The sequence below is a fragment of the Caloranaerobacter longqiensis genome, from assembly GCF_050286925.1.
Classification (GTDB): Bacteria; Bacillota; Clostridia; order Tissierellales; family Thermohalobacteraceae; genus Caloranaerobacter.
This window is the reverse complement of sequence record NZ_JBFWFX010000006.1, coordinates 1-57,671: the sequence shown is the minus strand read 5'-3', so window position 1 is coordinate 57,671 and position 57,671 is coordinate 1. Positions and strand designations below refer to the sequence as shown.

Annotated in this window: 55 protein-coding genes and 1 rRNA gene (1 of these 56 running past the window's edge); 55 read left to right on the top strand and 1 reads right to left on the bottom strand. The window is 30.5% G+C overall.

What is annotated here, in order from left to right; all coding sequences use genetic code 11:
- From AB4Y15_RS06965 to AB4Y15_RS06905, 13 genes are all read left to right on the top strand, one after another.
- Nucleotides 1-968 carry the 3' portion of an aminopeptidase gene (locus AB4Y15_RS06965; protein ID WP_427339335.1) on the top strand. The gene continues 136 nt to the left of window position 1, outside the view, so 968 of the gene's 1,104 nt are visible here — the last part of the coding sequence; its start codon lies off the left edge, out of view; the stop codon is at nt 966-968.
- 151 nt (nt 969-1,119) lie between these two features.
- Nucleotides 1,120-1,995, top strand: coding sequence for an NAD(P)/FAD-dependent oxidoreductase (locus tag AB4Y15_RS06960; protein ID WP_427339334.1), 876 nt, complete (start codon nt 1,120-1,122; stop codon nt 1,993-1,995).
- A gap of 138 nt (nt 1,996-2,133) precedes the next feature.
- A complete protein-coding gene (locus AB4Y15_RS06955) occupies nt 2,134-3,087 on the top strand; it encodes an arsenic resistance protein (RefSeq protein WP_427339333.1) in 954 nt (317 codons plus the stop codon).
- Nucleotides 3,088-3,273: 186 nt separating this feature from the next.
- Nucleotides 3,274-4,281: a zinc dependent phospholipase C family protein gene (locus AB4Y15_RS06950; protein ID WP_427339332.1), complete on the top strand. Its 1,008-nt coding sequence runs from the start codon at nt 3,274-3,276 to the stop codon at nt 4,279-4,281.
- A gap of 374 nt (nt 4,282-4,655) precedes the next feature.
- Nucleotides 4,656-5,099: an acetyl-CoA carboxylase biotin carboxyl carrier protein gene (accB, locus tag AB4Y15_RS06945; RefSeq protein WP_427339331.1), complete on the top strand. Its 444-nt coding sequence runs from the start codon at nt 4,656-4,658 to the stop codon at nt 5,097-5,099.
- A gap of 4 nt (nt 5,100-5,103) precedes the next feature.
- Nucleotides 5,104-6,462: an acetyl-CoA carboxylase biotin carboxylase subunit gene (gene accC / locus AB4Y15_RS06940; RefSeq protein ID WP_427339329.1), complete on the top strand. Its 1,359-nt coding sequence runs from the start codon at nt 5,104-5,106 to the stop codon at nt 6,460-6,462.
- Between the two features lie 5 nt (nt 6,463-6,467).
- A complete protein-coding gene (gene accD, locus AB4Y15_RS06935; RefSeq protein WP_427339328.1) occupies nt 6,468-7,379 on the top strand; it encodes an acetyl-CoA carboxylase, carboxyltransferase subunit beta in 912 nt (303 codons plus the stop codon).
- Entirely contained in the window at nt 7,372-8,322 is a 951-nt protein-coding gene (locus AB4Y15_RS06930) for an acetyl-CoA carboxylase carboxyltransferase subunit alpha (RefSeq protein WP_427339327.1), read from the top strand. Before accD ends, AB4Y15_RS06930 begins: the two co-directional genes overlap by 8 nt.
- Before the next feature lie 200 nt (nt 8,323-8,522).
- Entirely contained in the window at nt 8,523-9,302 is a 780-nt protein-coding gene (locus AB4Y15_RS06925) for a short-chain-enoyl-CoA hydratase (protein ID WP_427339326.1), read from the top strand.
- A 42-nt stretch (nt 9,303-9,344) separates the two neighbouring features.
- On the top strand, nt 9,345-10,190 hold the full coding sequence (locus tag AB4Y15_RS06920) for a 3-hydroxybutyryl-CoA dehydrogenase (RefSeq protein ID WP_427339325.1): 846 nt from the start codon (nt 9,345-9,347) through the stop codon (nt 10,188-10,190).
- Nucleotides 10,191-10,256: 66 nt separating this feature from the next.
- Entirely contained in the window at nt 10,257-11,435 is a 1,179-nt protein-coding gene (locus tag AB4Y15_RS06915) for an acetyl-CoA C-acetyltransferase (RefSeq protein WP_427339324.1), read from the top strand.
- 189 nt (nt 11,436-11,624) lie between these two features.
- Nucleotides 11,625-12,617 (top strand): LCP family protein, encoded by a 993-nt coding sequence (locus AB4Y15_RS06910; RefSeq protein ID WP_427339323.1) that lies wholly within the window; start codon nt 11,625-11,627, stop codon nt 12,615-12,617.
- Nucleotides 12,618-12,832: 215 nt separating this feature from the next.
- Complete coding sequence (locus tag AB4Y15_RS06905) at nt 12,833-13,126, top strand: DUF2325 domain-containing protein (RefSeq protein WP_427339322.1); 294 nt, start codon at nt 12,833-12,835, stop codon at nt 13,124-13,126.
- A gap of 70 nt (nt 13,127-13,196) precedes the next feature.
- Here the strand turns inward: AB4Y15_RS06905 and murC are convergent, their stop codons facing one another.
- Nucleotides 13,197-14,585, bottom strand: a complete 1,389-nt coding sequence (murC, locus tag AB4Y15_RS06900; RefSeq protein WP_427339321.1) for a UDP-N-acetylmuramate--L-alanine ligase — start codon at nt 14,583-14,585, stop codon at nt 13,197-13,199.
- A gap of 323 nt (nt 14,586-14,908) precedes the next feature.
- Here murC and purR point away from each other — a divergent pair, with 323 nt between their 5' ends.
- From purR to AB4Y15_RS06690, 42 genes are all read left to right on the top strand, one after another.
- The gene (gene purR / locus AB4Y15_RS06895) at nt 14,909-15,739 is read left to right on the top strand and encodes a pur operon repressor (protein ID WP_427339319.1); all 831 of its coding nucleotides are present in this window, start codon (nt 14,909-14,911) and stop codon (nt 15,737-15,739) included.
- Nucleotides 15,740-15,825: 86 nt separating this feature from the next.
- A complete protein-coding gene (gene spoVG, locus AB4Y15_RS06890; RefSeq protein WP_427339317.1) occupies nt 15,826-16,098 on the top strand; it encodes a septation regulator SpoVG in 273 nt (90 codons plus the stop codon).
- Between the two features lie 322 nt (nt 16,099-16,420).
- On the top strand, nt 16,421-17,806 hold the full coding sequence (gene glmU / locus AB4Y15_RS06885; RefSeq protein ID WP_427339445.1) for a bifunctional UDP-N-acetylglucosamine diphosphorylase/glucosamine-1-phosphate N-acetyltransferase GlmU: 1,386 nt from the start codon (nt 16,421-16,423) through the stop codon (nt 17,804-17,806).
- A gap of 21 nt (nt 17,807-17,827) precedes the next feature.
- Nucleotides 17,828-18,775 carry a ribose-phosphate diphosphokinase gene (locus AB4Y15_RS06880; protein ID WP_427339316.1) on the top strand — a complete coding sequence of 316 codons (948 nt, stop codon included), beginning with the start codon at nt 17,828-17,830 and terminating at the stop codon, nt 18,773-18,775.
- 42 nt (nt 18,776-18,817) lie between these two features.
- Nucleotides 18,818-19,378 (top strand): aminoacyl-tRNA hydrolase, encoded by a 561-nt coding sequence (gene pth, locus AB4Y15_RS06875; RefSeq protein WP_427339315.1) that lies wholly within the window; start codon nt 18,818-18,820, stop codon nt 19,376-19,378.
- A gap of 103 nt (nt 19,379-19,481) precedes the next feature.
- Complete coding sequence (gene mfd, locus AB4Y15_RS06870) at nt 19,482-23,021, top strand: transcription-repair coupling factor (RefSeq protein WP_427339314.1); 3,540 nt, start codon at nt 19,482-19,484, stop codon at nt 23,019-23,021.
- A 5-nt stretch (nt 23,022-23,026) separates the two neighbouring features.
- Nucleotides 23,027-24,007, top strand: a complete 981-nt coding sequence (locus tag AB4Y15_RS06865; RefSeq protein ID WP_427339312.1) for a peptidylprolyl isomerase — start codon at nt 23,027-23,029, stop codon at nt 24,005-24,007.
- A gap of 187 nt (nt 24,008-24,194) precedes the next feature.
- Nucleotides 24,195-24,746, top strand: a complete 552-nt coding sequence (spoVT, locus tag AB4Y15_RS06860) for a stage V sporulation protein T (RefSeq protein WP_427339311.1) — start codon at nt 24,195-24,197, stop codon at nt 24,744-24,746.
- A gap of 166 nt (nt 24,747-24,912) precedes the next feature.
- Entirely contained in the window at nt 24,913-26,526 is a 1,614-nt protein-coding gene (locus AB4Y15_RS06855) for a putative polysaccharide biosynthesis protein (RefSeq protein ID WP_427339310.1), read from the top strand.
- Nucleotides 26,527-26,579: 53 nt separating this feature from the next.
- Complete coding sequence (yabN, locus tag AB4Y15_RS06850; RefSeq protein WP_427339308.1) at nt 26,580-28,064, top strand: bifunctional methyltransferase/pyrophosphohydrolase YabN; 1,485 nt, start codon at nt 26,580-26,582, stop codon at nt 28,062-28,064.
- Between the two features lie 88 nt (nt 28,065-28,152).
- Nucleotides 28,153-28,431, top strand: a complete 279-nt coding sequence (locus AB4Y15_RS06845; protein WP_069650631.1) for an HU family DNA-binding protein — start codon at nt 28,153-28,155, stop codon at nt 28,429-28,431.
- A gap of 96 nt (nt 28,432-28,527) precedes the next feature.
- Nucleotides 28,528-28,767, top strand: coding sequence for an RNA-binding S4 domain-containing protein (locus tag AB4Y15_RS06840; protein WP_427339305.1), 240 nt, complete (start codon nt 28,528-28,530; stop codon nt 28,765-28,767).
- An 86-nt stretch (nt 28,768-28,853) separates the two neighbouring features.
- Nucleotides 28,854-29,141, top strand: a complete 288-nt coding sequence (gene yabP, locus AB4Y15_RS06835; RefSeq protein WP_427339304.1) for a sporulation protein YabP — start codon at nt 28,854-28,856, stop codon at nt 29,139-29,141.
- A gap of 48 nt (nt 29,142-29,189) precedes the next feature.
- Nucleotides 29,190-29,699 (top strand): spore cortex biosynthesis protein YabQ, encoded by a 510-nt coding sequence (gene yabQ, locus AB4Y15_RS06830; RefSeq protein ID WP_427339302.1) that lies wholly within the window; start codon nt 29,190-29,192, stop codon nt 29,697-29,699.
- 63 nt (nt 29,700-29,762) lie between these two features.
- Nucleotides 29,763-30,083, top strand: coding sequence for an FtsB family cell division protein (locus tag AB4Y15_RS06825; RefSeq protein ID WP_427339300.1), 321 nt, complete (start codon nt 29,763-29,765; stop codon nt 30,081-30,083).
- Nucleotides 30,084-30,306: 223 nt separating this feature from the next.
- Entirely contained in the window at nt 30,307-32,682 is a 2,376-nt protein-coding gene (gene spoIIE, locus AB4Y15_RS06820; protein WP_427339298.1) for a stage II sporulation protein E, read from the top strand.
- Between the two features lie 138 nt (nt 32,683-32,820).
- Nucleotides 32,821-33,537: a vWA domain-containing protein gene (locus AB4Y15_RS06815; protein WP_427339296.1), complete on the top strand. Its 717-nt coding sequence runs from the start codon at nt 32,821-32,823 to the stop codon at nt 33,535-33,537.
- A 24-nt stretch (nt 33,538-33,561) separates the two neighbouring features.
- Nucleotides 33,562-34,443 (top strand): protein kinase domain-containing protein, encoded by an 882-nt coding sequence (locus tag AB4Y15_RS06810; RefSeq protein WP_427339294.1) that lies wholly within the window; start codon nt 33,562-33,564, stop codon nt 34,441-34,443.
- Nucleotides 34,444-34,518: 75 nt separating this feature from the next.
- Nucleotides 34,519-35,943: a tRNA lysidine(34) synthetase TilS gene (tilS, locus tag AB4Y15_RS06805; RefSeq protein ID WP_427339292.1), complete on the top strand. Its 1,425-nt coding sequence runs from the start codon at nt 34,519-34,521 to the stop codon at nt 35,941-35,943.
- Nucleotides 35,912-36,448, top strand: coding sequence for a hypoxanthine phosphoribosyltransferase (gene hpt, locus AB4Y15_RS06800; RefSeq protein ID WP_427339290.1), 537 nt, complete (start codon nt 35,912-35,914; stop codon nt 36,446-36,448). The genes tilS and hpt overlap by 32 nt, the downstream gene beginning before the upstream one ends.
- A gap of 92 nt (nt 36,449-36,540) precedes the next feature.
- Nucleotides 36,541-38,361 (top strand): ATP-dependent zinc metalloprotease FtsH, encoded by a 1,821-nt coding sequence (gene ftsH / locus AB4Y15_RS06795; RefSeq protein WP_427339288.1) that lies wholly within the window; start codon nt 36,541-36,543, stop codon nt 38,359-38,361.
- Nucleotides 38,362-38,452: 91 nt separating this feature from the next.
- Nucleotides 38,453-38,842, top strand: coding sequence for a thioesterase family protein (locus AB4Y15_RS06790; protein ID WP_427339286.1), 390 nt, complete (start codon nt 38,453-38,455; stop codon nt 38,840-38,842).
- A gap of 479 nt (nt 38,843-39,321) precedes the next feature.
- Nucleotides 39,322-41,001, top strand: coding sequence for an acyl-CoA mutase large subunit family protein (locus AB4Y15_RS06785; RefSeq protein ID WP_427339285.1), 1,680 nt, complete (start codon nt 39,322-39,324; stop codon nt 40,999-41,001).
- A gap of 61 nt (nt 41,002-41,062) precedes the next feature.
- On the top strand, nt 41,063-41,464 hold the full coding sequence (locus AB4Y15_RS06780) for a cobalamin B12-binding domain-containing protein (RefSeq protein ID WP_427339283.1): 402 nt from the start codon (nt 41,063-41,065) through the stop codon (nt 41,462-41,464).
- A 23-nt stretch (nt 41,465-41,487) separates the two neighbouring features.
- Nucleotides 41,488-42,423 carry a methylmalonyl Co-A mutase-associated GTPase MeaB gene (meaB, locus tag AB4Y15_RS06775; RefSeq protein WP_427339282.1) on the top strand — a complete coding sequence of 312 codons (936 nt, stop codon included), beginning with the start codon at nt 41,488-41,490 and terminating at the stop codon, nt 42,421-42,423.
- Nucleotides 42,424-42,435: 12 nt separating this feature from the next.
- Nucleotides 42,436-42,837, top strand: coding sequence for a methylmalonyl-CoA epimerase (gene mce / locus AB4Y15_RS06770; protein WP_427339280.1), 402 nt, complete (start codon nt 42,436-42,438; stop codon nt 42,835-42,837).
- 23 nt (nt 42,838-42,860) lie between these two features.
- Nucleotides 42,861-44,408, top strand: coding sequence for an acyl-CoA carboxylase subunit beta (locus AB4Y15_RS06765; RefSeq protein ID WP_427339278.1), 1,548 nt, complete (start codon nt 42,861-42,863; stop codon nt 44,406-44,408).
- 12 nt (nt 44,409-44,420) lie between these two features.
- The gene (locus tag AB4Y15_RS06760) at nt 44,421-44,789 is read left to right on the top strand and encodes an OadG family protein (RefSeq protein ID WP_427339276.1); all 369 of its coding nucleotides are present in this window, start codon (nt 44,421-44,423) and stop codon (nt 44,787-44,789) included.
- Nucleotides 44,790-44,801: 12 nt separating this feature from the next.
- Complete coding sequence (locus tag AB4Y15_RS06755; RefSeq protein ID WP_035162999.1) at nt 44,802-45,209, top strand: DUF2118 domain-containing protein; 408 nt, start codon at nt 44,802-44,804, stop codon at nt 45,207-45,209.
- Between the two features lie 33 nt (nt 45,210-45,242).
- Complete coding sequence (locus AB4Y15_RS06750) at nt 45,243-46,424, top strand: sodium ion-translocating decarboxylase subunit beta (protein WP_427339274.1); 1,182 nt, start codon at nt 45,243-45,245, stop codon at nt 46,422-46,424.
- Nucleotides 46,425-46,577: 153 nt separating this feature from the next.
- Complete coding sequence (locus AB4Y15_RS06745; protein ID WP_427339272.1) at nt 46,578-47,438, top strand: carboxypeptidase regulatory-like domain-containing protein; 861 nt, start codon at nt 46,578-46,580, stop codon at nt 47,436-47,438.
- 24 nt (nt 47,439-47,462) lie between these two features.
- Nucleotides 47,463-48,353 (top strand): carboxypeptidase regulatory-like domain-containing protein, encoded by an 891-nt coding sequence (locus AB4Y15_RS06740; protein WP_427339270.1) that lies wholly within the window; start codon nt 47,463-47,465, stop codon nt 48,351-48,353.
- Nucleotides 48,354-48,409: 56 nt separating this feature from the next.
- Complete coding sequence (locus AB4Y15_RS06735) at nt 48,410-49,228, top strand: carboxypeptidase-like regulatory domain-containing protein (RefSeq protein ID WP_427339269.1); 819 nt, start codon at nt 48,410-48,412, stop codon at nt 49,226-49,228.
- 89 nt (nt 49,229-49,317) lie between these two features.
- Nucleotides 49,318-50,301, top strand: coding sequence for a biotin--[acetyl-CoA-carboxylase] ligase (locus AB4Y15_RS06730; RefSeq protein WP_427339268.1), 984 nt, complete (start codon nt 49,318-49,320; stop codon nt 50,299-50,301).
- Nucleotides 50,302-50,427: 126 nt separating this feature from the next.
- The gene (locus AB4Y15_RS06725) at nt 50,428-51,204 is read left to right on the top strand and encodes a type III pantothenate kinase (RefSeq protein ID WP_427339444.1); all 777 of its coding nucleotides are present in this window, start codon (nt 50,428-50,430) and stop codon (nt 51,202-51,204) included.
- 320 nt (nt 51,205-51,524) lie between these two features.
- Nucleotides 51,525-52,493, top strand: coding sequence for a tRNA dihydrouridine synthase DusB (gene dusB / locus AB4Y15_RS06720; protein ID WP_427339267.1), 969 nt, complete (start codon nt 51,525-51,527; stop codon nt 52,491-52,493).
- A gap of 108 nt (nt 52,494-52,601) precedes the next feature.
- Complete coding sequence (locus AB4Y15_RS06715) at nt 52,602-53,132, top strand: helix-turn-helix domain-containing protein (RefSeq protein WP_427339265.1); 531 nt, start codon at nt 52,602-52,604, stop codon at nt 53,130-53,132.
- A gap of 5 nt (nt 53,133-53,137) precedes the next feature.
- A complete protein-coding gene (locus AB4Y15_RS06710; RefSeq protein ID WP_427339264.1) occupies nt 53,138-54,064 on the top strand; it encodes a DUF8754 domain-containing protein in 927 nt (308 codons plus the stop codon).
- Nucleotides 54,065-54,069: 5 nt separating this feature from the next.
- The gene (locus tag AB4Y15_RS06705) at nt 54,070-55,038 is read left to right on the top strand and encodes a hypothetical protein (RefSeq protein ID WP_427339263.1); all 969 of its coding nucleotides are present in this window, start codon (nt 54,070-54,072) and stop codon (nt 55,036-55,038) included.
- A gap of 200 nt (nt 55,039-55,238) precedes the next feature.
- The gene (greA, locus tag AB4Y15_RS06700) at nt 55,239-55,715 is read left to right on the top strand and encodes a transcription elongation factor GreA (protein ID WP_427339262.1); all 477 of its coding nucleotides are present in this window, start codon (nt 55,239-55,241) and stop codon (nt 55,713-55,715) included.
- Nucleotides 55,716-55,731: 16 nt separating this feature from the next.
- Complete coding sequence (gene lysS, locus AB4Y15_RS06695; protein WP_427339261.1) at nt 55,732-57,213, top strand: lysine--tRNA ligase; 1,482 nt, start codon at nt 55,732-55,734, stop codon at nt 57,211-57,213.
- A gap of 394 nt (nt 57,214-57,607) precedes the next feature.
- Nucleotides 57,608-57,671: ribosomal RNA gene (locus AB4Y15_RS06690) — 16S ribosomal RNA — on the top strand; the annotation flags it as partial.

Genomic DNA, 57,671 nt, shown 5'->3' with positions numbered 1-57,671 from the left:
TAAGAAAAGGTGCTCATGTAGAGACACACGTATCACTTCCGGGTTTAAATGAAATATTTTTGAAAGAAGCTAGTGATGAACAATTGGAATTTGTAAGTCCAATGCAGAAGTTTGCAGTAGAGAATTTTGATGCTGTGTTATCAATTTGGGGAGAATACAATGAAAAGGCCTTATCCAATATTGATTCAGAGAGAATACAAAAGAGGATGACGGCAGCTAGAGAAATTAATATTAAATTTATAAATAGAGCGAGTGAAGATTTAAAGTGGTGTGGAACACAGTTTCCTACACATGCAAGTGCACAAGAAGCTAACATGAGTTTAGAGGAATATGAAGATTTTGTTTATGGAGCAGGACTTTTGGACAAAGATGATCCTATAAAAGAGTGGATAGAAATTTCTAAAAAGCAGGAAAGGATCTGTGAATATTTAAATTCTAAAAAGACATTACATATTATATCAAAAGATACTGATTTAAAAATGAGTATTGAGGGGAGAAAATGGATAAATTGTGATGGTAAAGAGAATTTCCCAGACGGAGAAGTTTTCACAACTCCAATTGAAAATACAGTTGAAGGTTATATAAGATTTAGCTATCCTGGAATTTTTATGGGTAAAGAAATTGAAGATATCAGATTAGAATTTAAAGAAGGAAAAGTGGTTAAGGCGACTGCGGCTAAAGGTGAAGATTTGCTTCATGCCTTACTAGATACAGATGAAGGAGCAAGATATTTAGGAGAAATTGCGATAGGTACAAATTATGGAATACAAAAATTTACAAAGAATATGCTATTTGATGAGAAAATGGGAGGAACGGTACATGCTGCAATAGGTGCAGCTCCTAAGGAGACAGGTGGAAATAATGAATCTGGAATTCATTGGGATATGTTATGCGATATGAAAAACGGAGGCAGAATTTACGCTGATGGAGAACTGTTTTATAAGGACGGTAAATTTTTAATAGATTAATTCAGATTAAAAGGTCTATACTTTGTATAAGTATGGACCTTTTTTAGTTAGTTATTATTTTAATTTTCTTGAAATTGATTTATTAAAAAAACTGCAGGGTATAATAAATGATAATTCTAAAGTAAAAACAGAAATATTGGGAGGTATAGTTATGTATGATGTAATAATTATTGGAAAAGGACCAGCAGGATTATCAGCTTCGCTTTATACAGGTAGAGGAAATTTAAAGACACTTGTTATAGGTAAAGAAAGTGAAGCATTGAAAAATGCATATATTGAAAATTATTGTTGTAGTGAACCTGAAAAGGGTGAAAAGCTAATAGAAAGAGGAATAAAACAAGCGTTAGAGGTAGGAGTTGAGATAAAGGATGAAGAAGTAGTTGATATAAAGAAAAATGGGATATTTACTGTAACAACTACTGAAGGACAATATGAAGGGAAGGCAGTGATAATAGCGACTGGAAAGCCTAGAGTAAAAGTAAAAATTGATAATATAGAAAAATTTGAAGGTAGAGGTGTTCATTACTGTGTAGCTTGTGATGGTTTCTTTTATCAAGGGGCTAAAGTAGGAATACTTGGATTTAAAGATTATGCATTTCATGAGGTTATGGAAATGGCGACTATAACAGATGATATAACAATATATACAAATGGAAATGAGTTGGAAATGAAAGAAGAAAATATTAAAACTATAAAAGAAAAGGGCTATAAAATAAACTATAAAAAAATCAAATCTTTAGAAGGAGAAAATTTATTAGAAAAGATAATATTTGAGGATGGTACTGAAGAAAATATTAATGGACTATTTGTCGCATATGGTTCAGCATCTTCTATTGACTTTGCAAAAAAATTAGGTGTTGTTATAAAAAATAACAGTATAGAAGTAGATGAAAATCAAAAAACTAATATTGATGGATTATTTGCTGCAGGAGATTGTACTGGAGGAATAACGCAAGTTGCCACTGCGGTAGGACAAGGAGCTGTAGCAGGTTTAAATGCTAAGGCATATGTTCAAAAAAATTTTTAAAAAAATTGTATAAAGCCACTTTTAGTGGCTTTTTTTTGTAATTTGGAGCTTAAAAAGGGGCTTTACTTTTTTACACATCTATGATACCATATAGGGGTATAAATATAGCATATGCCAATAATAATTGGAGGAGATGATATGATGAAAGTGCTGAACCTTATTAAATCTAAGCTTCCATATTTTATACTTGTGATGATGATTTTAGGGCTTATAAATGGTTATGTAAATGATGTAGGATGTTTAAAAAAATTAGTTACACCAACATTATTTTTAATGATATATCCTATGATGATAAATTTAAAGGTAACAGATTTATTTAGTGGCTTTAAAAATCCAAAACCTTTACTATTGAGTATAGTAATTAATTTTTTAATATCACCAGTTATGGCATTTGGTTTAAGTAAAATTTTCTTTAAGAATAGCCCGATGCTGATGGTAGGATTGATTTTAATCAGTCTTATACCTACGAGTGGTATGACAGCTTCATGGACAGGACTAGCTAATGGGAATATGAAAACGGCTCTTGTAATGATTTCAGGGAATCTATTATTATCTATATTGGTGATTCCTTTATATATGAAATTATTTTTAGGAGAAGTTGTAACTATTAATACCATATCAATCATTAATAGTCTGTTAAAAGTAGTTGTCATACCTTTAATATTAGGAGATTTAACAAGAAGATTAATTATCAAAATATCAGGAGAAAAGAAATACAAGGAATTAAAACCTAATTTCGGATCAATAAGTTCATTGGGAGTATTGTTTATTGTATTTATAGCTATGTCGTTGAAAAGTAAGACTATAATTAATAAAAGTGAGCTAGTTCTTTACTCTTTAATACCATTAGTGATATATTATGCTGCATTGCTTTTAATTAGCCATGTAGTTGGTGAAAAAATACTAGATAAAGAGAATAGAATCTCTCTAGTATATGGTACAACTATGCGTAATCTTACAATAGCATTAGGGTTAAGTTTAGCGGCTTTCGGAGGTAGTTTGGCAGTATTTTTAATTGCAATTGGTTATATAATTCAAGTGCCATTAGCTGCTTTTTATATGCAATTAGTAAAAAAACAGGCTCTCGATTAGAGGTCTATGCTTTTTATAGTATAGACCTTTTTTGTTAATTATTATAAAATGGAGATGAAAAATAGACTTATAAAATGATGATTTTAATTATAATATAGAGATATTTAAAGATAAGGGACATAAAATATATAATGAAATTTAGTTAAAAATATAGTAGTGGGAAATATTTAATTAAATGTTTAAAAGGTGAGTGATAAAATGCCTGATATATGTGCTCATTTGTTATGTGGACATGATGTTATTAACTCTTTAGAAAGTCAAAATTGGAAAAGAGTACTGAATGAAAGAATAAAAATATTCAATTTAGGATGTCAAGGCCCTGATATATTTTTTTATAATGATTTTTGGCCTTGGAGGAAGAAAAAGAGAGGGCCTGAAATTGGAATAATGATGCATTTGAAAAAAACAGGAGATTTTTTCATTGAAAGTTTTAAGTATCTTAAAAAAAGAGTAAATGACTATAATGATTATTTGACACTTTTTACTTATCTATCAGGGTTTATTTGCCATTTTGCATTGGATAGAAATGCGCATCCTTTTATCCATTACCAGTCAGGAGTACATGATAAAAACAAACCAGAGACATTTAAGTATAGTATATATCATAAAAAACTAGAGCTTATTATAGATACTATATTGCTAAAGGAGAGAAAAAATTTATATACGTATAAATACCCGGTGCATAGGGAAGTTTATTTACAAAAGGTACCAAAAATTTTAATAAACTTTTATAAATATATTTTGAAAAAACTATATAAACCTAAAATAGAAATTGATTTTATTGAAGATTCTTTTAAAGATTTTGCAAAAGCATTTAAAATAATACATGACCCTTATGGATTTAAAAAGGTTTTGCTTAATATAATAGATTTGTTAACTGATAAATCGATTGAATACAGCAGCCTTATTTATCCTAGGTACATAGATGAGAAAAAAGATTATCTAAATAGAAAGCACAATCTATGGAATCATCCTTGTGCAAAAGAAGAAATTCATTATGAAAGCTTTGATGATATATATAAAAAAGCTATAGAAGAGAGTAAACAAATGATAGAAGGTGCTATTAGATATATAGACGGACAGATAAAAGAAGAAGAATTAAAAGACTTTTTTCCAAATATATCTTATTCTACTGGTAAGCATGTTGATGAAGACTGCAAGCTCATTTACTATGACCCTATCTTTGATAGATAGGGTTATATAATTTTTTGAAAACATATGAAAATAACGCTCATGCAAAAAAATTTAGAAAAAACTAAAGGCTCAAATTTTTAGAAAATCCTAACGCACCTAATCAAGACGTCCTGTCTTGTAGGATGCTGGCTTAACATCCTGTTAAGCCTACGGATTTTCTTCAAAATTTTCACCTAGTTTTTTAACTAAATTTTTTTAAGCATTTGCTTTTATTTTCACTATTTAAAATGATAGATTTGTTTTTAGCTTATATTGACCCTATCTTTGATAGATAGGGTCATAATTATTGCCAAAAAAAATAATATTATGTTATAATAATATCATATATTAGTACCAGATACTAAAATCAGCCAATAAAATCGGGAGGTAATTATATGAATATTAAGGATATAAAGGAGTTAATATTGACAATAGATAAAACTAGTATAAATAGAGTGGATATTGAAACCGGAGATATTAAAGTTAGCATAAGTAAATCGAATGACGTTGTTTTAAATAGCGAGAATTTAGCCAGTGAAGTTAAATTAGAAGAGACTAAAAAAGAATCATTAATAAGCGAGAAAATAATTGATGATGAGAATATATTTATTGTTAAATCACCTATTGTAGGTACCTTCTATACATCACCAAGTCCAGGGGCTGAACCTTTTGTGAAAGTAGGAGATAAAGTTAATGAAGGGCAAACTTTGTGTATTATAGAAGCTATGAAGATAATGAATGAGATTACGAGTGAAGTATCAGGAGAAATTGTTGAAATACTAGTTGAAAATGAGGAAGTAGTCGAGTATGGCCAGCCTTTGATGAAGATTAGGAGGTAAGGTTATGTTTAAAAAAGTATTAGTATCGAACAGAGGCGAAATAGCAGTTAGAATTATAAGGGCTTGTAAGGAAATGGGGATAAAAACTGTTGCTGTGTATTCAGAAATGGATAAAGATTGTTTGCATGTTCATTTAGCTGATGAAGCTATATGTATAGGGCCAGCATCGTCGGCAAAAAGTTATTTAAATATACAAAATATAATTAGTGCAGCTCTATGTGTGGGGGCAGATGCAATTCATCCTGGATACGGCTTTTTATCCGAAAATTTCAAATTCGCATCAGTTTGTAAAGAACATGGTATTAAATTTATAGGACCTTATCCTGAACATATAATAAAAATGGGGGATAAGGCTGAAGCAAGAAGGACTATGATTAATGCTAAAGTTCCAGTTGTTCCTGGTTCTGAAGGCTCTGTAAAAGGATTAGATGAAGCTAAAGATGTTGCAAAAAAAATAGGGTTTCCTGTAATGATAAAAGCAGCTAGTGGCGGCGGCGGTAGAGGTATGAGGATAGTGCGTAGTGAAGAGGAATTTGAGAAGAATTTTATTATGGCACAAAGAGAGGCATTATCTGCATTTAATGATGGTTCTATGTATATAGAAAAGTTTATTGAAAATCCTAGGCATATAGAATTTCAGATATTAGCTGATGAATATGGAAATATTATTCATTTAGGAGATAGAGATTGTTCTCTGCAGCGAAGAAATCAGAAGGTGCTTGAAGAAGCTCCAAGTGCAGTAGTTGATGAAGAGTTGAGAAATAGAATGGGTGAAGCTGCAATAAAAGCTGCTAAGGCTGTGGGTTATGTTAATGCTGGTACTGTGGAATTTTTGTTGGATAAAGACAAAAATTTTTATTTTATTGAGATGAATACGAGGATACAAGTAGAGCATCCTGTAACAGAAGCAGTAACGGGTATAGATTTAATAAAAGAGCAGATTAAAATAGCAGCAGGAGAAAAGTTAAGTATATCACAACAAGATGTGATTATAAAAGGGCATGCTATTGAATGTAGAATAAATGCGGAAGATGTTAAAGAGAACTTCAGACCTTCACCAGGTTTGGTAGAGGTTTATCATACAGCGGGTGGATATGGTGTTAGAGTAGATAGCCATTTATATAGCGGATATATGATACCACCGACATATGATTCTATGATTGCGAAAATAATCGTTTGGGGAGAGAATAGATTAGAAGCGATTAACAGAATGAAAAGAGCTTTAGAGGAAACAGTGATTGAAGGGGTTAGCACTAATATAGATTTTCATTTGGATATCTTAAATAACGAAAGATTTATCAAAAATGAAATTGATACTTCGTTTGTAAATGAGGTTATTCTAGAAAAATATGCTGAGAGGTGAAAAAAATGATAAAAGACCTCTTTCATAAAAGAAAGTATGCAACTATAACTTTATATAAAGAGGAAAAGGAAGTCAAAAAGCCAATAGATGATAAGTCTAAAATGGTAAAAGAGAAAACTGTGATAAATGATGATAAGCATATTACATGCAAAAAGTGTGGAGAAGTACTTTTTATAGATAAAGTAAAGAAAAATTTAATGGTTTGTACTAAATGCGATTATCATTTTAGAATAGGCTCAACAGAGAGGATAAATATAATTTTTGATAATGGAAGTTTTAATGAATATGATAAAGAATTAAAACCAGCAAACCCTTTAAATTTTCCAGAGTATGAAAAAAAGATAGAAGATTATAGAGTAAAGACAGGGCTTGATGAAGCTGTAGTAACGGGTGAAGGGAAAATTAAAGGGCATGGGTGCATTGCATGTATTATGGAGCCTAATTTTATGATGGGAAGTATGGGCTCTGTTGTAGGAGAAAAAATAACTAGAGCGATAGAAAGGGCAATAGAGAAAAAAATGCCTTTAATTATATTTTCTGCATCTGGAGGAGCTAGGATGCAAGAAGGTATATTGTCTCTTATGCAGATGGCAAAAACTTCTGCTGCATTAGGAAGGCTTTCAGAAGAAGGACTTTTATATATATCGGTTCTTACAGATCCAACTACAGGTGGAGTTACAGCAAGTTTTGCTATGTTAGGAGATATTATAATATCTGAACCAGGAGCTCTTATCGGTTTTGCAGGGCCTAGAGTAATTGAACAAACTATAAGGCAGAAACTTCCTGAAGGCTTTCAAAGAGCTGAGTTCTTAAAAGATAAAGGTTTTGTAGACAAGATAGTCCATAGAAAAAATCTAAGAGATGTATTGGCAGATATATTGTATATACACTCTTTAAGAGGTGAGTCAGATGTTTAATCATTTAGAATTTGAACAGCCTTTAATAGAATTAGAAAATAAAGTCAAGGAATTAGAAAAATTTAGTAAAGAGCATAATGTAGACTTATCAAAGGAAATAGATATATTGAAAATTAAATTAGATACAATGAGAAAACAAGTATATGAGGATTTAACACCATGGCAAAAAGTAAAGATTGCAAGACTTCCAGAAAGGCCTACATCTATTGACTATATAAAAAAGATAATTCCTAATTTTATTGAATTTCACGGGGATAGACTCTATGGAGATGACAAAGCGATAATTGGTGGAATAGGTACAATAGAAGGTATTCCTGTAACTGTAATTGGGCATCAAAAAGGTAAAGATTTAAAAGAAAATATAGAAAGAAATTTTGGGATGCCTCATCCAGAAGGATATAGAAAGGCATTGAGACTTATGAAACAAGCTGAAAAATTTAATAGACCAATTATAACTTTTATTGATACACCTGGTGCATATTGTGGCATAGGAGCAGAGGAAAGAGGACAAGGAGAGGCTATTGCAACAAATCTTATTGAAATGAGCAAGTTAAAGGTGCCTATAATTATTATTGTAATTGGAGAAGGTGGAAGTGGTGGAGCTTTAGCTTTAGGAGTAGGCGATAGAGTTTGTATGCTAGAACATTCCGTTTATTCTGTTATATCACCAGAAGGGCTTGCAAGTATATTATGGAAAGATGCAAGTTTAGCTCAAAAAGCTGCAAATATTATGAAATTAACTTCCAAAGATTTACTAGAGTTTGGAGTTATAGATAAAATAATTGAGGAACCTTTGGGTGGAGCTCATAAGGATATGGATTTTGTAGCAGAAAAAATAAAAGAATATATATTAAGTGAAATTCCTAAATTGATGAAATTAGATAAAAAAGATTTACTTGATTTAAGGTATGATAAAATTAGGAAAATAGGAATTTGGCGGTAAAACCATTCTGCAATCAGAATGGTTTCTTTTATTATAAAAAAGTTATTAAAATTTAGTAAAAGACTTTTTAATAAAAGAGGATTGTTTGAATTTTTAAAGAATTATGAAATATATATTATTTAAAGAGATGGAGTAATTTTGATATATTTTTTGTAATAGAATAAGTGATAAAGTATGTTAAAAGATAAGGAGGTGATAGTATGGAGTATGAAAACCTTTTACTAAAAAAAGAGGGTAATATATGTATATTAACTATCAACAGACCTAAAGCTTTGAATGCTTTAAATTCTGAAGTTTTAGAAGAACTAAGCGATGCAGTAGATCAAATAGAGAAGGATAAAGATATCCATGTAGTTATAATAACAGGAGAGGGGAAAGCGTTTGTTGCAGGGGCTGATATTTTAGAAATGAAAGATATGACTTCAGAAGCTGCTAGAAAGTTTGCAAAACAAGGATTAGAAGTTTTTAGAAAGATTGAACTTATGGAAAAGGTAGTCATAGCAGCTGTAAATGGGTTTGCTTTAGGTGGTGGATGTGAACTTGCAATGTGTTGCGACATTAGGATAGCATCTGAAAAAGCAAAATTTGGACAGCCAGAAGTAGGACTAGGTATTACTCCTGGATTTGCAGGAACTCAAAGATTATCACGTTTAGTTGGTGTAGCTAAAGCTAAAGAGTTGATATTTACTGGAGATATGATAGATGCCAATGAAGCTGAAAAGATAGGACTTGTAAATAAAGTAGTTAAACCTGATGAGCTTATGAATACTGCTATTGAACTTGCCAAGAAGATAGCTTCTAAAGGTCAGATTGCGGTAAGATATTCAAAAATAGCTATAAATAGAGGTTTTGAAACAGATATTGAAACAGGAATGGAAATAGAAAGAAATCTATTCTCATTATGTTTTGCTACATATGACCAGAAAGAAGGAATGACTGCTTTTATTGAAAAAAGGAAGCCAGAGTTTAAAAATCAGTAATTAAAACAGATTTTTAAAATAAATTTTAAAGGGGGAGATTTGATGAAGGTTTGTGTTATTGGTGCGGGTACAATGGGGGCAGGCATAGCTCAAGTTTTGGCACAAGCAGGGCATGAAGTAATATTAAAAGATATTGAAGAAAAATATCTTCAAAGAGGAATATCTATCATCACTAAAAATTTGGATAGAAATGTAAAAAAAGAGAGAATTACAGAAGAAGAAAAAAATCAAGTTCTTGGTAGAATTACGACTACTATCGATATTGATTTAATAAAAGATGTAGATATAGTTATTGAAGCAGCAGTTGAGAATATGGAAATAAAGAAAAAAATATTTGAAGAATTAGATAAAGTATGTAAACCAGAAGCGATATTTGCAACAAACACTTCGTCTTTATCTATTACAGAAATAGCAAGTGTAACTAATAGACCTGAAAAAGTTATAGGAATGCATTTTTTCAATCCAGTACCAGTTATGAAACTTGTTGAAATTATAAAAGGTATTGCGACTTCAGATGATACTAAGAAGTTTGTATGTGATTTATCAGTAGAGCTTGGTAAAACTCCAGTTGAAGTTGAGGAAGCTCCTGGGTTTGTAGTAAACAGAATACTTATTCCAATGATTAATGAAGCAGTTGGTATTTTAGCAGATGGTGTTGCATCAGCAGAGAGTATTGATAATGCTATGAAATTAGGCGCAAACCATCCTATAGGACCATTAGCACTTGCTGACCTTATAGGAAATGATGTTTGTTTAGCTATTATGGAAGTTTTATATAAAGAATTTGGTGATTCTAAATACAGACCACATCCATTATTAAGGAAAATGGTTAGAGGTGGTTTATTAGGAAGAAAAACAGGAAAAGGATTTTTTGATTACAGTAAATAATGAAAAAAAGGCTGATAGCTGTTAGCCTATTTTAGAAATATTATTAGTTTATAGGGGGTTATAAATGTGAGAGAAGTTGTTATTGTTGGTGCAGCCAGAACGCCTATAGGAAGTTTTGGTGGTAGTTTATCTAAATTATCTGCAGTAGACTTAGGTGTAGTAGCTGCTAAGGAGGCAATCAAAAGAGCTGGTATTAAAGAAGATATGATTGATGAAGTAATAGTTGGAAATATTTTATCGGCAGGTTTAGGTCAAAATCCAGCAAGACAAATAGCTTTAGGAGCAGGTCTTCCAGAGACTACACCAGCTATGACAATTAATAAAGTTTGTGGTTCTGGGCTTAGAGCTGTAAGTATGGCAGCACAGTTTATTATGTTAGGAGATGCTGATGTTATTTTAGCAGGTGGTACTGAAAGTATGAGTAATGCTCCATATCTTGTACCTAGAGTCAGATGGGGACTTAAGATGGGGCATGCCGAGCTAATTGATACAATGATTCATGACGGATTAACAGATATATTCAATAATTATCATATGGGTATAACGGCTGAAAATATAGCTGAAAAATGGAATATATCTAGGGAAGAACAAGATGAGTTTGCATTACAAAGTCAGCTTAAAGCAGAAAAAGCACAGAAAGAAGGCAAATTTAAAGATGAAATAGTTCCTGTTGAAGTGCCGCAAAGAAAAGAAGATCCTATTATTGTAGATACAGATGAATATCCTAGACATGGAACTACTCTTGAAAAGCTTGCAAAATTAAAACCTGCATTTAAAAAAGATGGTACTGTAACAGCAGGCAATGCTTCAGGGATAAATGATGGTGCGGCTATGTTGATTGTAATGGCTAAAGAAAAAGCAGAAGAATTAGGAATAGAGCCTTTAGTTACTATTAAATCGTATGCTTCAGCGGCGTTAGATCCAAAAATTATGGGCTATGGGCCTGTTCCAGCTACGAAGAAAGCATTAGAAAGAGCGGGGCTAAAAGTGGAAGATTTAGATTTGATTGAAGCAAATGAGGCGTTTGCAGCGCAATCAATAGCTGTTATGAGGGATTTGGGATTAGATCCAGAAAAAGTTAATGTGAATGGTGGGGCTATAGCTTTAGGACATCCGATAGGAGCTTCAGGAGCAAGAATTCTTGTAACGTTAATTTATGAGATGATAAGAAGAAAATCTAAATATGGGCTTGCGACTCTATGTATTGGTGGAGGTCAAGGTACAGCAGTTATTGTTGAAAGATAAGGGTGAGCTAAAAAGCTCACCCTATTTAGGTTTGAAAAAAAACAAATTTAATGCTATAATCATTTAGTAATTCAAATATCTGTAACTTAAGTGTAACTTAATATTATAAATAATGTGTTATAATAATACTGGACTCTTTTATATGTATGCAGTAATAAATTAGCATATTGTTTAGGAAGGTGAAGATATATGAAACAATTTTTTAAGGTATTTACTATTGCATTTTTTTGTTTTGTTTTAGCAATAGGTGCAGGAGTATTTACATTTATGAAATTTTATGATGCAAAAGCACAGACTCAAGAAGATATTAAAAATACTGATGATAATAATGTAGAAGATAATAGTGATTCATCAGATGATAAGCCTAAAGTCTTAGACCCATTTAAAAAAGCTATACAGGAAAGTGAAAGAATAAATGTTTTGCTTTTGGGATTAGAAGGACCGAGAACAGATACTATAATATTCGCTAGTTTCGATCCAGTTACAAAAAAAGTAGATTTAATATCAATACCTAGAGATACTTATTTTTACAGATTAGGTTATGAAAAAGCTGATGAAAGAAAAATTAATGCTGTTTATGGAGATGCAGGAGTAAAAGGTACGATAAAGGCAGTAGAAGCTATACTTGGTGGAGTTCCAATACACCATTATGTAAAGGTAACTTATTCTGGAGTAGAGAAAATTGTTGATTCTTTAGGTGGTGTAGAGGTAGATGTTCCTTTTGATATGGATTATGATGACCCTACAGCTAAACCTCCTCTTCATATACACCTAAAGAAAGGAAGACAGATATTGAATGGAGAGAAAGCTATTCAGTTTTTGAGATTTAGGAAAAATAATGATAATACAGTAGGTTATCCTGATGGGGATTTAGGTAGAATTAGAGCTCAGCAGCAATTTATTAAATCAGCTGTAAAAAAAGCCTTAAGTTTTAGATTACCAGTTGTAGCTCAGACTTGTTTTAAATATGTTAAAACAGATATGAGTTTAACTGATATTCTATTGTATGCAGGTAAGGCAATAGGTATAAAGACGGAAGATATTTCAATGACTACACTTCCGGGTAGAGCAATATATAAAAGCATAGGTGGGAAAAAAGTATCATATTTTGCATATGACCCAAAGCAGGTTAGAGAATTGATGATGAAATTATATCATGTAAATACTGAAACTGAAAATTAACTATGTAAATGGGTTCCCAAAATAAATTTGGGAACCCATTTTTGATGGGGGGAGTGGGGGACTAAGTATTTATATTTATAACCAATTTTTTAAGAAATAATCATCTAAATTCAAAAAAAGTTAACAGATAATATTTAAAATTATTTGACAAAAACATAAAAAGTTGATATATTTATATCAATAATGAAAATCATTATCAATAAGGAGATGTATTTATGAGCATTGTAGTCATAGGTGGACATGAAAGAATGTGCAAATTATATAAAGATATTGGTAAAAAATATGGATGTAAAATAAAGGTTTTCACACATATGAATTCTAATTTAGATAAAAGGATCGGGAATCCTGATTATATAGTAATGTTTACAGATGTAGTATCACATAAATTAGTATGCAAAACGCTTAAACTATGTAAAAATAAAAACATACCTAGCTTAAGACTACATAATAGTAGTTTAAATACATTTAAATCTGCATTAGAGAACATATCAAAAAGTATACAATGCTAGTTGAGTTTATTAGTCAATAGTCAATAGTTATCAATTCATAGATTACTGACTACCAACTATTGACTATTAACTATCGACTATTATTTAACAACATCTCTCCTACTTTATATATATCTCCTGCTCCGACAGTAAGAATAATATCACCTTCACTAGTTTGTTTTGATAAGTAATCAACAATATCTTTAAAGTTATCAATATATAAAGATTTAATACCTTTGGTTGTAAGTAAATCTACTAAATCTTTTGAGTGAACAAGACCTGTATCTTTCTCTCTTGCAGCATATATATCAGTTACTATTACATTGTCGGCGTCATAAAAAGATTCACTAAACTCATTTAATAAAGCTTTAGTTCTTGTATAGGTATGAGGTTGGAATACACACCATATCTTATTGTGTGGAAGTTTTTTAGCCGCATTAAGAGTTGCTTTTATTTCAGTTGGATGATGTGCATAGTCATCTATTATTTTAATTCCATTTATAATACCTTTCACTTCAAATCTTCTATGAGTCCCTGTATAGCTTTCAATAGCTTCTATTATGGTGCTAATAGGAATATTAAGACTATGGGCTGTTGCAATAGCAGCTAAAGCGTTATATACATTATGTATTCCCATTACTTTAAGAGTTACTTTATATTCTTTTGAATTATTAATTATTAGCTTAAAATTAGGAAATCCTTCAGATGTAAAAGATATATTATCTGCTTTATAGTTACTTTTATTTTTTATTCCGAAAGTAACGATATTACAATTTGCTTTATTAATAATTTTTGGAGTGTTTATATCATCACTATTTATAACCAACAATCCATCTTTAGGAAGCAATGCTGCAAAGTCTGCAAATGTTTCTACTATATGATTAATGTTTTTGAAATAATCTAAATGGTCTTCTTCTATGTTAAGAATTATACCTATATTAGGATTGAATTTCAAAAAATTACCTTTATATTCACATGCTTCAGTTAAAAATATATTTTCTTTGCCAATTTTCACATTACCCCCAATGCTGTCCAAAACACCACCTAACAAGATAGTTGGTTCTAGATTAGAATGTTCAAGTATAACAGACATCATAGCTGTTGTAGTTGTTTTTCCATGTGTACCAGAAACTGCAATAGAAGATTTGTATATTCTCATTAACTGCCCTAAAAAAGTAGCTCTATCAACAGTTACTATGTTTTTTTCTATGGATTCTATATATTCTGGATTATCTTTACTAATAGCAGATGTATAGACTACTAAATCTGCACCGTTTATATTATTTTTATCATGACCTATATATACGATAGCTCCTTTTTCTTTTAAACTTTCTATTATCTCAGAATTTTTAATATCAGATCCTGAAACGGTATATCCTGCATTTAATAAAATTTCTGCAAGGCCACTCATACTAATACCGCCTATTCCAATAAAATGCACGTGATTAAAATCATGTTTATGTATGTCGAAATTAAACATAAAACTACCTCCCAGATAATACAGTAATAATATTATTTCCAATACTTTCAATATTATTTTATAATCCATAGGAAATTATATTATTAAATTATATTATTAAAATATTATAGACAATTTAATAATATAATTTCTGAAATTTATTTAAATTGAAGATTCTGCTCTTCTTAGAATAAAAGATTGTTACTGAGTAAATTATATCATATAAGGAATTCATAGGAAATTATATACCTTAAAAATAATTCTAACAAAGTATTGATTTATTTATATTTTACGAATAAAATTATATTTAATAAGATAAAATATTCGTGTTTAGGAGGATTTAAGTGATTAAGCTTAAGAGGAACGAAAGAATAGGAGCTATAATGAAAATATTAAGTGATAGGCCTAATCATATTTTTACTTATAATTATTTTACAGATAAATTGAATGCAGCAAAATCTACGATTAGTGAAGATATAGTAATAATTAAGGGAATGTTAGAAAAACTTCAATTAGGGAAAATTGAAACTATTCCTGGTGCATCTGGTGGGGTGAAATATATACCTCAGATTACTGAACAAATGATAAGTGATTTTTTGAGTAATGTGTCATCTGCATTAACTGAAAAAGAAAGAATAATTCCTGGCGGATTTATATACATGACCGATTTATTATATAATCCATCAATTGTTGGCATGGCAGGTAAGATATTTGCACATAAATTTGTTAGTGAAAATATAGATTATGTTGTTACTGTTGAAACTAAAGGTATACCGATAGCTTTAATGACAGCTCAAGCATTAGATGTACCATTAGTAATAATACGAAGAAATATAAAAGTTACAGAAGGAGCTACAGTAAACATAAATTATGTGACTGGTTCAACAAAAAAAATTCAGACTATGTCTCTATCACGAAAAGCTGTAAAAGCGGGCGATAGAGTTTTAGTGATAGATGATTTTATGAAAGCTGGGGGTACTGCAAAGGGAATTTGTGATATGATGAAAGAATTTAAAGCTGAAGTAGTAGGAACAGGTGTATTTATTGCGACAGAGTTGCCAGAACAAAAATTAATAGATAATTACTTACCATTATTGATATTAAAAAAGATTGATGAAGAAGCAAAGGAGATTATTGTTGAACCTAATAGAAAGCTATTGAATAATATTGATTAAATTGTTCTAAAAGTAGAAGGAATTTGTCAAAATTAAGAGAATACTAATTTATATATTGAACAGCTACGGGGGAAGGTGGTGAAGTTATGAAAGTTACTGATGTAAGAATTAGAAAGCTAAGCGATGAAGGTAGGATGAAGGCTATTGTATCAGTTACATTTGATGACGAGTTCGTAGTGCACGATATAAAGATTATAGAAGGAAATAACGGTCTTTTTATAGCAATGCCAAGTAGAAAAATGCCAGATGGAGAGTTTAGAGATATAGCTCATCCTATTAATTCAGGAACAAGAAGTAAAATTCAAGAATCTGTTTTAGCAGAATACGAGAAAGCATTGAAAGAAAATATGGGAGAGTAGACAAGAGGGGGTCAATACCCTCTCTTTTATAATCCATATGAGATTATAAAAGTGAATGCTTGAGAGAATTTAGTTAAAAAAACTAGGTGAAAATTTTTGAGAAAATCCGTAGGCTTAGCAGGACGCTAAGCCAGCATCTTGCTCTATTATTTTTTTGACAAAAACTTAATAGTATTTTAAAGGATACATATTTTTTTTGTTGAATTGTATAGATTGTTTGTATGTATTTATTAATCTTATTAAAATAAAACAGAATTTGTTTTATTATTATTTTATAATGAAGATAGATTTTATTTAAATAGTATTAGAGAGGGTGTTTGAAGTGATTACATCAATTATTTTGGCAGCAGGTGAAGGCACTAGAATGAAATCAAAAATACCTAAAGTATTACATCAAGTGTGTGGGAAGCCGATGTTAAGTCATGTAATTGAAGCTAGTAAAGGTGCGGGGATAAATGAAAATATAGTTATTGTAGGACATGGGAAAGAAAAAGTGAAGGACATGTTAAAGGAAGAGGGAGTAGTTTTTGTAGACCAACCTATTGGCGAAAAAGTGCCATATGGAACTGGTTTTGCAGTAATGCAGGCTGAAGATTTAATAAAAGATGATAATTATGTTATAATCCTTTATGGAGATACCCCTTTGATTACTAGTAAAACGATTACTGACTTAATAAATTATCATAAAGAATGTGGCAACAATGCTACTGTTTTAACTGCTGAGTTTGATAACCCAACAGGGTATGGTAGAATAATTAGAGATGATAAAGGGAATATAGTAGGAATTGTAGAGGAAAAAGATGCTACTATAGAACAAAAGAGAATAAAGGAAATTAATTCAGGAATATATTGTTTTGATGGCAAGTATTTAAAAATGGCTTTGCGTAATCTTAACAATAATAATGCTCAAAATGAGTATTATATAACCGATTCAATTAAGATATTAAATGAGAAAGGCTTAAAAGTAGGTGGATATAAACTAAACGACAATACAGAAATATTCGGTGTCAATTCTAGGGTACAATTAGCTGAAGCTAATAAGATAATGAGAAGAAGGATTAATGAGAAATTGATGTTATCAGGGGTTACGATAATAGATCCTGATAATACATATATAGGTAAGGATGTTGAAATAGGTAGAGATACTATTATATATCCAGGAGTTTTTTTAGAAGGTAAGACAAAAATAGGAGAGGATTGTATAATAGGAAGCAATTCAAGAATAATTAACAGTAATATTGGCAATAAAGTAGTGGTGCAGACATCAACTATAATTGATAGCGAAGTTGACGAGAATACAACAATAGGACCATATGCATATTTAAGACCTAATAGTAAAATAGGTAAGTCAGTTAAAATAGGAGATTTTGTTGAAGTAAAAAATTCTGTAATTGGAGACAATTCTAAGGCTTCACACTTAGCATATATTGGTGATGCAGAAGTAGGTAAAAATGTAAACATTGGTTGTGGTGTAGTTTTTGTAAATTATGATGGTGTAAACAAGCATAGAACAATTGTTGAGGACAATGCTTTTATTGGAAGTAATTCTAATTTAATTGCCCCTGTGATAGTTAGAGAAAAAGGTTATGTAGCAGCAGGCTCTACAATAACAGAGGAAGTCGGTAAAGGAACTCTATCTATAGCAAGGGCAAGGCAGGTAAATAAAGAGGGTTGGATTGAAAAAAAGTTTAATAAAAATAAAGAATAAAAACATAGGAGGAGTTTTTTTATGAATATAGGAGGAAGAGAAATTAAAATTTTTACTGGTAATGCTAACAAGTATTTTGCCAAAAAGATTTGTGATGAGCTAAATATTGAGTTAGGAGAAAGTCAAGTAGGAAGATTTAGTGACGGAGAGATTTCTGTTCACATTTCGGATTCTGTAAGAGGTGCAGATGTATTTGTTATCCAGCCTACTTGTCCTCCGATCAATGAAAATTTAATGGAACTACTTATCCTTATTGATGCTTTAAAAAGGGCTTCAGCTGGTAGGATAAATGCTGTAATTCCATATTACGGATATGCTAGACAAGATAGAAAAACTAAAGCAAGGGAACCAATTACAGCAAAGCTTGTAGCTGACATATTAACAACAGCAGGGGCAGACAGAGTAGTGAGTATGGATTTACATGCAGGACAAATTCAAGGGTATTTTGATATACCAGTAGACCATTTAACAGGTGTACCTATATTAGCGAATTATTTTAAAAATATAATAGATAAAGAAACAGTAGTAGTATCACCTGATATTGGAGGAGTTAAAAGAGCTAGAAATTTTGCAAGTTTATTAGATTTGCCAATTGCTATAATTGAAAAGAGAAGACCTAAAGCTAATGTGTCAGAAGTAATGAATGTTATAGGCGATATAGAAGATAAGAATGTAATTTTAGTTGATGATATAGTTGATACTGCAGGTTCATTAACAAAAGCTGCTAAAGTATTAAAGGATTTTGGGGCAAAGAAAGTATATGCTTGCTGCACACATCCAGTTCTTTCTGGACCAGCTATTGACAGATTAAAGGATTCAGTAATTGAAAAATTAGTAGTAACAGATACTATTCCTCTTACTGAAGACAAACAGATTGATAAGATTGAAGTTGTTTCAGTTGCTCCATTATTTGCTGAAGCTATTAGAAGGATCTATTCAAATGAATCTGTAAGCAGATTGTTTGATTAATCAAATTCTGGCTTGCAAGGTTAATGCAGGGAGTTGATTCATTTGTATGCAGTAATTGGACTAGGAAATCCAGGTAGAGCATATGATGGTACTAGACATAATGTAGGATTTGACACAATTGATTGCTTAGCAGTAAGAAATAATGTGGAATTAAATAAAATAAAACATAAAGCGGTGTATGGGGAAACATTTATAAATAATGAAAAGGTCATATTAGTAAAGCCTCAGACGTATATGAATAGAAGTGGAGAATGTGTTTTAGATATATATAATTATTACAAAATGCCGATTGAAAATATTATTGTTATATATGATGATATTGATATAAAGTTTGGTTCGTTAAGAATAAGGCCAAAAGGTAGTGCTGGAAGTCATAATGGAATGAAATCAATAATATATCACTTACGAAGTGAAAATTTTCCAAGGATAAGAATAGGAGTAGGGAAACCTAAAGAAGGTATGGATTTAGCCGACTTTGTGTTAAGTAAATTTACCAAAGATGAAAGAGAAGTGATTGATTCTACGGTAGAGAGGGCAGCTTTGGCTGTAGAAACGATTATTTTTCAAGGGTTAAATAAAGCTATGAATGAATATAATGGTTAGTATATGAATAAAATATTAGTAAAATGTAAAAATTGATAAATGTCAAACCATAGCCCAGGTTTTTGCCTGGGCTAAAGTTGCTGCTGAAAAGGAGCTGATTTCCTTGTTCTTGAATGTTTTTATTGACTCGCTTAGAAATTCAAATCAATATAACAAATTAATAGAAGCTATAAATAATAAAAGATATCCTGTATCTTTATATGGTTTATCAGAAGAAAGTTTAGCACATATTTGTTATGGACTAAATCAGCATACCGGTAGACAAGTTCTTATAGTTACTTATAACGAACTTAGAGCTAAAAAAATTGTTGAAGATTTAAAGCTATTTTCTTCTAGAGGTGTAGAACTATTTCCACAAAGGGAAGTTGTTTTTTATAATATTGATGCTTATAGTCATGGTATTCTACATCAAAGACTAAAGGTTATAGATAGGTTGATTGAATCGGAACCTATAATTGTTGTAGCCTCTATTGAATCAATAATGGATAAAGTTTTTAATAAAGAAATATTGAGTAAATATAGAACGGTTTTGAGATATGGAGATAAAATTGATTTAGAAAGACTAATAAAAAATTTAAATATATTAGGCTATGAAAGAGTAGATATGATCGAAGGAAAAGGGCAGTTTAGTGTAAGAGGTGGTATAGTAGATTTTTATCCTATAACTTTAGAAAATCCTGTAAGAGTAGAATTGTTTGATGATGAAATTGATTCGTTGAGAACTTTTGACATAAAAACACAGAGGTCAATTGAGAATATTTCAGAAGTTAAAATAGGACCTGCTAAAGAAATCATCTTTGAAGATGAATATAGGGAAGAAGTAGTAAAGCAAATAGAAAATGATTTAACAAAAACTGTAAAAAAGATGAATGAGGGAAAAGATAGTCAATTAATGGTTGAAAAGCTTACTGAAAAGTTCAAACATTATATTGAATTAGTTAATTCAGGATTAAATTTTGATAATATAGAGCCTCTTATACCATATTTCCCTGTTCAATATAAAAGCATAATAGATTATTTTGCTGAATCAGCAGTAATGATTATAGACGAACCGCAGAGAATAGAAGAAAATGCGAAAACTTATTTAAAGAGTTTTAGGAGTAAATTTTTAAGTTTTTTTGAAAGAGGAGAAGTATTGCCTAAACAAGAAGGTATTTATCACAGCTTCGATGATTTAAAAGAAAAATTAAATAAAAGGCCTTGTATTGTGTCAACGGGATTGAAAAAGACTTCTAATATTTTTGAAATTAAAGAAACAGTCAACATTGTATCAAAAGGTATGCAGTCATTTCATAACAAGATAGAATTTTTAGTTAATGAACTTAAGGATTTGAAATATAGAGGATATAAGGTAATAATACTTTCAGGGGTAGAAGATAGAGGGAAGAGGCTTGTTGAAACGCTTAAAGAGTATGGGATAGAATGTAGCTTTATAAAAACCTTCGATGTAGAAATAAAATCTGGACAAATTTTTGTTTTAGCAGGAACTATTAGTAGAGGATTCGAGTATCCAGATTTGAAGTTTACAATAATTAGCGATAAAGAAATATATGGAAAATCTAAAAAGAAAAGAATTAAAAAATATAGTAAAGATACTAAGAAGATAACTTCATTTACTGACCTTAAGCCAGGAGATTATGTTGTACATGAAACGCATGGAATCGGTGTGTATGTAGGTATAGAGCAATTAAAGGTTCAAGGAGTAAAGAAAGATTATTTAAGTATAAAGTATTCTGGTAAAGATAGATTATATGTACCTGTAGATCAAATGGATTTAATACAAAAATATATAGGAGCAGATTCTATAAAACCTAAAGTAAATAAACTTGGAACAGGAGAATGGATTAAGACTAAACAAAAAGCTAAGAAGGCAATTGAGAATATGGCTAAAGAGCTTCTTGAACTTTATGCAAAAAGGCAGACTACTAAAGGATTTGCTTTTTCAAAGGATCAGCCTTGGCAAAAACAATTTGAAGATTTATTCCCTTATGAGGAAACTAGTGATCAATTAAAATGTATAGAAGAAATTAAACGAGATATGGAAAAAGATAAACCTATGGATAGATTGTTATGCGGAGATGTAGGATATGGAAAAACAGAAGTAGCTTTAAGGGCTGCATTTAAAGCTGTTATGGATGGAAAACAGGTTGCATTTTTAGTACCTACAACTATTTTAGCTCAACAGCATTACAATACGATAAGAGAGAGATTTAGTCAATTTCCTGTTAAAGTAGATATGTTAAGTAGGTTTAGAACGCCAAGTCATCAGAAGAAAATTTTAAGAGATTTAAGAAGTGGGAATTTAGATATTGTAGTCGGAACACATAGGTTACTATCAAGTGACGTAAAATTTAAAGATTTAGGATTATTGATTATAGATGAGGAACAAAGATTTGGTGTTAAACATAAAGAAACTCTAAAGAAATTAAAGGAATCAATTGATGTGTTAACGTTAACTGCAACTCCAATACCAAGAACTCTCCATATGGCATTAGTTGGTATCAGAGATATGAGTGTTATAGATGAACCGCCAGAAGAAAGATATCCAGTACAAACATACGTTATGGAATATAATGATGACATAATTAGGGATGCAATAGTTAAGGAGTTAAATAGAGATGGCCAAGTCTATTTTGTATATAATAGAGTACAGGGTATTCAGCAGATGGCAGCTAGATTAAAAAAATTGGTGCCTGAAGCTAGGATAGCAGTTGGACATGGACAAATGAGTGAAAGAGAACTTGAGAAGGTTATGATAGATTTTCTAAAAAGAGAGTATGATATATTAGTATGTACGACTATTATTGAAACGGGGTTGGACATATCTAATGTAAATACTTTAATAGTTTATGATTCTGATAAAATGGGATTGTCACAGCTTTATCAGTTAAGAGGTAGAGTAGGGAGAAGTGATAGGATAGCATATGCATACTTTACTTATGAAAAAGACAAAGTACTATCTGAGGTTGCTGAGAAACGTTTAAAAGCGATAAAAGAGTTTACTGAGTTTGGTTCTGGTTTTAAGATAGCTATGAGAGATTTAGAAATACGAGGAGCTGGAAACTTATTAGGTCCCGAACAGCATGGGCACATGGCTTCGATTGGTTATGACTTATACGTGAAATATTTAGAGGAAACAATAAAGAAACTTAAAGGCGAGATAAAGGAAGAAGAGATAGAAACTACTATAGAGTTGAATGTAGATGGATATATACCTAGCCACTATATAGCTAATGAAGAACAGAAAATAGAGATATATAAGAAAATATCATCAATTCAAAATAGGGAAGATTTAGCAGATGTACAGGAGGAGATAATAGACAGATTTGGAGACATACCTAAAGAGGTTGATAATTTGCTTAAAATATCATTAATAAAATCAATGTGTAAGAAAGCTAAAATAAGTTCATTAACTCAAATAGATAATTACATTAAGATAGAATTTGTTAAGCCTGATGTTATTACACCACAGCTTATTAATGAACTTTTAAATAGTTTTGGAAGGCGTATGTCATTTGATATATCAAAAACTCCTCATATAAAATATAAGCTAATGAAAAGAATACAAGAAAGTATATTAAAAGAAGTTGAGCAAGTTATTCAAAAAATTAGTAGTTTTCATGAAGGGGAAATTAATATATAATATTGATGTATAATTATATAGAAAGAGTGCATGAAGGCAGAGCAGAGGAGTTGATAAATTTGATTAATAAAATAAGAGTAAAAATTATTGGGATTTTGTTAGTAACGGTACTTATTTTTGGACTGTCAGGCTGTGTAAGTCAAGAGACTAAAGGGGAAATTGTAGCAAAAGTTAATGGAGATAGTATATATAAGGAAGATTTCGAAAAGGACTTTAATGTCTATAAAAAGGCTGTTGAGAGCAAGGTAGGACCTGAAATATGGAAGCAGCTTGAAGAAGAAGCAATGAGAAAATTCTTAGACAAGTTAATTATTGAGCAAATAATATCTCAAAAAGCTGAAGAGTTAGGTATTGAAGTAACAGATGAGGAAGTAGATGAAGAAATTAAAAATTATATTAACTATTTTGAAAACGAAGAAAAATTTAAGGAATTTTTAAAACAGAGCAATATAACTGAAGAGTATTTTAGAAAAGAAATAAAAAAGGAAATGCTGATTTCTAAATATAAAGAAGAAGTTTTGAAAGATATAGATATTTCTCTTGACGAGGCAAAAAAATATTATGAAGATAATATAGATTTATTTAGAGACTATAGAGTAAGAGCTAGACATATATTGGTTAAAACAGAAGATGAGGCAAAAGAAATTCTTAAGCAATTGAAAAATGGTAAAGACTTTGCAGAATTGGCAAAAGAAAAATCAATAGGTCCTTCAGCAGCAAATGGTGGAGATTTAGGTTATTTTGGTAAGGGACAGATGGTACCAGAATTTGAAAAGGCTGCTTTTTCTCTAGAACCTGGACAAATTAGTGATATAGTAAAAACACAGTATGGTTATCATATTATTAAAGTAGAGGATAAGATTGATAAATTATATTCATTTGATGAAGTTAAAGATGATATAATAAAAGAGTTGAAAAATAGGGAATATGATAAAAAGTTAAAAGAGTTAAGAGAAAATGCTAATGTGGAAATATTTTTAGAATAATTTTCAAAAAAAGGCTCATTAACGGAAGGTTAATGAGCTTTTTGATTCTACACTAAATTGCCAATGATGCATAAAAAGTTCTTGAAAGTAAAATAATAAATATACAATTAGACGGTGTAATTTTGTTAAAACACATTAGTGTTTAAAACAAAATCCACCTAAATTTATGTAATAAGGAGGGGAAAAATTGAAGGCCACAGGAATAGTAAGAAGGATTGATGATTTAGGAAGAGTAGTAATTCCTAAGGAGATTAGAAGAACTCTTAGGATAAGAGAAGGAGATCCTTTAGAGATATTTACGGACAGAGAAGGCGAAATAATATTAAAAAAATATTCACCAATTGTTGAATTAAGTGAATTTGCTACCGAGTTTGCACAGTCACTTTATGAAACTACAGGACATATAACTGTAATAACAGATAGAGATACAATAGTTGCAATTTCTGGAGGATCTAAAAATGATTATTTGAATAAAAAAGTTAGTCCAGAGCTAGAAAAGATTATGGAAGGAAAGGAAACGTATATAGCTGCTGGAAAGAGTAAGCCTATAAGAGTAACATCTGATGAATTTAACGCTGATAAATATACTAGTCAGGTGATAGCACCTATAATTACTCAAGGAGATCCAATTGGAGCAGTTATTTTATGTACTAAAGGTAATAATAAAAAGATGGGAGAGTTAGAAGTAAAATTAGCTGAAATTGTAGCAGGTTTCTTATCAAAACAGATGGAACAATAATTTGAGCTACATAGCCTACCTTGTATGGTAGGCTTTTTCTTTGGTAAATATAAATGTAAAAGCAAATACAAAGTAACTTCTCAATAAAATCACTATTTAATGAGTACTGTATTTTTGATATAATAGTTCTGTTAACTAAATGTGGCTGAAAATTAGGAGGAAGTTTATGACTAAGGAAAATTTTTTGAAAGGTGCTGCTATATTAGGGATAGCAGGAGTATTAGCTAAAATATTAGGTTCAGTATATAGGATTACATTATATTATGTACTTACTGATGTAGGAATTGGTTACTATCAGACTGTTTATCCACTTTATAATTTTTTATTAGCAATATCTACAGCAGGTTTTCCAGTTGCAGTTGCAAAGCTTGTAGCTGAAAAAAGGGCATTAGGAGACTATAAGGGAGCTCACAGGCTGTTTAAGATAACATTTTTTGGATTTTTATTTGCGGGAATTACTACTTCATTATTTGTTTTTATAGGAGCAGAATATTTATCAAATTTGTTCAGTAATAAAAATGCATATTATTCATATATAGCTATAGCACCTGCTTTGATGTTAGTTCCAATTATGTCTGCATTTAGAGGGTATTTTCAAGGTAGACAGACAATGGTTCCCACGGCAGTATCTCAACTAGTTGAACAATTATTTAGAGTTGTAGTTGGTCTTATTTTAGCATATCAATTTTTAGGAAATGGGTTACCATTAGCTGCTGGAGGAGCTACTTTTGGAGCATCTGCTGGAGCCTTAGCAGGTACTATTGTAATAATGATTATTTATCTTTCACAGAGAAAATATATAAAACAGGAAATAAAGGACAGCATTGATTGTCCTTCAGAGAGTTTAAATTCTGTTATTAAGAAAGTTTTATTAATTGCAATACCTATAACTATTGGTGCTTCTATAGTTCCTATAATGAATAATATTGATGTTGCTATAGTAATGAGAAGGTTGCAATCTATAGGTTTTACAGAAACAGAAGCGAGTGGTTTGTATGGAAGATTAGCGGGAATGGCTCAGACCCTTATAAATTTACCTCAAGTTCTATCAGTTGCATTAGCTATGAGTTTAGTTCCAGCTGTATCTGATGCGTTTGCTAGAAAAAATCATGCTAAAATCAGTAAAATAGTAAGGTCTGGTATAAGGGTTACGCTTCTTATTGGATTGCCTTCTGCATTGGGTTTATATATTTTGTCTACACCTATTATTGAATTAGTATATTTCGTTTCAGATTTGGAAACTCAACAAAGTGTAGGTTCTATACTTGCAATATTGTCTTTTAGTTTGATTTTTTTAACTTTAGTGCAATCACTAACAGCTATTATGCAGGGTTTAGGTAAACCTATGATTCCTGTGAAAAATTTAGCGATTGGAGCAGTAGTGAAAATAATTTTAACATATATATTGACAGGAATACCTGAAATAGGGGTCAAAGGTGCAGCTTTAAGTACGGTAGTTGCATATTTGGTGGCTGCAGTATTAAACTTCATAGCGGTTATTATAAAGTATACAAAGACATCATTAAATTTTGTAAATATTTTTATCAAGCCGATAATTTCAGTTATATTAATGGTTGTATTTGTAAAGTTTTCATATGTATTTTTATCATCTGTAATAAGCAGTAAGATAGCAACTTTAGTTTCTATAATTGTAGGAGCATTAGTATATGGTTTCGCATTATTAGCAACTGGAGCAATAACTTCAAAAGATTTTGAATTACTGCCAGGTGGTAGAAAAATTTCTAAAATGTTAGGGGCAATAGGGCTTTTGAGGGAATAGCTAGGTATAAACCTAGCTTTTTTGGCAAATATAAGGATAATGGAGGGTTTTGTATGGGAAAGATTATTGTTATAGGATTAGGGCCAGGGGATCCTGATTTATTAACGATAGGCGCGGTAAAGGTCTTGAAAAAAGGTTATAAAGTCTATTTGAGAACTGAAAAGCACCCAACAGTAAGTTTTTTTCATGAAAACAATATTGAATTTGAATCATATGACTTTATGTATGAAAAAGGCGAAGATTTTGATATAATTTATGAGAATATAGCTAAAGACCTAGTGAAAAAATCCAAAGAGCATGGTATTATTATTTATTGTATACCAGGACATCCTTTGGTAGCTGAAAAGACAGTATCGTTGTTGATAAAATACAGAGATAAAGGGGAAGTAGAATTACAGATACATTCAGGGGTAAGTTTTATAGATAGTGTAATAAATGCTACTGAGAAAGATCCGATAAGTGGGATGAAAGTTGTAGATGGTTTAAATTTAAATGTGCAGTCAGTAGATATTAATGTAGACAATATAATAACACAAGTTTATAATAGAATAATAGCTTCAGAAGTAAAATTGAAACTAATGGAAGTGTATGACGATGAATATCAGATATATGTAATTAGAGCAGCAGGAGTACCAGGAGAAGAAAAAATATTAAAAATACCATTATATGAGCTAGATAGAATAGAATGGATTGATTATTTGACAAGTATTTATATTCCTAAGATTGATGATGAAAATAGAACAAGATATGATTTAAATAATTTAATAAATATTATGCAGAAATTGAGAAGTAAAGAAGGATGTCCATGGGACATTAAACAGACTCATCAATCACTTAGAGAGTATGTTTTAGAAGAGGCTTATGAAGTAGTTGATGCAATAGATAAAGATGATATGGATGCATTAGCAGAAGAACTGGGAGATTTGCTGCTGCAGGTAGTATTTCATTCTCAGATAGGTAAAGAAGAAGGGTACTTTAACATCTGGGATGTAATATCTAGTATTTGCAACAAGCTAATCAACAGACATCCTCATGTTTTTGGAGAGCTTAATTGTAAAGATTCTGAAGAAGTAATGGCAAATTGGAACAAGATAAAAGATAAAGAAAAAAATATCAAGAGTCATAGTCAAAGGCTTGAAAGTATAGCTAAGGGGTTACCTGCTTTAGTAAAAAGCTTTAAATTGCAGCAGAAAGCTGCTGATATAGGTTTTGATTGGCCAGATGTAAATGGAGCTTTAGAAAAAGTAAGAGAAGAGTTACAAGAAGTGTTAATTGAATTGAAAGAGAATAATAAGGATAGAATTGAAGAAGAGATAGGTGATTTATTATTTGCCGTAGTAAATGTTAGTAGGTTTTTGAAAGTGAATCCAGAAATTGCTTTAAATAAAACAATAAATAAGTTTATTGAAAGGTTTAAAATTATGGAAGATATGAGTAGAAAAATGGGGAAAGATTTACAGTTTATGACATTAGAAGAAATGGATGAGTTATGGGAGAGAACAAAGATACATAAAAATAAAAAAATAGATAAAAAATAATACTAAAAAGAAGGATTTTACTTGGAAAGGTAGAATATGCTTATACGTACTAATTTTAATATAATTGAAGAATAAGGAGGTATTTATTGTGAACAAGGCAGAATTAGTTTCAAGCATAGCTGAAAAGAGTGGTTTAACAAAGAAAGATGCTGAAAGTGCATTAAATGCATTCATGAAGAGTGTAGAAGAAGCATTAGTAAGAGGAGAAAAGGTTCAATTAGTAGGCTTTGGTACTTTTGAAGTAAGAGAGAGAAAAGCTAGAAAAGGTAGAAACCCAAGAAATCCTCAAGAAGTAATCGACATTCCAGCATCAAATGCACCAGTTTTCAAAGCTGGTAAGAGTTTAAAAGAAGCAGTTAACAAATAAAAAATCAGGTCATTGACCTGATTTTTTTCTTTTAAACTATTGGCTGTTAGTGTAAGCTGTCAGCTATTATTAAATATAATATAGAAGGGTGATTATATGAGGATAGATAAATTTCTTAAAAATTCTAGAATAATAAAAAGAAGAACAGTTGCAAAAGAAGCTTGTGAACAAGGTAGGGTATTAATAAATGGTAAAGTAGCTAAACCTGGCACTTTAGTAAATATAGGAGATATAATTGAGATAAATTTTGGGACTAGGACGATGAAAATTGAAGTAATACAGTTATTAGAACATGCAACTAAAGACAATGCTCATAATATGTATAATATAATATAATACCATTTAATAAAATGCATATTTTAGTAATAAAACTTAGATTTATTACATAATCATTTAACATAAGTATTTTGGGGGGATGGGGGATGAGTGAAAATAAGACTACGAGTAGAAGTCAAAATATAATATTAGAAAATAGAGAAAAGCTCAACATATCTGGAGTAGAACATGTTGATAGTTTTAATGATAATACAATTATTCTATTAACTGTAAAAGGTTTAATGACAGTTAAAGGAGAGGACTTAAACATTAGCAAACTGAATTTGGAAGATGGGAATATAGTTATAGAAGGTAAGATAAATGGTATTTTATACACTAACAAAGATATTTCTGGTTCAAAAGGTTCTGGCTTTTTAGGCAAAATGTTTAAATAAAACCGATGGTTTATACCATTGGTTTTCATTTTCATTAGGGGTGATTTTGTGGGTAATACAGTTGAGAGTCAAGCTTATATTTTTTTGCTTACTATGTATGGTGGAGTTTTAATTGGTTTTGTATATGATTTATATAGGATATTTAGATATTTTTCTAAACCTAATAAAATTGCTACATTAGTAGAAGATTTAATTTTTTGGATTATTGTATCGATTATAGCGCTAGTTACACTAATTTTTAGTAATTGGGGAGAATTAAGAGGGTATGTTTTTTTAGGTTTCATTTGTGGTGCATTAATTTATACAAAACTTTTGAGTAAGCCAGTTATAACTTTGATGGTTTATTTAGTAAGGATATTTATTAAGCTACTTGAATATACAATAAACATACTGACATATCCATTTAGGTTTATTATACATTTATTATCAACTCCTTTTAGAAAATTGAACGATAAAGTCAATAGATTTAATAAAAGTGTAAAAAAAATAACTAAATTGCCAAAACGAATTTTTAATGACATTAGAAAGTACACAAGTACTATATTGCTAAAAAAATAAAGGGTTTTAAGAAAATACATAGAAATATTCATACATAATTTAAAAGATGTTGGAGGGGTTGTTATGCACAAAACTAAACAGAAGAAAAAATTTAGAATTAGATATATATTGTTATTAGGATGTTTGTTTTATTTAAGTACTACATTTTTAAATCAAGAAAAAATGATGAGGCATTTAGAACAAGAAAGAAAAGCAAAGGAAGATAAGATTAATAGTTTGAATGTAGAAATTGCAGAACTTCAAGAGAAAATCAAATATGCTGATACACCTGAATTTATTGAAAAAATTGCTAGAGAAGAATTGAATATGCTTAAACCTGGTGAAATATTATATATAGATAAGGAGAAAAATAAAAATAAATTTATTAAAGGTATTAGCAACTAAAAATAACCAATTTATGATAAAGAGCGACTTAAGATTAAAGTTGCTTTTTTTTCTTTTTTGAGAGGAATGTGCTGATAAAATATATGTCCAATTTTTAGATTTCAGCTAAAAAAAGCATAATTTTTGTCAAAAAGTTTTTTGAATAGGACAACCTTAATTGACAAATATTTCATAATTTGTTTGATAAAATAACAGAAAATAAAATATGGGATGGGGGATTCAAATGATAAACAGAGCTGAATTACTTATGATTAAAGATGAAAATACTTTTTTGAAAATTTTAAGGAATTTAGTTTTAAAACTGAATTTAAAAAATATAGCAATAGGTATTTTAGCACTACTAGTATCGCGAGCGTCTATAATGGATGGATTAACACCTTTTGGAATTGCATTTTTAACGGCGTATTTAATTAGATATGGTAATGCCTTAGGAATAATAATATTTTCATCTTTTGGAATATTGAGTATTCATGGTATGAGTGCATATTATTATTTAGTGGTAATATGGTTATTATTTTTCCTAAATGGAATTTTAAAAAACAGAATTAGAGTAAACACATTAAAATATTCTATTTTGTCATCTCTGTTATTAATTATGATAAAAACTGTTTTATTACTTACAGGCACATTCTATATGTATGATTTTATCATGACGATATTTGAAGGTGTAATAGTGTTTACATTAACATATATCTTTTCATATAGTATTTCTATTTTTGAAAGAAAATTAAGTGATATCTTTACAAATGAAGAAATTATAAGTGGCGCAATAATGATTTCATTGGCTATTTCAGGGTTAGAAGATATAGCTATTTTAGATTTATCTTTAAAAGTAATTATTGGGGTTGTTATTATTTTAGTATTTGCTTACTTTAAAGGGCCAGCATTTGGAACTACTATTGGAGTAACGATTGGTTTGATAACGGGAATGTCCAATAACAATATCCCATTGATTATTTCAATATATGGTTTTTCAGGATTGTTAGGTGGATTATTTAAGGATTTAGGGAAATTAGGGACTGGTTTAGGTTTTATTGTAGGAAATGCTATAATGTCTTTTTATATAAGTGGTTTTGTAGAAAGTATGCTTTTATATAAAGAGATTGCAGTTAGTATCTTTATATTTTTTATATTAGCTATTTCTATAGAAAAAAATAATGGAATGATATTGGGTAAAAATGGCTTAACTTATTCAAATATACAATATAGTAAAAGAATAAGGGATATAACTTATAAAAGATTAAAAGAAGTGTCTAATGTATTTAATGAGTTAGCATTAACATTTAAAAAAGCAGCAGAAGTAAAAAGTTTTTCACAGCAGAAAGACATATCGAATTTTGTAGATGAAGTAGTTAATGATGTTTGTAAAGACTGTAGCATGTATAAATTTTGTTGGAAACAAGATTTTTATACTGCATATCATTCCATGTTTGATATTATGAGCTTAATAGAGCTTAACGGAAATATAAATAAAAATTTACTGCCAGAATATTTTAGAAAAAGATGTTTAAAACCTCAAAATATAATAGATAAATGCAATTATCTTTTTGACATATATAAAGTTAATCATAGATGGGAGAAAAAGATTTTAGAAAGTAGACAATTAATAACTGATCAGTTAGATGGAGTAGCTACTATAATAAATGACCTAGCAAATACCATTTATAAAGATATTAGATTTGCAGATGATTTAGAGAGAGAAATTTATTTAAAGCTTAAAGAAAATGGAATCGATATAAAAGAAGTAAATTGTACACAATTTCAGGACGGAAAATTTGAAATTTTATTGGAACTAAAGTCTTGCAAAGGGAAAGGTATATGTTTGAAGGATATTATACCTATTGTTTCTAAGGTTGTTGGATTTGATTTAACTAGAGATAAATTTAGCTGTAGTATACCTGGAAAGAATAATAGATGCAGCTTAAAACTTATAAAGGCGAATAGATATGGTGCTATAACAAAGGTTTGCAAATGGGATGAGTCATTTAATTATGTTTCGGGTGATAGTTATACTTTTGGTGAAAATGAAAATGACTATTTTATAGCTTTAAGTGATGGAATGGGAGTAGGTAGAAAGGCAAATCAAGAAAGCAATATAACTATTTCACTTTTAGAAAAGTTTTTAGAGGCAGGTTTTGATAAAGAATTAGCACTTAAAACTATTAATTCAATTTTACTTTTAAAATCGTCTGACGAAATGTTTTCAACTGTTGATATGACTATAATAGATTTATATATGGGTAAGGCACAATTTATTAAAATTGGTTGCGCTCCGACATTTATAAAGAGAAAGGATAGAGTAGATATAATAAATTCAAAGAGTTTACCTGTAGGCATATTAAAAGATGTGGATTTTCAGGTCTATGAAGATAATATAGAAGATGGGGATTTGATAATAATGATGTCAGATGGTGTTTTAGATTCTAACGATAAAGTAGATGATAAAGAAGATTGGATGGCAGAAGTTATTAGTAATATATCTAGTGTTAATCCTCAAAAAATTGCTACAGAAATAATTAATATAGCAAAATCGGTAAGTATTAACAAAAATAAGGACGATATGACGGTTCTTGTGACTAAAGTTTGGAGAAGAAGGTAAAAGCGGCGTTAGCCGCTTTTTTTTATGAATATTAAATCGGAATGAAAAATATAAATAAATAAGGACAAACTGTTAATTAAATATGAATACGAAATATTTTATTGTCAATAATTACAAAAAAACGATAGGAGGAATAAAATGGATAAGAAAGGATTAATAAAACAAATAATATTAGTGAGTGATGGGGAATCTAATGTAGGTATAGACCCTGTCGAGGTATCTAAAAAAGCTAAGGAAATGGGCATAATTGTAAGCACTATAGGGATAGTAAATAATCGGACAAAAGAAAAGCCACTAGCTGAAATTCAACAGATAGCTAACCAAGGAGGAGGAATTTGGGAGGTAACAGATTTGGAGAGTTTTTCAAAAACCATGGAAATGTTAACAATTAAAACGGTTCACAAGACTATACAAGAAGCAGTAAATAGAGAATTAAAAAATATACTTGGAGAGGGGTTAGAAAATTTCAATCCTGAATCTAGAAGGAAAATAATTGATGTCATTGATAAACTTGGTGAAGAAGTAGATATTAGATGTTGTATAGTTATTGATTTAAGTGGAAGTATGACGAATAAGGTAAGTATAGCTAAAAAAAGTATTGTTAATTTACTGAGGACACTTAAGCAAAGAAAAGGCAAAACAGAAATTGCAGTTGTAGGTTTTCCAGGTACAGATTATGAACTTTATAAAACCATTTGTGATTTTACAGAAGATATAGATGAATTGCAGAGAAGTTTAAATAATATAACTACAGGTGGGACAACTCCAACAGGGCCAGCTCTTAAAAGAGCTATAGAAATGTTATTAGATGTAAAAGAAGTGAATAAAGGGATACTTGCAGCAAATATAGTGTAAATTTATAGATTTGGGGGAGTTTGAATGCTTAAAAAAGGAGATAAAATTGAAGGTAAATGGTATAAAAATAAATATACAGTACTTGAAAAAATAGGCCAGGGTGGAGTAGGCACAGTATATAAAGTAGTAGATTATAAAGGCTATATAAAAGCATTGAAAATAAGCGAAGATATAATGTCTTTAACTAGAGAATTTGAAATTTTGCAAAAACTCCCCTCATCAAATAATATACCTAAAGTTTATGAAATTGATGATTGGGTATATAAGAACAAAAGATATTATTACATTGTTATGGAATATATAGAAGGAAATAATTTAAAAGAAATTATTAACAAAGATAAATTAAGTATAAAAGATATTTTAGGAATATCATTAATATTATCAGAACTTATAAACAAACTTTATCAGCTAGGATATATTTATGGAGATTTAAAGTTAGAGAATATTATAGTAGATAGAAGGACTAAAAAGATAGTGTTTGTGGATTTTGGTGGAGTATTTAAAAAAAATAGATGCATTAAAGAATTTACTCCTACATATGATATAAATTCATGGGGAATAGAAAATAAAAATTTACATATTGAAAGATTGATTTTTAGTACAACTATGTTAATGGTATGCCTTATTACCAGACGGGAATATGATCCTTTTCGTACTCCTATGAAAAAAATATTAGCTATTATAGATTCACTTAATATAAGTGAAAAACTTAAAGTATTTATGAAAGATGGTTTGTTAAATAAATTTAATGATATAAATTGTTATATAGAAGGATTAAAAATGCTTTTTATTGAATCAATTAATGATAGGCCTATAATTAGTAATGATGTTATTAATTTAATATTTATAGTTAGTATATGTTTTTTTGTATTAACTATATTTTTAGGAGTAAAATTTTATGTATAATAGAGATAGGGGAATTTAATAAAGACAGTTAAATCTTCTTAAAATGAAATAGATGCTGATAAGACAGGTGATTGTATGAAGGAAAAAGTAATAGATACCATTATAAAAAACAATTTAATTGAAAAAGGAGATAATATTCTTGTAGGTGTTTCGGGAGGGCCTGATTCAATGGCTCTTCTTTATGTTCTAAGAGAAGCTAAGGAAAAAATTGATTTCAAATTGTATGTTGCACATGTTAATCATGGTGTTAGAGGTAAAGAAGCGGACGAAGACGAAGAATTTGTAAGAAAAGTATCTGATGAATTAGGAATTCCTTTTTATTCAATAAAAGTAGATATGTCTAAATATGCTAAAGAAAATAAGCTTTCTGAAGAGGAAGCTGGAAGAGAGATAAGATATAATTTTTTTAGACAAGTATTATCGCAGTTAGGAAATGGTAAGATTGCAGTTGCTCACAATAAAAATGATCAAGCAGAGACTTTAGTGATGAGATTTATAAGGGGAACAGGATTAGACGGTTTAAAGGGAATGGATTATAAAAATGGGGATATTATAAGGCCATTATTAGATGTTAGTAGGGATGAGATTGAAAAGTATATAAAAGAAAATAATATTGAAGTTAGAATTGATAAGACAAATTTTAAACCAATTTATAGTAGAAATAAAATCAGACTTGAGCTTATTCCTTTTATCAAAGAAAACTTTAATAAAAATTTTATTGATACTATTTATAGAACTTCGAGATTGATGGCTATAGATAGTGATTTTTTAAAAAAGTACGCTTTAGAAAAATATGAGCAAATGATACATAAAGAGACTAAAAACAAGATTATTATAAATACAGAAAAATTTTCAAAGCAGCATGATTCTATAAAGTCAAGGATATTGAGAATAGCTATTGAGAAATTATTAGGACATATTAAGGGAATAGAAGAAAAGCATATATATGATGCTATAAATCTTGTATTTAATAATAATACAGGAAAAAGGATTAATTTACCTAAAAATATACAAATTAGTATAGGCTATGGGTATTTTACAGTGGAAAAAATAGATTTGAAGGATGAAATAACAAATTATGAGTATATAATTAATATAGAAAAATCAACAAAAATTGATGAGTTAAAATGCGAAATAATTACAGAAGTATTAGATGTTAATGAAGTTGATATAAAAAATAATAGGTTTATAAAATATTTTGATTATGATAAAATATATGGAAACCTATATATTAGAAACAGAAGACCAGGGGATAAATTTTTTCCTTTGGGAATGAAAGGAAAAAAGAAATTAAAAGATTTTTTTATAGATTTAAAAATTCCTAGAGATATAAGAGATAAGATTCCACTTTTAGTAGATGATCGTAATATTATTTGGGTTGTAGGATATAGAATAAGTGAAATTTATAAAATTAAGCCTGAAACCAAAAGAGTTCTGAAGATACAAATTAAATGTAAGGAGGATTTATATGAAACAAGATATTCGTCAAATATTAATTGAAACAGATGAATTACAAAAGAGGATTAAAGAACTAGGACAAGAGATAACTAAAGATTATAAGGATAAGGATTTAGTTGTAATTTGTGTACTTAAAGGAGCAGTAATGTTCATGTCAGATTTATGTAAAAATATTGATTTACCATTAAGTATGGATTTTATGGCTGTATCTAGTTATGGTTCATCTACACAATCATCAGGAGTTGTAAGAATTCTGAAGGATTTAGATTCAAGTATTGAAGACAAAGACGTATTGATTGTAGAAGACATAATAGATACAGGGTTAACTTTAAGTTATTTAGTTGAAAACCTTAAATCTAGGGGGCCTAGAAGTGTAAAAATATGTACTTTGCTTAATAAACCTGAGAGAAGAAAAACCGAAGTTAAAGTAGATTATATAGGCTTTACAATACCAGATGAATTTGTTGTTGGTTATGGATTAGATTTTAATGAAAGATATAGAAATTTACCATATATATGTGTTCTTAAAGAGGATGTTTATAAATAATAAACCTTATTAGGGTATTATTGTGTTTTAATGACCATTGTGGTAAAATATTTTAGTATGAGAGATTTAGGGTAGTGAGAGGAGGACTCTAGTTGAAGAGATATTTCAAAGGCATAAGTTTCTATCTGCTGATGTTTATAATAATTATAGCTGCAGTTCAGCTTTTCAATAGACCAGTAGGAGAAACAAAGCAGTTTGATTTTACAGAATTCGTTCAGCAGATAAAGAGTAACAATGTTGAATCTATTACTGTGGTAAGGGAAGAAGGGATAATAACTGGAAAATTGAAAGATGGAACATCATTTTCTTTAATTCTTCCAGACGGTACAGAGGAAAACCTTTATGAAGATTATTTAAAAGATTTAATAGATAAAAATAAGATAAGATATGTTGGTAAAAAGCCGCCTGAAACACCATGGCTTCTAAATATTCTTCCAACAATCTTTATTATGATATTGATTTCTATTATTTTTTGGTTTGTATTTATGCAGCAATCACAGGGCGGCGGAAGTAAGGTTATGAATTTTGGGAAGAGCAGAGCAAAGCTGCATAAGGATGATGGTAGAAAGAAGATAACATTTAAGGATGTAGCAGGATTAGATGAAGAAAAAGAAGAGCTTAAAGAGATAGTAGATTTTCTTAAAAATCCAAGAAAGTATATAGAGTTAGGTGCTAGAATACCTAAAGGAGTTTTAATGGTAGGTCCTCCTGGTACTGGTAAAACATATTTATCTAGAGCTGTTGCAGGAGAAGCTGGAGTACCTTTTTTCAGTATAAGTGGTTCTGATTTCGTTGAGATGTTTGTAGGAGTAGGTGCTTCAAGGGTAAGAGATTTATTTGAGCAGGCTAAAAAGAATGCTCCTTGTATAGTTTTTATTGATGAGATTGATGCTGTTGGTAGAAGAAGAGGTGCCGGATTAGGTGGAGGTCATGATGAAAGAGAGCAAACTTTAAATCAGCTTTTAGTTGAAATGGATGGTTTTGGGGTAAATGAAGGGATTATTGTTATGGCAGCTACAAATAGGCCTGATATATTAGACCCTGCACTTTTAAGACCAGGACGATTTGATAGACAAGTGTATGTAGGAGTACCAGATATTAAAGGTAGAGAAGCTATTTTAGAAATACATGCAAAAGGTAAACCTTTAGATGACGATGTTGACCTTAAAGTTATAGCAAGAAGAACTTCTGGATTTACTCCAGCTGATTTGGAGAATCTATTAAATGAGGCAGCACTACTGACTGCAAGAAAAAATTTAAAGAAAATACCGATGGAATTAATTGAAGAAGCTATAACTAAGGTAATAGCAGGACCTGAAAAGAAAAGTAGAGTAATAAGTGAAAAGGAAAGAAGGCTTACGGCATATCATGAAGCGGGGCATGCTGTTGTAGCTAGATTGTTACCTAATACAGATCCAGTTCATTTAATAAGTATTATTCCAAGAGGTAGAGCTGGTGGGTTTACAATGATACTACCAAAGGAAGACAAATACTATATGTCTAAAACAGAAATGGAAGAGACATTAGTACATCTTCTTGGGGGTAGAGTAGCTGAAAAATTAGTTTTAAATGATATTAGTACAGGAGCTCAAAATGACTTAGAGCGAGCTACTAAGATAGCAAGAGATATGGTAACTCATTATGGTATGAGTGAAAAATTAGGTCCTATGACATATGGTACAGATACAGATGAAGTTTTCTTGGGAAGAGATTTAACTAGAAGCAGAAATTATAGTGAAGAAGTAGCAGCTGCTATAGATAGAGAAATGAGAAGCATAATTGATAAGGCTTATCATACAGCTGAGAAGTTATTAAAAGAGAATATAGATAAGCTTCATAGAGTAGCAGAGGCTCTGTTAGAAAGAGAAACACTTAATGCTGAAGAATTTGAAGAAATATTTAGTATGGAGTAAAGTGGTCATTGACCACTTTTTTTTTAGTTATGTTATAATAAAAATTGGATATAAATTTTTGATATTAAAGAAATAAAGGGAAGGTGGGTATATGGAGTTTAATTTGAAAGTTGGCTTAGAAGGTATAGCAGAAAAGGTAGTTACTGAAGATGATACAGCTGCGAAATTTGGTAGTGGAAATGTTTATGTTTTTGCAACTCCAATGATGATAGGGCTTATGGAAAATGCTGCATTAAATGCAGTTGACAAGGAACTAGGAGAAGGTTATGCAACTGTAGGAATACATGTAGATGTTAAACATTTAGGAGCTACACCAGTTGGTATGAAAGTAAAAGGCATAGCAAAGCTTACAAAGATAGATGGTAAAAAATTATATTTTGATGTAGAAGCTTATGATGAGGAAAAATTAATAGGAAAGGGTACACATACTAGATATATAATAAATGTTAAAGAGTTTTTTGAAAAAATTAACAAAAAATAAAAATAGAAGCATAAGTTTAGAGAACTTATGCTTCTATTTTTTGGAAATGGCGAATGATAAAATTGTCAATCGAGCAAAAAATTAATTAGGGGAGATAATAAATAATTAAAGGAATAATTTTTTATAATCCATAGGAAATTATAATAAAATCTTATATTTTAAAAATTTAATGTCGATTTTATTGAAACTTTGTCTGGCATGTTTACATGCCAGAGTCGTTATAAACTGCATTAATTTGTGGATAATTTTAAATATAATTTCCGTAATGGATTTCAAGAAAATCTACCTTAATTTATTTAAATCGAAGATTTTGTTCTATATAGAATAATTTTATTTGTGAAAAATATACTTCAATATTTAAAAAAATTGAAATATATATTGCAAAATTTTGAATTGTATAATAGTCTATATTTGGGTAGGAAAACATTTGCTCAACTGCCCGTATCAAATCATGGCCTACTTAAAAAGGAGGATTACAGATGTTTGATAATGAAAAACTAGAAAAAATTTCAGCTGCTAAAAAGGAATGGGAAAATTCTACATTATCAAAAACTATTTCAAGATTTCCTGAGAGAAAAGAAAAATTTACAACAGGTTCAGGATTAGAAGTTAAGAGACTCTATACACCAGAAGACATCAAGGATTTAGACTATAACGAAGATTTAGGATATCCTGGACAATATCCATTCACACGTGGTGTACAGCCTACAATGTATAGAGGTAGGCTTTGGACAATGAGACAATATGCAGGTTTTGCAACAGCAGAAGAGTCAAATAAGAGGTATAAGTATTTACTAGAGCAAGGACAGACTGGTCTTAGTGTAGCTTTTGATTTACCAACTCAGATTGGATACGATTCAGACCATCCTCTTTCAGAGGGAGAGGTAGGAAAAGTTGGAGTTGCTGTTGATTCCCTTAAAGATATGGAGATTCTTTTTGATGGTATTCCTTTAGACAAGGTAAGTACTTCTATGACTATAAATGCTCCTGCTGCAGTATTATTGGCTATGTATATAGCAGTAGCGGAAAAACAAGGAGTATCAAAAGATAAACTAAGAGGAACTATACAAAATGATATTTTAAAGGAATATATCGCAAGAGGAACTTATATATTCCCACCTCAGCCTTCAATGAGACTTATTACAGATATTTTTGAATACTGTTCAAAGCATGTTCCAAACTGGAACACAATAAGTATCAGCGGATATCATATAAGAGAAGCAGGTTCTACAGCTGTTCAAGAGGTTGCATTTACTCTTGCTAATGGTATAGCTTATGTTGAAGCAGCTATTAAAGCTGGGCTTGATGTTGACTCATTTGCACCTAGATTATCATTCTTCTTCAATGCTCATAATGACCTATTAGAAGAAGTTGCTAAGTTTAGAGCAGCTAGAAAATTATGGGCAAGAATTATGAAAGAAAGGTTTAAAGCTAAGAATAAGAAATCAATGATTATGAAATTCCATACTCAAACAGCTGGTTCTACTCTAACAGCTCAGCAGCCAGATAATAATATAATTCGTGTAACAATTCAAACTTTAGCAGCTGTGTTAGGGGGAACACAATCACTTCATACTAATTCTAGAGATGAAGCATTGGCATTACCAACAGAAGATTCAGTTAGAATAGCTTTAAGAACTCAGCAAATAGTAGCTCATGAAAGTGGAGTTACTGAAACTATAGACCCATTAGCAGGTTCATATTATGTAGAGAGCTTAACTAAGAGAATAGAAGAAGAAGCTTATGAATACATCAAGAAAATAGATGAGCTTGGTGGTTCTCCTAAAGCTATAGAAAAAGGATTTATACAAAAAGAAATTCAAGATAGTGCATATAGATATCAAATGGAAATAGAAACAGGAAAGAGAATAGTAGTTGGTGTTAATAAATATCAAATAGAAGAAGAAGGACATAAAGACATATTAAAGGTAGACCCTTCAGTGGGTGAATTGCAGAAAGAAAAATTAAGAAAGTTAAGAGCAGAAAGAAATAATGAAAGAGTAAAAGAAACTCTTGAAGCTTTAAGAAAAGCTGCAAGAACTAATGAAAATACAATGCCATATATTTTAGATGCAGTTAAAGCTTATGCTACATTAGGAGAAATTTGTGGCGTACTAAGAGAAGAATTTGGAGAATATCAACCTTCAATTATTCTATAAAAAATATTAGTTTTACGGTTAATTTTGCTTTATCAAAACTTATCTTTGAGGAGGTTTAATAATGAGTGAAAGACCTATTAGAGTACTAGTAGCCAAGCCAGGATTAGACGGGCATGATAGAGGAGCAAAAGTAATTGCTAGAGCACTTAGAGATGCTGGCATGGAGGTTATTTATACAGGTTTAAGACAAACTCCAGAACAAATTGTTGCAGCTGCTATTCAAGAGGACGTAGATGTAGTGGCTATGAGTATATTATCAGGTGCTCACAATCATTTATTTCCAAAAGTAGTTAATCTATTAAGAGAACAGGGAGCTGAAGATGTTTTAGTAATAGGTGGCGGAGTTATTCCTGAGGACGATATACCTTTCTTAAAAGAAGCAGGAATATCAGAAATATTCACTCCAGGTACTCCTACATCAGCAGTAATAGATTATATTAGAGAACATGTTAAAAGAAAATAGCTATTTTTAGGTGGTGCAGTAATTTGGATTTTGAAAAAAGACTACTTGAAGGTGATAAAAGAGCTTGTGCAAGACTTATATCAATGTTTGAGATGGGCAGTAGTGAAGCTATAAATCTTATTAAAAAACTTTATAAATATACTGGAAAAGCCCATGTTATTGGTATAACAGGACCGCCTGGTGGTGGTAAAAGTACTTTAACAGATAAATTAGCAAAAGAATTAAGAAAAAGAGGCAAAAAGGTTGGAATAATTGCAATAGACCCTACTAGTCCATTTACAGGTGGTGCGATATTAGGTGATAGAGTAAGGATGCAAGATTTAGCAACTGACCCTGGAGTATTTATTAGAAGTATGGGTACTAGAGGTTCGTTAGGAGGACTTTCGAAAGCAACATATGGAGCAGTTAAGATATTGGATATTTTTGGAGTAGATTATATTTTTATTGAAACTGTTGGGGTTGGCCAATCTGAAGTTGATATAGTCAGAATAGCAGATACTGTTGTTATGATTATGGTACCAGGTTTAGGAGATGATATACAAGCTATAAAGGCTGGTATTATGGAAATAGGAGATATATTTGCAGTAAATAAGAGTGATTTAGATGGAGCAGATAAAACAGCTTTAGAAATAGAGATGATGCTTAAGTTTGGAGAAAATAAAGGTTGGAGGCCACCTGTACTTAAAGTATCAGCATTTAATAATACAGGGATTGATGAGCTTTTAGAAAAAATAATTGAACATAGAGAATATATGATTAACTCTTGCGAATTTGATAAACGTCGATTAGCAAATGCTAGATTAGAGGTGCTGAAATTAGTAGAAGAGAAGCTTATGGCTATGGTACTAGAAAAGACGAGTAATGGAGATTATTTAGATAGTTTATCTGAAAAAATTGCAAAAAGGGAAATAGATCCCTATACTGCTAGGGATAAAATCATTACTATGTTAGGAGAATAAGGAGGATAAAAAATGGTGAAAAAAGTAGACCATATTGGTATAGCAGTTAAAAATTTAGAGGAAACTTTGAAGTTTTATAAAGAAGTATTAGGATTAGAATTAGACGGAATTGAGATAGTTGAAGAACAAAAAGTAAAAGTAGCATTTTTACCGATTGGCGATACTGAAATTGAGCTTTTAGAGTCAACAGACAAAGAAGGGCCTATAGCAAAATATATTGAGAAAAAGGGAGAGGGAATTCAACATATAGCTTATAGAGTTGATGATATAGAAAAAGCAATAGAAGAAATGAAAAGTAAAGGTATTAGAATGATAGATGAAAAGCCAAGGTATGGAGCGGGTGGTGCAAAAATAGCTTTCTTGCATCCAAAGAGTACTTATGGTGTGTTAATTGAACTATGTCAAAGAGATTAATATATACCTAAGGAGGTAAATTCATGTCAATTGAAAAGATAGAGAAGCTTAAGGCCGCTAAAGAGAAAATTAGACTAGGTGGTGGAATTGATAAAATAGAGAAACAGCATAAAAGTGGTAAATTGACAGCAAGAGAGAGAATAAATTTATTACTTGATGAAGGAAGTTTTATTGAATTAGATACTTTTGTTGAACATAGATGTACTAATTTTGGAATGGACAAAAAGAAAGCACCAGGGGAAGGTGTAGTTACTGGATATGGAACAATTGACGGTAGACTTGTATTCGTCTATGCTCAAGATTTTACTGTTATAGGTGGTTCTCTAGGAGAAATGCATGCCGCCAAAATTTGTAAAGTGCAGGATATGGCATTAAAAATGGGAGCACCTATAATTGGATTAAACGATTCAGGAGGAGCTAGAATACAAGAAGGTGTAGATGCTTTATCAGGTTATGGCAAAATATTTTATAGAAATACTATATCATCTGGAGTTATTCCTCAGATATCAGTAATTATGGGGCCATGTGCGGGAGGAGCTGTATATTCACCAGCACTTACAGATTTCATATTTATGATAGAGAATACAAGTAAGATGTTTATTACAGGGCCACAAGTCATTAAGACTGTAACTGGAGAGGATGTTTCTGCAGAAAAATTAGGAGGGGCTATGACTCACAATAGCATAAGTGGAGTTGCGCATTTTATTGATAGCACAGAAGAGGACGCTATAAATAGAATAAAAAAATTATTAAGCTTTTTACCATCAAATAATTTAGAGGATCCTCCAGTATTTGATACTAATGATGATATAAATAGAATAGATGAAATATTAAATGAGATTGTACCTGACAATCCTAATAAACCATATGATATGAAAGAAATAATAAAAATAATAGCTGACAATGGAGATTTCTTTGAAGTACAGCCTTATTTTGCTCAAAACATCATAACAGGATTTATAAGATTAAATGGTAAATCAGTTGGGGTAATTGCAAACCAACCTAAAGTACTTGCCGGTTGTTTAGATATTAATGCTTCAGATAAAGCTTCAAGATTTATAAGGACTTGTGATGCTTTTAATATACCATTGTTAAATTTAGTAGATGTCCCAGGGTTTTTGCCAGGAATAGATCAAGAATATGGTGGAATTATAAGACATGGAGCAAAAATGCTATATGCATATAGTGAGGCTACTGTACCAAAAGTTACTTTAGTTATAAGAAAGGCATATGGCGGTTCGTACCTTGCTATGTGCAGTAAGGATATGGGGGCAGATTTAGTATTTGCATGGCCTAATGCAGAAATTGCTGTTATGGGGCCTGAAGGAGCTGCAAACATTATTTTTAGGAAAGAAATACAGAATTCAGATGATCCATTAGCTACAAGAGCTGAAAAGATTAAAGAGTATAGAGATACGGTAGCAAATCCGTATGTGGCTGCTTCAAGGGGATTTGTTGATGATGTAATTGAACCTATGACTACAAGACAAAGAGTTATTAGCGCATTTGATATGTTATCAAGTAAGAGGGAAAATAGACCGGCTAAGAAGCACGGAAATATACCCCTATAAAGAGGTGATATGATGCTAGGAGAGAATGTTACTATTGGTCAAGTTCTGGTAGTTACAGTATTTAGTATGGGTATAGTTTTCTTGGCGTTGCTTGTTATTTCTTATATTATAGACGGATTTAGATTTGTTTTTTATAAAGATAATAAAAAGGAAGATAAAGAGCAAAGAAAAGTTATTGAACCTAAGAAAAGTGTGCCAAAAGAAATTTTTAATGAAGAGGATGACGAAGAGTTAATAGCAGTTATAACGGCTGCTATTGCAGCAAGTATTTCTAGACCAGCTTCTGAAATTAGGATAAGGAATATAAAAAGAATACCTGCAAATACGCCAATTTGGGCTAGAGCTGGTAGACTTAAGCAGTTTGAATTAATCGATAGATAAGGAGGCTAAAAAATGAAAAAATATATAATTACAGTTAATGGTAAGAAATACGAGGTTGAGGTGGAGGAAGTAAGACAAGAAGCATCAGAAAGAGTAAGTAGGCCTGTTGTTGATAAACCAGTTGCTGAAATGCCAAAAAAAGAAGTGAAAAAAGAACCAAAAGTTGAGCCTAAAAAAGAAGTAGAAGAAAAATACGTTCCAGAGGGAGCTGAAACAGTAGAAGCTCCAATGCCAGGAACTATATTGGATATAAAAGTTAAAGAGGGAGATAATGTAAAGAGCGGTCAAGTTTTAGTGATACTTGAAGCTATGAAAATGGAAAATGAAATAGTAGCACCAAGAGATGGAAAAGTGGTTAGCATAAATACAACTAAGGGTGCTTCTGTAAATGCAGGGGATCCATTAGTATCACTTGAATAAATTTAAATATATCAGAAAGCGGGGTAAACCTAAATGTTTTTGGATATACTTAGGCAGTTTTGGACAAGCACAGGTTTTTCTGCATTAACCATAAAAGAAGTTATAATGATAGGGATTGCCTCCGGACTTCTTTATTTGGCTATTAAAAAAGGATATGAGCCGTATCTATTAATACCTATTGCTTTTGGTATGCTGCTTACTAATTTACCATTAGGGGGTCTTATGGCTGAACCTGTAAAAGAGATAGTGAAAGACCCAGTAACAGGTCAAATGGTATATAAGACCAAAGAAGTAGGAGGATTATTGTATTATTTGTATCAGGGAACGAAATTAGGTATTTATCCACCGATAATCTTTCTATGTGTAGGTGCAATGACAGATTTTGGGCCATTGATTGCTAATCCTAGAAGTTTACTTTTAGGAGCAGCTGCACAATTTGGTATATTCTTTACTTTTATTGGAGCTAAATTTTTGGGATTTACAGGGCCTGAAGCTGCATCTATAGGTATAATTGGAGGGGCGGATGGACCTACTGCACTATATTTAACAACTAGATTAGCACCTCATCTGTTAGGAGCTATAGCTGTGGCTGCATATTCTTATATGGCACTAGTTCCAATTATACAGCCACCGATTATGAAATTACTTACAACTGAACAAGAAAGAAAAGTTAAAATGCAGCAGTTAAGACCAGTTTCAAAAAAGGAAAAGATTATTTTCCCTATAGTTGTTGCAGTTTTTAGCATACTATTATTGCCATCTTCGGCACCACTTATTGGAATGCTTATGTTTGGCAACTTAATTAGAGAATCTGGTGTAGTTGAAAGACTTTCAAATACTGCACAAAATGCACTATCTAATATAATTACAATTTTCTTAGGATTAACAGTTGGTGCTACAGCTAAAGCTGATTCTTTTATTGATACAACAACAATCAAGATAATTGTACTAGGATTAATAGCTTTTTCAATAGGGACAGCAGCAGGAGTTTTATTTGGAAAGATTATGTATAAAGTATCGGGAGGTAAAGTAAATCCATTAATAGGTGCTGCGGGAGTATCTGCAGTTCCTATGGCGGCTAGGGTTGTTCAAAAAGTAGGACAGAAGGAAAATCCATCTAACTTTCTTTTAATGCATGCTATGGGACCAAACGTTGCAGGAGTTATAGGTTCTGCAATAGCAGCAGGAGTATTGTTAATGTTCTTTGGAGGTTAAAAGGACTCTGTTTAGAGTCCTTTTTATTTTTATCTAATTCATGTTCTATGTCCCCTATTTCTTATTATTGACAATTAACTATGTAGCAGTTTATACAGAATTGTCATATGTATAAAACAGGAAAAGCATAATATGGAAAAAGGGGGCATTAGAATGTCTGAATTATATAAACTAACACAATCTCAATTAGGTGAAATTCAAGATGTAGGTCAAGAGATACGTTTAGACGTTCAGCTTGATGAAAACCCATATCTTAATACGGGTTCAATAACAGGTACTATTACAGATCCTAACGGTGATCCTGTTGAAGATGCTTTAGTAAAAGTGTTAGATAAAGACCACAATCCTTTGTATCACACATTGACAGACGCTTATGGGAAATATGATATTTCGAATATTACACCAGCATCTGAATTGCATGTTCATGTTACAAAAAGAGGTTATATATTAAGTGAATCTAACCCTGTGGCTATTGCAGCAGGTCAAACAATAATTGTAGACCAAGTATTACAGCCAGATCCTGATGCGAATAAATCGACAATTGCAGGAGAAGTATTTGATATCAATAATAATCCTATAGCTAATATCATGGTTACTTTGATAAAAATAGAGAACGAACAAGAGATTATTAAAGCAGTAACTGGTACAAATGAATACGGTCAATATGCTTTTATAAACCTTGACCTAGGAAATTATTTTATTAGGTTATCTGGACAGGGTTATAAAACAACAGAAGTTGAACTCCATATAATACAACCGGGTTCAATAACTAAAATACAGACAACATTACAGGTTGCTCCAGAACAGTCTACTGGAACTATTAACGGTATTATAAAGGATGCACAAGGAAATCCTGTTGAAGGAGCAGTTGTTGTACTTTATGAAGTAACAGGAGATACAGAAAATCCAACATTAATTCCTAGAAGATATACTAGAACTATTTCAGGTGGAGTTTATTTATTTGGGGATGTTCCGCAAGGTAAATATATAGTAAAAGCAAATAAAGAACAATAATAATGATATGAGAGGTGATAATGTATGGCTGAATGTAAAGAGTTATATAAATTAGGTCAGTCTGAAATTCATTCGTTGATTGATTTAGGTGAAGAGATTAGGATAGACTTACAGCTCGAAGATAATATTCACATTGATCAAGGTACTGTATTTGGTAAAGTAACGGATGCTAATGGCGTTCCTATAGAAGGTGTTACAGTTAAGATAACAGATAATCAATATAATCCTTTGTATCATGGCATTACAGACATTAATGGAGAATATACAATAGTTGGAATATCTCCAGAAGAACAGTATTTGATATTTGCTACTAAATATGGATATAACCTTATGCAAGGTATATCTTTTGCAATGCAAGCGGGCCAGCAAATAGAAAGGGACTTTACACTTACTCCTGTATCTAGTACAAATAACAGTCTAATAGCTGGTGATATAACAGATGAGCAAGGAACACCACTACAAGGAGCAATAGTAAGGCTTATTGACAATACAGATCCTAATAATCCTCAAATATTGAAAACAACTTATACTAACGAATATGGACAGTTTGTATTTTTTGACATTGCACAAGGAATTTATTCTGTATCGACTAGTAAATTAGGTTATACAAGTGTAGATATAAATGTAGTTATAGATACACCATTCCAGGTGAGAAATATTGTCGCGTCACTACCAATTGACCCAGTTACTAGAAAAGGAACAATAAACGGTATCATAAGAGATAAAGACGGTATTCCAATTGAAGGAGCATTTGTAATATTATTTAGAGTTGACACCGATGAAGAAGGTAATGAGATTTTAACACCTATTAGAATGACTAAAACAAATAGCGAAGGACTATATATATTCGAACAAGTTGATCAAGGTAGTTATAAGATTAAAGCAAATAAGCAAATTCCAGAGGCAACTGCATAGATTACAGGCATATAGTTTATCTATATGCCTACATACATAAAAAAGTAGGTGAAATTATGGAAAAGTATATTTTAGGGCAATCTGAAATGAAAGAATTAAATAAAGAAAATCCTGAAATAAGGATAGATTTGTATTTAGAAGAAAACAAGTATTTTGATAATGCTTTGATTTATGGTCATGTAAGAGACAATAGAGGTAGTTTGTTAGAAGATGTGAAGATAAAGTTTGTTGATGAAAGTTGGAATGCAATTGGCTGTGTATATAGCAGCAAGGATGGATATTATACATATAATGGTGTTAGATTAAATAGTAAAATTAGAATTGAAGCAGAAAAAAACGGTTATAAAACTCATAGAAGCTGCTATATAAATATAAAGTCTAGACGTATTATATATAACATCATTTTAGAAGAGGAAACATATAAGTTTACTTTGATAACAGGACATGTATTTGATAAAGATAAAAAAACAATAGCTTATGTTACAGTTACATTATTTAAAAATGAAAAGCTTTATAGATATACATGTACGAATAAATATGGGCAATTTATTTTTTCAACTATAGTAAAAGGGGAATATAAGTTAGTTATAAATGATTCAAAATATTATTCTTATGAAACAATTTTAGATATAGAAGATTTAAAAGATATTTATAAAATAGATATATTATTAGAAAATAGAGTTAGTAAGACTAAAATTAATGGTATTATTTATGAAGAAAATAATAGCCCTATAGAAGACGCATTAGTTATTTTATATAAAGTAGAAGACGAAGATAAATATATTTCTATAGATTTTAGGTTTACTGATGAATTTGGTAAATATGAATTTGAAGATATGCCATATGGCAATTATGTTGTAAAAGCAGTTTATTAGAAGATATGGAGTATTACTACCATATTTTTTTTTGTAAATGATATAATATTATTGTGCTTAAGAAATACTCTTGTTAAGGAGGAAAAATAGTGAAAGATGAAATTTTGAAGCTGCTTAAAGAAAATAATAAAAGATATGTTTCTGGGCAGAGTATTAGTGATACTTTAAATGTGAGCAGAACAGCAATATGGAAGTATATAAATCAATTAAGAGAAGAAGGTTATTTAATTGATTCAGTTACACGAAAAGGATACAAATTAACTTATACACCAGATATATTGACTTATGGAGAAATTGCAGAATACTTAAAAACAGATTATATAGGCAGAAAAATAGTACATTTTGACAGTATAGATTCAACAAACATTAAAGCTAAGCAATTAGCAGCTGAAGGTATGAAAGAGGGTACAGTCGTTATAGCGGAAGAGCAGACTATGGGTAGAGGACGATTAGGAAGAGGATGGGTATCTCCGAAAGGTAAGGGAATTTGGATGTCTATAATACTCAGGCCAGATATTAATCCAATAGATGCTTCGAAAGTAACACAGATAGGGGCTGCTGCTGTGTGGAGTGCACTTAATAAAGTTGGAGTAGATGCTTATATAAAATGGCCAAATGATATAGTATTAAATGGTAAAAAAGTTTGTGGTATTTTAACGGAAATGAGTGCTGAACTTAATAGAATAAATTATTTAGTTATAGGTATAGGGGTAAATGTGAATATCAATTTAGAAGAATTTCCTAAAGAGATAAAGGATGTGGCTACTTCTATTAAGGCTGAGATAGGGCATGATGTAGACAGAAAGTTTATTGTGGCTGAAATTCTCAATAATTTTGAGAGATTTTATAATGAATTTATTAAGTATGGTAGTATAAAAACTTCAATAGAAATATGTAGAAAAGCTTCGATTTTATTAGGGAGAGAAATAAAAATTATTACTAATAAAGGAGAAAGGAAGGCTAAAGCTATAGATATAACAGATCAAGGAGAATTATTAATAGAAGAAAATGGGAAGATTGAAAAGTTAATCTCAGGAGAGATATCTGTAAGAGGAATATATGGATATGTATAAATTTAATCGAGCTACTTATAAACTAATTCAATATTAACAATTTTAAATTTGTATTGAATAAAGACTTTGAAATTGCTAAAATTTAAATAAACTATATTTGAGTTGTATATAATAGTAAAGAAGAAGGTGAATATTTTGATATTAGTATTTGATGTTGGAAATACGAATATTGTATTAGGAGTATATGAAGGTAAGGATTTATTAAAATATTGGCGAATTTCTACGGATAAAAATAAAACTTCAGATGAATATGGTATGCTTATTAATCAATTGTTTGAGTATAATGGTTTTAAGCTTAATGAAGTTGAAGCCGTTATAATATCTTCAGTAGTACCGCCACTTATGTATTCATTACAGGCTATGTCGATAAAATACTGCAATAAAGAACCACTTATAGTTGGTCCTGGAATTAAAACTGGAATGAATATTAGGTATGATGATCCTAAACAGGTAGGCGCCGATAGAATTGTTAATGCCGTTGCAGCATATGAAAAGTATGGAGGACCTACTATAATAGTTGATTTTGGTACTGCTACAACTTTTTGTGCAGTATCTGAAGAAGGAGATTATCTTGGGGGAGCTATTGCACCAGGCATTAAAATTTCAAGTGAAGCACTTTTTCAAAAAGCAGCTAAACTTCCAAAAATTGAATTGGTAAAGCCAAAAACTGTTATATGTAAAAATACTGTAAACAGCATGCAGTCAGGTATAATATATGGTTATGTAGGTATGGTTGATTATATTGTTGAACGAATGAAAAAAGAGATAAAAGGAAAAGTAAAAAATGTTGTATGTACAGGAGGATTGTCTACTTTAATTGCAAGTGAGTCAAAAACTATTAATAGAGTAGACAAGTTATTAACATTAGAAGGTTTGAGAATAATATATGAAAGAAACAAGTAGCCTAATAAGGCTACTTTGAGGAGCTTGTTGAAAAACATATATGAAAATGACGCTCATGCGGATGAATTTAGAAAAAACTAAAGGCTTAAATTTTTAGAAAATCCTAACGCACCTAATCAAGACCTCCTGTCTTGTAGGATGCTGGTTTGACATCCTGTCAAACCTACGGATTTTCTCAAAAATTTTCACCTAGTTTTTTAACTAAATTCTTTCAAGCATTCGCTTTCATTTTCATAAATATTAAAAATATAAGTTTGTTAACAGCCTGAAGTAGCCTAATAAGGCTACTTTTTTGACGAAAGAAGAAATGAGGTGGGATAGTGAGGATAGGGAATGTTGAGACGAAAAATAATGTTTTTCTTGCACCTATGGCAGGTATTACAGATATGGCATTTAGATTGATTTGTAGTGAATTAGGCGCAGGTCTTGTTTATAGTGAAATGATAAGCTCAAAAGGCCTTTACTATGAAGATAAGAAAACATACGAACTAATGAAAATAGATGAAAATGAAAGGCCGATAGCATTGCAGATATTTGGGCATGAACCAGATATTATGGCTCATGTGGTATCATCGGTATTAAATAAACGAGATGATATTGATATTATTGATATAAATATGGGATGCCCTGCACCAAAAATAGTTAAAAATGGAGATGGAAGTGCTTTATTAAAGGAACCGAAGATAGTTAGACAAATTGTAAGAGCTGTTGTTAAAGCGTCAAATAAGCCTGTTACTGTGAAAATAAGAATGGGATGGGACGAAAAAAATATAAATGCAGTAGAAATAGCTAAGATTATTGAAGATGAAGGTGCATCTTTAGTAGTTATACATGGTAGAACTAGAGAACAATTTTATTCTGGAAAGGCAAACTGGGATATAATTAGAGAAGTTAAAAACAATGTATCAATTCCGGTTGTAGGCAATGGAGATATTTTTACTCCTGAAGATGCTAAGAGAATGATTGATTATACAGGTTGTGATGGAGTAATGATAGGAAGAGGAAGTCAGGGAAACCCTTGGATTTTTAAAAGAACTGTAGCACTTATTAAAAATGGAGAGGAAATACCACCGCCAACGAATCGCGAGAAAATAGATATGGCTATAAGGCATCTTGAGTTGTTAACTAGCTTAAAGGGAGAAAAAATTGCAGTTAGAGAGATGAGAAAACATATTGGGTGGTATATTAAAGGCATGAGCAATGCATCAGATATGAGAAGAAGGATAAATACTATTGATAACAAAGATGAAATTATAGATGTATTAAATAAATATTTGGAGAGGTTATAAGATGGTTAAAGACTTAGCCATCTTTTTCCTTTATAAAAATTATATAAAATGGTAATATATAAGTATGAGCTCAATGTTGTGCACAATACAGACGGGGGAGGTAGGGTGTTGGATATTATTAGAATTGGAGATAAGGTAATAGATATAAATAAAATATATAGAAATATTGATAGAATTATTGAATTAAGAATAAGAGGTAAATCACAGCAGGAAGTTGCAGATATTTTGGGAATTCATAGAACATTTATTTCTAGACTAGAAAGATTAGGGGAGATAAGAAAGGGAAAGAGTGTGGCTTTAATTGGATTTCCGATAAAGAATAAAGAGGAATTAGAAAATATCTGTTTAAAATATGGTGTTGAATATATTTTTTTAATGTCAGAAGAAGAACGATGGAACTTTATACAAGATAAAAGTGGATTAGAATTGTTTAATAAGGTATTAGATATTATAGCCGAATTAAGAAATTATGATTTAATTATTACGTTGTTTTCTGATATGAGAAATTCTCTAGTACATAAGTTGTTGGACAAAGAAATTATATCAATAGATATAGGCAAATCTCCTTTAACAGAAGATATTGAAATTGATTTGAAAGCTATAGAAAATATTCTTAAATTAGTTAAAGACAGGGGGTAAATATTTTGAAGAGAGTTGTAAGTGTCAGTTTGGGTTCATCTAAAAGAAATCATAAGGTTAAGGTTAATATTTTTGGTGAGGATTTTATAATAGAAAGAATTGGTACAGATGGTGACAGAGATAAAGCTATAGAATTAATTAAGGAATTAGACGGTAAGGTTGATGCTTTTGGAATGGGCGGAATAGATATTTATTTAACTTGCAAAGATAAAAGGTACATAATAAAAGACTCACTTCCAATTAAAGCGGCTGCCAAAAAAACTCCAATGCTAGATGGTACTTTTCTAAAAAATACTCTAGAGAGAAGAGCTATAAGATATATAAACGAAAATAATATTATTAAATTGAAAGATAAAAAAGTTCTTATTACATCAGCACTTGATAGATACGGTATGGCTGAGGCTTTTCAAGAAGCTGGCAGCGATGTAGTTTATGGAGATGCCATATTTGCTTTAGGAATACCTGTAAAAATCAAATCATATAATACATTATATAATATAGCAAGAGTAATTGCACCTATAGCTGTTAAGATGCCATTTGAAATGTTATATCCTACAGGGCAAAAACAAAACAAATCTGTTGATAGTAGATTTTCCAAATACTACTACGAAGCAGATATAATAGCTGGTGATTTTAATTATATAAAAAGATATATGCCAAAAAATATGGAAGGAAAGATTATAATAACAAATACAGTAACTTCATATGATATAGATGATATGAAAAACAGAGGAGTTAAGATATTGATAACTACTACTCCTGAATTTGAAGGTAGATCATTTGGTACAAATGTAATGGAAGCTATGATAGTTGCTTTCTTAGGGAAAAAACCTGATGAAATGACTAGTGAAGACTTTGATAAGGCTTTAGATACTCTAGATTTCAAACCAAGAATAGAGTATTTAAATGATGCGCGGGGGGTTTCAGTTTAATATTTATGGGGGGGATCATATGGCAGGGTAAATGGATTTATATTTTAGAACCACAGTATTATAGAAAATCTATTAAAAGAGGAATAATAAAAGTTATTCCTGATAGAATATTATTAAATCTAGAAAAAAAAATAAAACCTAAAGTTGTATGTAAATATATAAATGATAATAATGAAGTAAAAGGATATGGAGTAGGGATTTTTCTTGAAGATAGAGATGATAACTATAGAGAGATTGCTGAGAGAATAGTTAATAGTATTAATTATTTAAATTTAGAAGATATAGATAAAATTTTTTTATATAGAATTGATTTGCTTGATAGTGAGAGTATCAAATCTATTCAACAAGAATATAATATTAAGGTATGTGATGGTAGAGATTTGAAATGCAAAATGATAATATATGCTTTAAAAAAATTGCTTAAGGATAAATATAATTTATTTAAGGACAAAGAGATTCTTATTATTAGCGATAGTACTGATGTAAGCAGGAATATGGTCTTTGAAATTGCAAGGGAATTTAAATATATTACAGTTTTAGGAGAAGATAAAGAGTTTGTTGTTGAATTGGCGGATTATATTCTAAATGAAATTGGGCTTTCTATATATACAACAATAAAACCTATTAAAAAGTTGAATAAATACAGTATAATCGTTAATTTGAATAACAATCTGAAATTAAATGTATTAGATATTTGTGATAATAGTATTATATTCGATTTTAGTGTTGAGAGAGTAATATTTAAAGAAATAAATAAAACGAAAAAGATAGCAGTAATAATAACTGATTTTATATTTAAAAGGAATCAAGACATAAGAAGTTTGCCATCAGGTTATGAGTTTAATAAAGAAGTACCTTCATATTTTTATCAAAGCATAGAAATGTTTAATTTTAGAGACTTGGTAAAACTTGAGATTAATAATAAAAGATATAGGTTTAAAGAGGCTAGAAAAATGTTTTTTGGACATGTATAGGCAAAATTGCAATTATATATAAATTTGAACTAAATAAGTTTATTAACCTCTTGACAATGTTATAGAGCTAAATTATAATAGTCATCATACAAAAGATGGGTATGGCACTGTAAAAAAATTACGGTGCTTATTATTTAAGACAAATAATATCAAAAATCATCAGAATTAGATAAAATTGGTCATGAAGGGGAGAGAGTAAAGTGGCAGATAAAGAAGTGGTTTTAACCTTAGATGGATTAAAAAAGATTGAAGATGAATTGGAGTATCTTAAAACAGTTAGAAGAAAAGAGGTAGCCGAAAGAATTAAGCATGCACTTGCTTTTGGAGATATTAGCGAGAACTCAGAGTATGATGAAGCAAAGAATGAACAAGCGCAATTAGAAGAGAGAATAGCTAAATTAGAAGGGATATTAAGGACAGCTAGAGTTATAGATGATGAAGATATTAACTTAGAGACAGTAAGCATAGGTACTAAAGTTAAGGTTAAAGATTTAGAATTTGATGAGGAAATAGAATACACTATTGTTGGTTCAGCAGAAGCAGATCCTTATGAAGGAAAGATTTCTAATGAATCTCCTGTAGGAGAAGCTTTAATTGGGCGAAAAAAAGGAGAAATAGTAGAGGTACAGGTTCCAGATGGGGTTATTAGATATGAGATACTAGAGATAACTAGGTAGTTTGGAGGTGTATTAAATGACATATGAAGAAAATAATCTTAATGAGATGCTAAGACTTAGAAGAGAAAAACTTAATAAACTTAGAGCGATGGGGAGAGACCCATTTAAAATAGAAAAATATGAAGTAACTCATCATAGTAAATATATTATTGATAATTTTGATGAAATGGAAGGAAAGTTTGTTTCGATAGCAGGTAGAATCATGTCTAAAAGAGGGCATGGTAAAGCAAGTTTTATTGATATACAAGATAGTGAAGGTAGAATTCAAGTTTTTGTAAAAGTTAATTTAATTGGAGAAGAAGAATATGAAATTTTTAAAACCTATGATATTGGGGATATAATTGGCGTAAAGGGAGAAGTATTTAAAACAAAGAAAGGTGAAATTTCCGTAAAAGCCCAAGAAATCATATTACTTACCAAATCATTACAAATATTACCTGAGAAGTTCCATGGTCTTAAAGACCCGGATTTAAGATATAGACAGAGATATGTAGATTTAATTGTAAATCCTGAAGTTAAACAAACATTTATTTTAAGGTCAAAAATAATAAAAGCAGTTAGAGAGTATTTAGATAATAGAGGCTTTTTAGAAGTTGATACACCAATTTTAAACACTATAGCTGGTGGTGCAGCTGCTAGACCATTTATTACTCATCATAATACTTTAGACATAGATATGTACTTAAGAATTGCAAATGAGCTATACTTAAAAAGATTAATAGTAGGTGGATTTGATAAAGTTTATGAAATGGGCAGAATGTTCAGAAATGAAGGAATGTCAATAAAGCATAATCCTGAATATACAGCTATTGAATTATATCAGGCTTATGCTGATTATGAAGATATGATGAGATTAACTGAAGACTTGATTGCATATGTTGCAAAAAAAGCGTTAGGAACAACTAAAATAAATTATCAAGGTAAAGAAATAGATTTAACACCACCATGGAATAGAATGAGCATGGAAGAAGCAGTAAAGAAATATGCAGGGGTAGATTTTAGCGAAATAAACACAGATGAAGAAGCATTAAAAATAGCAAAAGAAAAAGGAATAGAGATAAAACCAGGAATGACTAGAGGACATGTAATAAATGAATTATTTGAAGAGTATGCAGAGAAACATTTAGTTCAACCTACTTTTATTACACATCATCCAGTAGAGGTATCACCATTAGCTAAGAGAAATCCTGATGACCCAAGAATTACTAATAGATTTGAAGCATTTATTAATACATGGGAGATAGCTAATGCGTTTTCTGAATTAAACGACCCAATAGACCAGAGACAGAGATTTATTGAACAATTAAAACAAAGAGAAGCAGGTGACGATGAAGCTCATATGATGGATACTGACTTTTTAAATGCTTTAGAGGTAGGTTTACCACCGACAGGAGGATTAGGTATAGGTATAGATAGATTGATTATGATTTTAACTAATCAATCATCAATCAGAGATGTTATATTGTTCCCAACTATGAAGCCTATTGAAAATAAATAAATAATTATATTTAGCTCAAGCTAAGAGTTGAAGTACTCTTAGCTTGAGCTTTTTGACAAAGTTATATTTCTTAATAGATTGAAAAAATAACGCTCATAGACAAATCTTTAGAGAAAACTAAGATTCATATGGCTTTTTGATATATATGAAATTGTGAAAAATGTTCTTGACTAATTAAAAGTTTTGTGGTAAATTATTTCTTGTCGTTGAGGAAAAAAGCAGAACAAAAAAGTTTAAAAAAGTTCTTGACATAGATAAACAAATCTGCTATAGTATTAAGAGTCGGCGGCAAAAGCCGACAAAAAAGATTTGATAAGGAAGATTTGGTCTTTGAAAACTGAACAGTGCGGAGACAGGATTACAAGCTAACAGCTGATAGCTGAAGAACAAGTTTTTCCTTGAGAGTTTGATCCTGGCTCAGGACGAACGCTGGCGGCGTGCCTAACACATGCAAGTCG

What these genes read in the sequence shown, in the direction of transcription:
- AB4Y15_RS06960 (WP_427339334.1), top strand. Translation starts at nt 1,120, where the DNA reads ATGTATGATGTAATAATTATTGGAAAAGGACCAGCAGGATTATCAGCT.
- AB4Y15_RS06955 (WP_427339333.1), top strand. Translation starts at nt 2,134, where the DNA reads ATGATGAAAGTGCTGAACCTTATTAAATCTAAGCTTCCATATTTTATA.
- accB (WP_427339331.1), top strand. Translation starts at nt 4,656, where the DNA reads ATGAATATTAAGGATATAAAGGAGTTAATATTGACAATAGATAAAACT.
- accC (WP_427339329.1), top strand. Translation starts at nt 5,104, where the DNA reads ATGTTTAAAAAAGTATTAGTATCGAACAGAGGCGAAATAGCAGTTAGA.
- accD (WP_427339328.1), top strand. Translation starts at nt 6,468, where the DNA reads ATGATAAAAGACCTCTTTCATAAAAGAAAGTATGCAACTATAACTTTA.
- AB4Y15_RS06930 (WP_427339327.1), top strand. Translation starts at nt 7,372, where the DNA reads ATGTTTAATCATTTAGAATTTGAACAGCCTTTAATAGAATTAGAAAAT.
- AB4Y15_RS06925 (WP_427339326.1), top strand. Translation starts at nt 8,523, where the DNA reads ATGGAGTATGAAAACCTTTTACTAAAAAAAGAGGGTAATATATGTATA.
- AB4Y15_RS06920 (WP_427339325.1), top strand. Translation starts at nt 9,345, where the DNA reads ATGAAGGTTTGTGTTATTGGTGCGGGTACAATGGGGGCAGGCATAGCT.
- AB4Y15_RS06910 (WP_427339323.1), top strand. Translation starts at nt 11,625, where the DNA reads ATGAAACAATTTTTTAAGGTATTTACTATTGCATTTTTTTGTTTTGTT.
- AB4Y15_RS06905 (WP_427339322.1), top strand. Translation starts at nt 12,833, where the DNA reads ATGAGCATTGTAGTCATAGGTGGACATGAAAGAATGTGCAAATTATAT.
- murC (WP_427339321.1), bottom strand. Translation starts at nt 14,585, where the DNA reads ATGTTTAATTTCGACATACATAAACATGATTTTAATCACGTGCATTTT.
- spoVG (WP_427339317.1), top strand. Translation starts at nt 15,826, where the DNA reads ATGAAAGTTACTGATGTAAGAATTAGAAAGCTAAGCGATGAAGGTAGG.
- AB4Y15_RS06880 (WP_427339316.1), top strand. Translation starts at nt 17,828, where the DNA reads ATGAATATAGGAGGAAGAGAAATTAAAATTTTTACTGGTAATGCTAAC.
- AB4Y15_RS06865 (WP_427339312.1), top strand. Translation starts at nt 23,027, where the DNA reads ATGTATAATTATATAGAAAGAGTGCATGAAGGCAGAGCAGAGGAGTTG.
- AB4Y15_RS06855 (WP_427339310.1), top strand. Translation starts at nt 24,913, where the DNA reads ATGACTAAGGAAAATTTTTTGAAAGGTGCTGCTATATTAGGGATAGCA.
- yabN (WP_427339308.1), top strand. Translation starts at nt 26,580, where the DNA reads ATGGGAAAGATTATTGTTATAGGATTAGGGCCAGGGGATCCTGATTTA.
- AB4Y15_RS06840 (WP_427339305.1), top strand. Translation starts at nt 28,528, where the DNA reads ATGAGGATAGATAAATTTCTTAAAAATTCTAGAATAATAAAAAGAAGA.
- yabP (WP_427339304.1), top strand. Translation starts at nt 28,854, where the DNA reads ATGAGTGAAAATAAGACTACGAGTAGAAGTCAAAATATAATATTAGAA.
- AB4Y15_RS06825 (WP_427339300.1), top strand. Translation starts at nt 29,763, where the DNA reads ATGCACAAAACTAAACAGAAGAAAAAATTTAGAATTAGATATATATTG.
- spoIIE (WP_427339298.1), top strand. Translation starts at nt 30,307, where the DNA reads ATGATAAACAGAGCTGAATTACTTATGATTAAAGATGAAAATACTTTT.
- AB4Y15_RS06815 (WP_427339296.1), top strand. Translation starts at nt 32,821, where the DNA reads ATGGATAAGAAAGGATTAATAAAACAAATAATATTAGTGAGTGATGGG.
- AB4Y15_RS06810 (WP_427339294.1), top strand. Translation starts at nt 33,562, where the DNA reads ATGCTTAAAAAAGGAGATAAAATTGAAGGTAAATGGTATAAAAATAAA.
- tilS (WP_427339292.1), top strand. Translation starts at nt 34,519, where the DNA reads ATGAAGGAAAAAGTAATAGATACCATTATAAAAAACAATTTAATTGAA.
- hpt (WP_427339290.1), top strand. Translation starts at nt 35,912, where the DNA reads ATGAAACAAGATATTCGTCAAATATTAATTGAAACAGATGAATTACAA.
- AB4Y15_RS06790 (WP_427339286.1), top strand. Translation starts at nt 38,453, where the DNA reads ATGGAGTTTAATTTGAAAGTTGGCTTAGAAGGTATAGCAGAAAAGGTA.
- AB4Y15_RS06785 (WP_427339285.1), top strand. Translation starts at nt 39,322, where the DNA reads ATGTTTGATAATGAAAAACTAGAAAAAATTTCAGCTGCTAAAAAGGAA.
- AB4Y15_RS06780 (WP_427339283.1), top strand. Translation starts at nt 41,063, where the DNA reads ATGAGTGAAAGACCTATTAGAGTACTAGTAGCCAAGCCAGGATTAGAC.
- mce (WP_427339280.1), top strand. Translation starts at nt 42,436, where the DNA reads ATGGTGAAAAAAGTAGACCATATTGGTATAGCAGTTAAAAATTTAGAG.
- AB4Y15_RS06765 (WP_427339278.1), top strand. Translation starts at nt 42,861, where the DNA reads ATGTCAATTGAAAAGATAGAGAAGCTTAAGGCCGCTAAAGAGAAAATT.
- AB4Y15_RS06760 (WP_427339276.1), top strand. Translation starts at nt 44,421, where the DNA reads ATGCTAGGAGAGAATGTTACTATTGGTCAAGTTCTGGTAGTTACAGTA.
- AB4Y15_RS06755 (WP_035162999.1), top strand. Translation starts at nt 44,802, where the DNA reads ATGAAAAAATATATAATTACAGTTAATGGTAAGAAATACGAGGTTGAG.
- AB4Y15_RS06750 (WP_427339274.1), top strand. Translation starts at nt 45,243, where the DNA reads ATGTTTTTGGATATACTTAGGCAGTTTTGGACAAGCACAGGTTTTTCT.
- AB4Y15_RS06745 (WP_427339272.1), top strand. Translation starts at nt 46,578, where the DNA reads ATGTCTGAATTATATAAACTAACACAATCTCAATTAGGTGAAATTCAA.
- AB4Y15_RS06740 (WP_427339270.1), top strand. Translation starts at nt 47,463, where the DNA reads ATGGCTGAATGTAAAGAGTTATATAAATTAGGTCAGTCTGAAATTCAT.
- AB4Y15_RS06735 (WP_427339269.1), top strand. Translation starts at nt 48,410, where the DNA reads ATGGAAAAGTATATTTTAGGGCAATCTGAAATGAAAGAATTAAATAAA.
- AB4Y15_RS06705 (WP_427339263.1), top strand. Translation starts at nt 54,070, where the DNA reads ATGGGGGGGATCATATGGCAGGGTAAATGGATTTATATTTTAGAACCA.
- lysS (WP_427339261.1), top strand. Translation starts at nt 55,732, where the DNA reads ATGACATATGAAGAAAATAATCTTAATGAGATGCTAAGACTTAGAAGA.